Origin of the sequence: Sinorhizobium sp. BJ1, assembly GCF_002531555.1 — a bacterium.
Lineage (GTDB): Bacteria > Pseudomonadota > Alphaproteobacteria > Rhizobiales > Rhizobiaceae > Sinorhizobium > Sinorhizobium fredii_B.
On sequence record NZ_NWTH01000009.1, the window covers coordinates 56,989 to 113,355 of the forward strand.

52 protein-coding genes and 1 other RNA gene (2 of these 53 cut by a window edge) are annotated in these 56,367 nt (G+C 63.4%); 32 read left to right on the forward strand and 21 right to left on the reverse strand.

All coding sequences use genetic code 11. The features are described 5' to 3' along the window. Both CO676_RS14775 and CO676_RS14780 read right to left on the reverse strand, forming a co-directional pair. Positions 1-141 carry the 5' portion of a metalloregulator ArsR/SmtB family transcription factor gene (locus tag CO676_RS14775; protein ID WP_014765887.1) on the reverse strand. Its footprint begins 120 nt before the window's first position, so 141 of the gene's 261 nt are visible here — the first part of the coding sequence; it begins with the start codon at positions 139-141; its stop codon lies off the left edge, out of view. Between the two features lie 144 nt (positions 142-285). Next, entirely contained in the window at positions 286-1,065 is a 780-nt protein-coding gene (locus CO676_RS14780; RefSeq protein ID WP_014765886.1) for a sulfite exporter TauE/SafE family protein, read from the reverse strand. 102 nt (positions 1,066-1,167) lie between these two features. Between CO676_RS14780 and CO676_RS14785 the strand changes: the two genes are divergently transcribed. The 6 genes from CO676_RS14785 to CO676_RS14810 all read left to right on the forward strand — a co-directional run bounded on the left by CO676_RS14785 (position 1,168) and on the right by CO676_RS14810 (position 8,233). After that, on the forward strand, positions 1,168-1,821 hold the full coding sequence (locus CO676_RS14785) for a thiamine phosphate synthase (RefSeq protein ID WP_097521624.1): 654 nt from the start codon (positions 1,168-1,170) through the stop codon (positions 1,819-1,821). A gap of 9 nt (positions 1,822-1,830) precedes the next feature. After that, complete coding sequence (locus CO676_RS14790) at positions 1,831-2,973, forward strand: tetratricopeptide repeat protein (protein ID WP_097521625.1); 1,143 nt, start codon at positions 1,831-1,833, stop codon at positions 2,971-2,973. Positions 2,974-3,219: 246 nt separating this feature from the next. Further along, positions 3,220-4,020, forward strand: a complete 801-nt coding sequence (locus tag CO676_RS14795; RefSeq protein ID WP_097521626.1) for an inositol monophosphatase family protein — start codon at positions 3,220-3,222, stop codon at positions 4,018-4,020. 343 nt (positions 4,021-4,363) lie between these two features. Next, complete coding sequence (locus tag CO676_RS14800) at positions 4,364-5,470, forward strand: MotA/TolQ/ExbB proton channel family protein (protein ID WP_014765882.1); 1,107 nt, start codon at positions 4,364-4,366, stop codon at positions 5,468-5,470. Positions 5,471-5,473: 3 nt separating this feature from the next. Continuing rightward, positions 5,474-6,505, forward strand: a complete 1,032-nt coding sequence (locus CO676_RS14805) for a peptidoglycan -binding protein (protein ID WP_014765881.1) — start codon at positions 5,474-5,476, stop codon at positions 6,503-6,505. A 78-nt stretch (positions 6,506-6,583) separates the two neighbouring features. Further along, positions 6,584-8,233 (forward strand): FAD-binding dehydrogenase, encoded by a 1,650-nt coding sequence (locus tag CO676_RS14810; protein WP_014765880.1) that lies wholly within the window; start codon positions 6,584-6,586, stop codon positions 8,231-8,233. A 42-nt stretch (positions 8,234-8,275) separates the two neighbouring features. On the opposite strand, the gene CO676_RS14815 is transcribed toward CO676_RS14810, so the two are convergent. Next, positions 8,276-9,268, reverse strand: coding sequence for a tripartite tricarboxylate transporter substrate binding protein (locus tag CO676_RS14815; protein ID WP_014765879.1), 993 nt, complete (start codon positions 9,266-9,268; stop codon positions 8,276-8,278). Between the two features lie 136 nt (positions 9,269-9,404). Beyond that, on the reverse strand, positions 9,405-11,207 hold the full coding sequence (locus tag CO676_RS14820; protein ID WP_097521627.1) for an ABC transporter transmembrane domain-containing protein: 1,803 nt from the start codon (positions 11,205-11,207) through the stop codon (positions 9,405-9,407). Positions 11,208-11,415: 208 nt separating this feature from the next. On the opposite strand from CO676_RS14820, the gene rpmE reads away from it, so the two are divergent. Further along, positions 11,416-11,637, forward strand: a complete 222-nt coding sequence (gene rpmE, locus CO676_RS14825) for a 50S ribosomal protein L31 (protein ID WP_012709319.1) — start codon at positions 11,416-11,418, stop codon at positions 11,635-11,637. Between the two features lie 132 nt (positions 11,638-11,769). Here the strand turns inward: rpmE and CO676_RS14830 are convergent, their stop codons facing one another. The 3 genes from CO676_RS14830 to CO676_RS14840 all read right to left on the reverse strand — a co-directional run bounded on the left by CO676_RS14830 (position 11,770) and on the right by CO676_RS14840 (position 14,112). After that, positions 11,770-12,288 carry a DUF1465 family protein gene (locus tag CO676_RS14830; protein ID WP_014765877.1) on the reverse strand — a complete coding sequence of 173 codons (519 nt, stop codon included), beginning with the start codon at positions 12,286-12,288 and terminating at the stop codon, positions 11,770-11,772. A gap of 347 nt (positions 12,289-12,635) precedes the next feature. Next, positions 12,636-12,824, reverse strand: coding sequence for a DUF1192 domain-containing protein (locus CO676_RS14835; protein WP_014765876.1), 189 nt, complete (start codon positions 12,822-12,824; stop codon positions 12,636-12,638). Then, entirely contained in the window at positions 12,811-14,112 is a 1,302-nt protein-coding gene (locus CO676_RS14840) for an MFS transporter (RefSeq protein WP_014765875.1), read from the reverse strand. The genes CO676_RS14835 and CO676_RS14840 overlap by 14 nt, the downstream gene beginning before the upstream one ends. 180 nt (positions 14,113-14,292) lie before the next feature. Here CO676_RS14840 and CO676_RS14845 point away from each other — a divergent pair, with 180 nt between their 5' ends. Together CO676_RS14845 and CO676_RS14850 are read left to right on the forward strand one after the other, a co-directional pair. Continuing rightward, the gene (locus CO676_RS14845; protein WP_014765873.1) at positions 14,293-14,448 is read left to right on the forward strand and encodes a hypothetical protein; all 156 of its coding nucleotides are present in this window, start codon (positions 14,293-14,295) and stop codon (positions 14,446-14,448) included. 185 nt (positions 14,449-14,633) lie between these two features. After that, complete coding sequence (locus CO676_RS14850) at positions 14,634-16,526, forward strand: tetratricopeptide repeat protein (protein ID WP_245424319.1); 1,893 nt, start codon at positions 14,634-14,636, stop codon at positions 16,524-16,526. A 19-nt stretch (positions 16,527-16,545) separates the two neighbouring features. Here the strand turns inward: CO676_RS14850 and CO676_RS14855 are convergent, their stop codons facing one another. From CO676_RS14855 to tkt, 6 genes are all read right to left on the reverse strand, one after another. Further along, on the reverse strand, positions 16,546-17,463 hold the full coding sequence (locus CO676_RS14855; RefSeq protein ID WP_097521629.1) for a PhzF family phenazine biosynthesis protein: 918 nt from the start codon (positions 17,461-17,463) through the stop codon (positions 16,546-16,548). A 185-nt stretch (positions 17,464-17,648) separates the two neighbouring features. Next, positions 17,649-18,674: a class I fructose-bisphosphate aldolase gene (locus CO676_RS14860; protein WP_097521630.1), complete on the reverse strand. Its 1,026-nt coding sequence runs from the start codon at positions 18,672-18,674 to the stop codon at positions 17,649-17,651. Positions 18,675-18,918: 244 nt separating this feature from the next. Continuing rightward, positions 18,919-20,118 (reverse strand): phosphoglycerate kinase, encoded by a 1,200-nt coding sequence (locus CO676_RS14865; RefSeq protein WP_014765869.1) that lies wholly within the window; start codon positions 20,116-20,118, stop codon positions 18,919-18,921. Continuing rightward, positions 20,118-20,708 (reverse strand): putative glycolipid-binding domain-containing protein, encoded by a 591-nt coding sequence (locus CO676_RS14870; protein ID WP_014765868.1) that lies wholly within the window; start codon positions 20,706-20,708, stop codon positions 20,118-20,120. Before CO676_RS14870 ends, CO676_RS14865 begins: the two co-directional genes overlap by 1 nt. A gap of 5 nt (positions 20,709-20,713) precedes the next feature. Continuing rightward, positions 20,714-21,724 carry a type I glyceraldehyde-3-phosphate dehydrogenase gene (gene gap, locus CO676_RS14875; protein ID WP_014765867.1) on the reverse strand — a complete coding sequence of 337 codons (1,011 nt, stop codon included), beginning with the start codon at positions 21,722-21,724 and terminating at the stop codon, positions 20,714-20,716. A gap of 72 nt (positions 21,725-21,796) precedes the next feature. Next, positions 21,797-23,773 carry a transketolase gene (gene tkt / locus CO676_RS14880; RefSeq protein WP_097521631.1) on the reverse strand — a complete coding sequence of 659 codons (1,977 nt, stop codon included), beginning with the start codon at positions 23,771-23,773 and terminating at the stop codon, positions 21,797-21,799. Positions 23,774-24,189: 416 nt separating this feature from the next. Between tkt and CO676_RS14885 the strand changes: the two genes are divergently transcribed. From CO676_RS14885 to ssrS, 3 genes are all read left to right on the forward strand, one after another. Next, entirely contained in the window at positions 24,190-24,459 is a 270-nt protein-coding gene (locus CO676_RS14885; RefSeq protein WP_012709307.1) for a DUF4164 domain-containing protein, read from the forward strand. A gap of 12 nt (positions 24,460-24,471) precedes the next feature. After that, positions 24,472-24,849, forward strand: a complete 378-nt coding sequence (locus CO676_RS14890) for a cell division protein ZapA (protein ID WP_097521632.1) — start codon at positions 24,472-24,474, stop codon at positions 24,847-24,849. 96 nt (positions 24,850-24,945) lie between these two features. Beyond that, a non-coding RNA gene (ssrS, locus tag CO676_RS14895) (6S RNA) lies at positions 24,946-25,104 on the forward strand. Positions 25,105-25,114: 10 nt separating this feature from the next. On the opposite strand, the gene CO676_RS14900 is transcribed toward ssrS, so the two are convergent. Together CO676_RS14900 and CO676_RS14905 are read right to left on the reverse strand one after the other, a co-directional pair. After that, a complete protein-coding gene (locus CO676_RS14900; RefSeq protein WP_144340132.1) occupies positions 25,115-26,014 on the reverse strand; it encodes a LysR family transcriptional regulator in 900 nt (299 codons plus the stop codon). Positions 26,015-26,305: 291 nt separating this feature from the next. Beyond that, positions 26,306-26,515 carry a transcriptional regulator gene (locus CO676_RS14905; protein ID WP_014765862.1) on the reverse strand — a complete coding sequence of 70 codons (210 nt, stop codon included), beginning with the start codon at positions 26,513-26,515 and terminating at the stop codon, positions 26,306-26,308. Between the two features lie 264 nt (positions 26,516-26,779). Between CO676_RS14905 and CO676_RS14910 the strand changes: the two genes are divergently transcribed. From CO676_RS14910 to CO676_RS14935, 6 genes are all read left to right on the forward strand, one after another. Beyond that, positions 26,780-27,352 carry a 5-formyltetrahydrofolate cyclo-ligase gene (locus CO676_RS14910; RefSeq protein ID WP_014765861.1) on the forward strand — a complete coding sequence of 191 codons (573 nt, stop codon included), beginning with the start codon at positions 26,780-26,782 and terminating at the stop codon, positions 27,350-27,352. Between the two features lie 59 nt (positions 27,353-27,411). Continuing rightward, the gene (locus CO676_RS14915; RefSeq protein ID WP_014765860.1) at positions 27,412-28,236 is read left to right on the forward strand and encodes a YmdB family metallophosphoesterase; all 825 of its coding nucleotides are present in this window, start codon (positions 27,412-27,414) and stop codon (positions 28,234-28,236) included. 328 nt (positions 28,237-28,564) lie between these two features. Continuing rightward, positions 28,565-29,722, forward strand: a complete 1,158-nt coding sequence (locus CO676_RS14920) for an efflux RND transporter periplasmic adaptor subunit (RefSeq protein ID WP_014765859.1) — start codon at positions 28,565-28,567, stop codon at positions 29,720-29,722. Beyond that, the gene (locus CO676_RS14925) at positions 29,719-32,895 is read left to right on the forward strand and encodes a multidrug efflux RND transporter permease subunit (RefSeq protein WP_097521634.1); all 3,177 of its coding nucleotides are present in this window, start codon (positions 29,719-29,721) and stop codon (positions 32,893-32,895) included. The genes CO676_RS14920 and CO676_RS14925 overlap by 4 nt, the downstream gene beginning before the upstream one ends. A gap of 193 nt (positions 32,896-33,088) precedes the next feature. Beyond that, complete coding sequence (locus CO676_RS14930; protein WP_014765857.1) at positions 33,089-33,928, forward strand: MBL fold metallo-hydrolase; 840 nt, start codon at positions 33,089-33,091, stop codon at positions 33,926-33,928. A gap of 138 nt (positions 33,929-34,066) precedes the next feature. Next, positions 34,067-34,813, forward strand: a complete 747-nt coding sequence (locus CO676_RS14935) for a YebC/PmpR family DNA-binding transcriptional regulator (protein ID WP_014765856.1) — start codon at positions 34,067-34,069, stop codon at positions 34,811-34,813. Positions 34,814-34,873: 60 nt separating this feature from the next. On the opposite strand, the gene CO676_RS14940 is transcribed toward CO676_RS14935, so the two are convergent. Then, on the reverse strand, positions 34,874-35,875 hold the full coding sequence (locus CO676_RS14940) for an LLM class flavin-dependent oxidoreductase (RefSeq protein ID WP_097521635.1): 1,002 nt from the start codon (positions 35,873-35,875) through the stop codon (positions 34,874-34,876). Between the two features lie 171 nt (positions 35,876-36,046). On the opposite strand from CO676_RS14940, the gene ruvC reads away from it, so the two are divergent. The 4 genes from ruvC to CO676_RS14960 all read left to right on the forward strand — a co-directional run bounded on the left by ruvC (position 36,047) and on the right by CO676_RS14960 (position 39,331). Beyond that, positions 36,047-36,559 (forward strand): crossover junction endodeoxyribonuclease RuvC, encoded by a 513-nt coding sequence (gene ruvC, locus CO676_RS14945; RefSeq protein ID WP_097521636.1) that lies wholly within the window; start codon positions 36,047-36,049, stop codon positions 36,557-36,559. A gap of 63 nt (positions 36,560-36,622) precedes the next feature. Further along, positions 36,623-37,240: a Holliday junction branch migration protein RuvA gene (gene ruvA / locus CO676_RS14950; RefSeq protein ID WP_014765853.1), complete on the forward strand. Its 618-nt coding sequence runs from the start codon at positions 36,623-36,625 to the stop codon at positions 37,238-37,240. Between the two features lie 146 nt (positions 37,241-37,386). Then, the gene (gene ruvB / locus CO676_RS14955) at positions 37,387-38,427 is read left to right on the forward strand and encodes a Holliday junction branch migration DNA helicase RuvB (protein WP_097521637.1); all 1,041 of its coding nucleotides are present in this window, start codon (positions 37,387-37,389) and stop codon (positions 38,425-38,427) included. 1 nt (position 38,428) lies between these two features. Continuing rightward, entirely contained in the window at positions 38,429-39,331 is a 903-nt protein-coding gene (locus CO676_RS14960) for a metallophosphoesterase (protein WP_097521638.1), read from the forward strand. Between the two features lie 41 nt (positions 39,332-39,372). On the opposite strand, the gene CO676_RS14965 is transcribed toward CO676_RS14960, so the two are convergent. The 3 genes from CO676_RS14965 to CO676_RS14975 are packed head-to-tail and all read right to left on the reverse strand — an operon-like array spanning position 39,373 to position 42,358. After that, entirely contained in the window at positions 39,373-40,266 is an 894-nt protein-coding gene (locus tag CO676_RS14965; RefSeq protein ID WP_097521639.1) for an SDR family oxidoreductase, read from the reverse strand. Beyond that, positions 40,263-41,141, reverse strand: coding sequence for a glycosyltransferase (locus CO676_RS14970; RefSeq protein WP_097521640.1), 879 nt, complete (start codon positions 41,139-41,141; stop codon positions 40,263-40,265). Before CO676_RS14970 ends, CO676_RS14965 begins: the two co-directional genes overlap by 4 nt. Continuing rightward, positions 41,138-42,358 carry an NAD-dependent epimerase/dehydratase family protein gene (locus tag CO676_RS14975; protein ID WP_014765848.1) on the reverse strand — a complete coding sequence of 407 codons (1,221 nt, stop codon included), beginning with the start codon at positions 42,356-42,358 and terminating at the stop codon, positions 41,138-41,140. Before CO676_RS14975 ends, CO676_RS14970 begins: the two co-directional genes overlap by 4 nt. A gap of 126 nt (positions 42,359-42,484) precedes the next feature. Between CO676_RS14975 and ybgC the strand changes: the two genes are divergently transcribed. Next, entirely contained in the window at positions 42,485-42,940 is a 456-nt protein-coding gene (ybgC, locus tag CO676_RS14980; RefSeq protein WP_014765847.1) for a tol-pal system-associated acyl-CoA thioesterase, read from the forward strand. Positions 42,941-42,946: 6 nt separating this feature from the next. Here the strand turns inward: ybgC and ligD are convergent, their stop codons facing one another. Both ligD and CO676_RS14990 read right to left on the reverse strand, forming a co-directional pair. Continuing rightward, on the reverse strand, positions 42,947-45,544 hold the full coding sequence (gene ligD, locus CO676_RS14985; protein ID WP_097521641.1) for a DNA ligase D: 2,598 nt from the start codon (positions 45,542-45,544) through the stop codon (positions 42,947-42,949). Between the two features lie 9 nt (positions 45,545-45,553). After that, complete coding sequence (locus CO676_RS14990) at positions 45,554-46,243, reverse strand: Ku protein (protein ID WP_097521642.1); 690 nt, start codon at positions 46,241-46,243, stop codon at positions 45,554-45,556. A 374-nt stretch (positions 46,244-46,617) separates the two neighbouring features. Here CO676_RS14990 and tolQ point away from each other — a divergent pair, with 374 nt between their 5' ends. The 9 genes from tolQ to glmM form a co-directional block, all read left to right on the forward strand. Further along, complete coding sequence (gene tolQ / locus CO676_RS14995; RefSeq protein WP_014765843.1) at positions 46,618-47,340, forward strand: protein TolQ; 723 nt, start codon at positions 46,618-46,620, stop codon at positions 47,338-47,340. A 27-nt stretch (positions 47,341-47,367) separates the two neighbouring features. Next, positions 47,368-47,820, forward strand: a complete 453-nt coding sequence (gene tolR / locus CO676_RS15000; protein ID WP_014765842.1) for a protein TolR — start codon at positions 47,368-47,370, stop codon at positions 47,818-47,820. A gap of 9 nt (positions 47,821-47,829) precedes the next feature. Then, the gene (locus CO676_RS15005) at positions 47,830-48,900 is read left to right on the forward strand and encodes a hypothetical protein (protein ID WP_014765841.1); all 1,071 of its coding nucleotides are present in this window, start codon (positions 47,830-47,832) and stop codon (positions 48,898-48,900) included. Between the two features lie 80 nt (positions 48,901-48,980). Beyond that, positions 48,981-50,288 (forward strand): Tol-Pal system beta propeller repeat protein TolB, encoded by a 1,308-nt coding sequence (gene tolB, locus CO676_RS15010; protein WP_086018026.1) that lies wholly within the window; start codon positions 48,981-48,983, stop codon positions 50,286-50,288. Positions 50,289-50,570: 282 nt separating this feature from the next. Then, positions 50,571-51,101 carry a peptidoglycan-associated lipoprotein Pal gene (gene pal, locus CO676_RS15015; protein WP_014765838.1) on the forward strand — a complete coding sequence of 177 codons (531 nt, stop codon included), beginning with the start codon at positions 50,571-50,573 and terminating at the stop codon, positions 51,099-51,101. A 192-nt stretch (positions 51,102-51,293) separates the two neighbouring features. Beyond that, positions 51,294-52,316 carry a tol-pal system protein YbgF gene (gene ybgF / locus CO676_RS15020; RefSeq protein ID WP_097521643.1) on the forward strand — a complete coding sequence of 341 codons (1,023 nt, stop codon included), beginning with the start codon at positions 51,294-51,296 and terminating at the stop codon, positions 52,314-52,316. Between the two features lie 10 nt (positions 52,317-52,326). After that, positions 52,327-53,664: a tRNA lysidine(34) synthetase TilS gene (gene tilS / locus CO676_RS15025; RefSeq protein ID WP_014765836.1), complete on the forward strand. Its 1,338-nt coding sequence runs from the start codon at positions 52,327-52,329 to the stop codon at positions 53,662-53,664. Positions 53,665-53,763: 99 nt separating this feature from the next. Further along, complete coding sequence (gene ftsH, locus CO676_RS15030; protein WP_097521644.1) at positions 53,764-55,701, forward strand: ATP-dependent zinc metalloprotease FtsH; 1,938 nt, start codon at positions 53,764-53,766, stop codon at positions 55,699-55,701. A gap of 377 nt (positions 55,702-56,078) precedes the next feature. After that, a protein-coding gene (gene glmM / locus CO676_RS15035) for a phosphoglucosamine mutase (protein WP_014765834.1) crosses the window boundary here: on the forward strand, positions 56,079-56,367 show its 5' portion. 1,064 nt of this gene lie beyond the right edge of the window; 289 of the gene's 1,353 nt are visible here — the first part of the coding sequence; it begins with the start codon at positions 56,079-56,081; its stop codon lies off the right edge, out of view.

Sequence of the window (56,367 nt, forward strand, 5' to 3'; positions counted from 1 at the left end):
CAAATGCTGCGACACCGCCGGCCGGCTGATCGGCAGCCCCTCGGCGAGTTCGTTGACAGTCTTGGGCGCGCGTCGCAGTTCCTCCAGCAAGTAACGCCGGTTCGGATCCGCGATGGCATCGAATGGGTCCGCGATCGTCATGACCAGGACGTTAAGCGAATTCGCTGCGAGCGGCAAGAAAATTGTGCATCGCGATAATCCGTATTGCCTTGCAGCATCCGGTGGTGACGTTCTGCGCTGCAGAAGCCCGGAGACAGCCCTCTCGCTTGGAGTTGCAGGAGGGCGTCAGCCGCCGGACAGAAGGCTGGTGAGCCCCTCCCAGACGAGTCTCGATCCGGCGAAGAAGGCCATCGTGTACATGAAGGGGTAAAACACCTGAGGCTTCATTCTGCGGACGATCCAGGCGCCGCAGGCCGTCGCGACCATCGCCAGGGGAAAGAGCGTCGCCGATGTCGTGAGATTGCTGGTGTCGAGTTGCCCGAGCGCGAAATAGGGAATGAGCTTGACGGCATTGAGCGTTGCGAAGAAGCGCACGATGGTGCCGGTATATTCGCGCGGGTCAAGCTTCAGCGGCAGGGCGTAGATCTGGAATGGCGGCCCGCCGGCATGGGCGACGAAGCTGCCATATCCGGCGAAGCTTCCCCATAGCGCGGCAGGACCGAGACGATGCTGCTTGGGAAGGATGGCCGCGCCGCTGCGGCTCCTCCAGACCGTGTAGACGTAGCGCAGCACGAACACGATAGTGATGGCGCCGATGATCAGCCGCAGCGCATCGCGCGGCACATAGGCGGAGGTCGCCCAGCCGATGGCAATGCCGGCGATCGCACCGGGCAGCAGCATGGTGAGCGTTTTCCGGTCGCCGTGCTTGCGCCAGATCCACAGCGAGACGATGTCCATGGCGATGAGGATCGGCAAAAGCAATGCCGCCGCCTGGACGGGCGAGACCGCCATGGAGAGGATCGGAACGCCCATCAGCGACAGCGCTTCTCCCATGCCTCCCTTGCTAAGGCCAACGAGCAGGACTGCCGGGACGGCGACGAGATAGAAGTCGAGATCGGGAAGCATGAGCGGCGGTTGATCCTTTGGTCATCTCCGTCTATCGGTTTTCCCGAATGAAATCGAGTAGCGGATTTCCGCCCTCGAAAGGGCTTCGCCAGGAACGGACGAATGAACACCATAGAAAACCGCTGCCGCCTCGTGCTGATCGCGCCCGATATGCCGAGCGCCGCCGAACGCTCGACGGTACTTGCCGATGCGCTCAAGGGCGGCGACGTGGCATCCGTCATCGTTCCGCAATACGGACTTAACGAGACGGATTTCCAAAGGCACGTCGAAGCGCTGGTGCCGGTGATCCAGAAGGCAGGCGCCGCGGCGCTCATCGAGGGCGATACGCGCGTTGCCGGTCGCGCCAAAGCGGATGGCCTTCATATTGCGGCCGGGGCGGATGTGCTTGCCGAGGCGATTGAGCGGCATACGCCGAAGATGATCGTCGGCGGCGGCAATGCAACCGACCGCCACCATGCGCTCGCAATCGGCGAGCTTCGGCCGGACTACGTGTTCTTCGGCCGCAGCGATGGCGACATCAAGCCGGAGGCGCACCCGAAGAACCTGGCTCTGGCGGAATGGTGGGCGTCGATGATCGAGATTCCTTGCATCGTGATGGGCGGAACCGACATGCAATCGGCGCTTGCGGTGGCCGAGACGGGGGCCGAGTTCGTCGCGCTTCGCCTCGCCGTCTTCGCAGAGCCGGGTCAGGCGCCCTCCGTGGTTGCCGCCGTCAACGCCTTGCTTGACGAAAAAGCGCCACGGTTTGAAGATTAAGACGTGGCCATGTTGAGCCGCTTCTCCCTGAAATCGAGCCGTGTCGCGATCCTTGCTGTCGCCGTGGTTCTGGCCGCATTGCCGACTCGCGCCGAACAGCCGCCGTCTCCTGCGCCGGCGGATGATGGCATCGTCTCGAAACGCGGCCGGATCACCCCGTATAACGGCGCGGCGCTCCCGGAAGGTGCCGAAAAGCCGGCGAAGGGCGATATGGGTGCCAAGCCCAAGACCGGACAGGAAAAGCCGTCCGGCGGCGTCAATGTCATCGATCGTATGGGCGCCGAACTTCCGGCGCTTCCGGCCGAAAAGCCGTTTGCCGGCAAGGTGGACGAGGCCTATGGAGCCTTCCAGCGCGGCTATTACTTGACCGCGATGGACCTCGCGCTGCCGCGCGCCCAACTCGGCGATCCGGCCGCCCAGACGCTGGTCGCATCGATCCTCGAGCAGGGTCTCGGGGTCGTGCGCAACCGCAAGGATGCGGCTTTCTGGTACGGTCAGGCGGCGAATAACGGCGATCCCGCGGCGATGTTCAAATATGCGCTGATCCTGATGGAGGGACGCTACGTCAAGCGCGACCGCAAGAGCGCCGACGAACTGATGAAGAAGGCCGCCGATCTCGGCAATGCGGCCGCCCAGTTCAACTATGGGCAGACGCTCGTCGCCGACATGCCGGGTCAGAAAGGGCTGAAGGCGGCGATGCCCTATTACGAGAAAGCCGCAGAGCAAGGCATCGCCGATGCGCAATATGCGCTGTCGCAGATCTATCTCAATGTCGAAGGCATCGACGACGGCAAGCGGGCGCGTGCACGCGAATGGCTGGCCCGGGCGGCGCGCGCCGGCTACGACACGGCGCAGCTCGACATGGCGATCTGGCTGATCGAGGGGATCGGCGGCGACCGCAACCTCGACGAGGGCTTTGCCTGGATGAAGCGCGCCGCCGAGGGCGGCAATGTCGTCGCGCAGAATCGGCTTGCCCATCTCCTCGTCAACGCCATCGGCACGCGGCCCGATCCGGTCGAGGCGGCGAAGTGGTACGTGCTGTCGCGCCGGGCAGGGCTCAAGGACGATACGCTCGAGGACTTCTACCTGGGTCTCAACGACAGCCAGCAGAAATCGGCACTGGCCGCGGCGAACAAGTTCCGCTCATCTTGACCTGGCGGTGGACCTCAATCGATGGGGCGATCTATTTCGCTTGAACTTTCGGGGATTTTGTGGTCTTGAAGCCCCGGTTTTGTCCGCGGCCCTCGTTCAATCGATCCCGCGGGCGGAGTGACTTCTCACTCGGTTTTTTGACGACGGTTGCGTCTCTTCGCCGACCCTTCTCATGGGCGGACCGTCAGCAGGTTCAATGTCCAGTCGAGATTCTCGGCCGGCCTTCGCTTTCAGAGGATTGCCCCAATGGCCCGTTCTGCCCTTCTCAACGTCATGGTCCAGGCGGCCTTCAAGGCCGGCAAGTCGCTGGCGCGCGATTTCGGCGAAGTACAGAACCTGCAGGTTTCCTTGAAGGGGCCGAGCGACTACGTTTCCCAGGCCGACCGCAAGGCCGAGCGGATCATCCGCGAGGAACTCCTGAAGGCTCGCCCGACCTATGGCTTCCTCGGCGAGGAAGGCGAGGAAATCAGGGGGACCGACGGCGCCCATCGCTGGATCGTCGATCCGCTCGACGGGACCACCAATTTTCTCCACGGCCTTCCGCATTTTGCCATATCGATCGCACTGGAGCGCCAGGGCGAAATCGTCGGCGCGGTCGTTTTCAATCCGGCAACCGACGAACTCTACACCGCCGAGCGCGGCGGCGGCGCCTTCCTGAACGACCGGCGCCTGCGCGTCGGCGCCCGCAAGGCCCTTTCCGATGCGGTGATCGCCACGGGCACGCCGCATCTCGGCCGCGGCAATCACGGCAAATATCTCGTCGAACTTCGCCACGTCATGGGCGAGGTCGCCGGCATCCGCCGCTTCGGCTCCGCCTCGCTCGACCTCGGCTATGTGGCCGCCGGTCGCTTCGACGGTTTCTGGGAGCGTGACCTTGCCGCCTGGGACATCGCCGCCGGGGTTCTGCTCATCCGCGAGGCCGGCGGCTGGGTGACCGACATCGACGGCGGGAGCAAGCCGATCGAAGACGGCTCGATCATCTGCGGAAACGAGTATATCGCCAAGGCGCTGCGCGACGTCATCCACCGCCCGGTTCCGACGAAGTAGTCCGCGGAAGCTGGCCGGAAGCCGAGAAATGCGGGCGGCTTGTGCCCGCATTTCCCCTCTAAGGCATTGGACTCGAACATATCTGCGCCTTGGGGCTGCTGCGGCCGACTGATGGAAGCGACCGAAAGCATTCCTGCGCCGCGCTTCCGTTTTCCCTTCAATTTGGCGCAAAGTTCCACTAGGCTCCGGGCCGATAGGGATGGTCTCCGGCCATCGGCGGCATCGTTCGTTCAAGATCGCTATTGATTTCGAGAATGATGCGCTAGTTCAAAGAGTTGCAGCAACCGCCGCCTGTGCGGACAGGCGCGAGTGTAATGCCGCAAACCGGGAGATTGGCAAAGGCATGACGAAACTGAGTCTGTCCGGCTGGCGTGGGCAGGAAGTGGCGGAGGAGAACTATAATCCGCACAAGCTTTCGAGCCCGATGCCTTATTTCTGGACGATGGTCATCTTCCTGATCATCGTCGGTTTTGTCGCGGCGATCCTCTTCCGGCAGGCGCGCGAGGCCTTTGGTGGCAATCCCGGTCTCAACGGGCTGATCCTCGGCGTGCTGGGGATCGGCATTCTGCTGGCGTTCAACCACGTGCTCGGCCTCAGGCCGGAAGTACGCTGGTTCAACTCGTTCCGCGCCGCCGGCAGTGCCGACAAGGTCGGACGCGACCCGGTCCTGCTTGCGCCGATGCGGTCGCTGATCGGTGGGCGCCAGACGACGGCAATCTCGACGATCGCGCTCCGCTCGATTCTCGATTCCATCGCCGCCCGCCTCGACGAATCGCGCGACATCACGCGTTATCTCGCCGGCCTTCTGGTCTTTCTCGGTCTGCTCGGTACCTTCTGGGGCCTCCTCGGGACGATCGGCTCGATCAATACCGTCATACAATCGCTGGATGCCGGTTCTGGCACGACTGAGGACCTCCTGAGTTCGCTGAAGAGCGGCCTGTCGGCGCCGCTGACCGGCATGGGCACGGCCTTCTCGGCCTCGCTGTTCGGGCTGTCCGGTTCGCTGATCCTCGGCTTCCTCGATCTCCAGGCTGGCCGCGCGCAGAACCGCTTCTACACGGAGCTTGAAAACTGGCTTTCATCGGTGACCGATGTCGGCTCCGGGTTTTCGTCGCCGATCGAGACGACCGGTGGCGCACCGGCGGAGGAAATGCGGCGCCTGACCGACCAGCTCTCCCGCCTCGCGCATGACGGCGGCGTCAATCAGCGCACCGCGGCGGCGATGGCGAGCCTCGCCGAAGGCATCCAGGGTCTTGTCAAGAACATGCGCGGCGAGCAGCAGATGCTGCGCGATTGGATCGAGGCGCAGCAGGAGGAGGCCAAGTCGATGCGCAAGACGCTCGACCGACTGACCTCACGCATCGGTCAGGCCGACAGGATCTCGGTGAATAGCGAGAGGACCGGCACGCAGGCGAAGCTCAGCCATGCGGACGAAAGCGGGGGTGACTGATCCATGGCGCTTGCGCGAAGGGGCCGCACTCCGCGGACGATCAATTACTGGCCGGGCTTCGTCGACGCGCTTTCGACCTTGCTCATGGCAATCATGTTCCTGCTTAGCGTCTTCGTCACCGCGCAGTTCCTGATGGGGCGGGAGATCAGCGGCAAGGACGAGGTGCTGAACCGCCTGAACAGCCAGATCAACGAACTCACCCAGCTCCTGGCTCTCGAAAAGAGCGGCAAGCAGGACCTTGAAGACTCGCTTGCCAATCTGCAGGCGTCGCTTGCGACCTCGGAAGGCGAGCGATCACGCCTGCAGTCCCTGCTCGACCAGGGGGCCGGCAGCGCCGATGTCGCCGACCAGAAGATCGGCCGGCTGGGTTCGGAACTCGAGAACGAACGGCAGATCAGCTCCCGGGCGATGAGCCAGATCGAGCTGTTGAACCAGCAGATCGCCGCGCTGCGCAGCCAGATCGCCGCCATAGAGGGCGCCTTGCAGGCTTCCGAGACGAAGGACCAGGCGTCGCAGGCCAAGATCGCCGATCTTGGTCGTCGGCTGAACGTCGCGCTTGCCCAGCGTGTCCAGGAACTCAACCGCTATCGGTCGGACTTTTTCGGGCGCTTGCGTGAAATCCTCTCGGATCGCGAAAATATCCGCATCGTCGGCGACCGTTTCGTCTTCCAGTCGGAAGTGCTCTTCTCCTCGGGCAGCAGCGACCTGAACCCGGAGGGCGAGGGGGAGATGGCCAAGCTCGCCGCCGCGCTGCTCGACCTTGCCAAGGAAATCCCGGCGGAGATCAATTGGGTGCTGCGCGTCGACGGCCACACGGACAATGTGCAACTCTCCGGCACCGGCCGCTTCGCCGACAATTGGGAACTGTCTTCGGCTCGCGCCACTTCGGTCGTCAAGTTCCTGATCTCCAAGGGTGTTCCAGCCGACCGCCTGGTGGCGGCGGGATTCGGCGAGTTCCAGCCCATCGCGCCCGGGGAGAGCCTGGATGCGCGGGCGCAGAATCGGCGCATCGAACTCAAGCTGACCGAAAAATAGGCGAGCACGCCCCGCTTGAATTGACCTTGACGTCTGCGTAAGAGTCGTCGGGGAATTTTGGGGGGGAGGGCGGCTGTAATGGATTGCGATGTGCTGGTCATCGGTGCGGGCCTTGCCGGGCTCGTGGCGGCGTCGGAGGCGGCGGCGCGGGGCCGCAAGGTGATCGTTCTCGACCAGGAGGGCGAGCAGAATCTCGGCGGCCAGGCTTTCTGGTCGCTTGGCGGTCTCTTCTTCATAGACAGTCCCGAGCAGCGGCGCATGGGCATCCGCGACAGCCGGGACCTGGCCGGACAGGACTGGATGGGCTCGTCGCAGTTCGACCGACCCGAGGACCACTGGCCGCGCCTCTGGGCCGAGGCCTATCTCGATTTTGCCGCCGGTGAGAAACGACGCTGGCTGCATGCTCTCGGGATGCGCTGGTTTCCGGTCGTCGGTTGGGCGGAGCGCGGCGGCGGCCTCGCGCATGGCCACGGCAATTCCGTTCCCCGCTTCCACATCACCTGGGGCACCGGCCCGGCCGTACTCGAGCCTTTCATCCGGCTGACGCGCGAGGCGGAGAGCCGGGGTCTCGTCCGTTTCCGCTTCCGCCACCGCGTCGACGAGCTTGTGACGACGGACGGTGCCGTGACGGGCGCCCGCGGCGCGATCCTCAAGGAGGATCCGGTCAGCCGCGGACAGCGCAGCTCGCGTGACGAAGTGGGCGATTTCGAGATCTCCGCGGGAGCGGTGATCGTCAGTTCGGGCGGCATCGGCGGCAATCACGAGCTGGTGCGCCGCAACTGGCCACGCAAGCGGCTCGGCCAGCCGCCGGCCGCGATGGTCAGCGGCGTGCCGCATCATGTCGACGGCCGGATGCTCGAAATCGCGGGCCGAGCCCGCGGCTCGGTCATCAACGCCGACCGCATGTGGCACTATACCGAGGGCCTCAGGAATTACGATCCGATCTGGCCGGACCATGGCATCCGTATCCTGCCCGGCCCATCATCCTTCTGGTGCGATGCCGATGGCAACCGCTTTTCCGCGCCCGCAATGCCCGGCTTCGATACGCTCGGGACATTGGCCGCGATCCGCCAGAGCGGGCACGACTACAGCTGGTTCATCCTGACGCGGGCAATCATCAAGAAGGAGTTTGCCCTTTCGGGCTCGGAGCAGAACCCGGATCTGACGGGCAAGAGCATTGCGCTTCTCCTGAAGCGGCTCGGCGCCAGGCCGACCGGCCCGGTGCAGGCCTTCATGGACAAGGGTGAAGACTTCATCGTCAAGGACCGGCTCGAGGATCTCGTCGAGGCCATGAACGGGCTGACGGGCGAGAACCGGCTTTCGGTGACCCATCTCAAGGCGCAGATCGAGGCGCGCGACCGGGAAATCGACAATCGGTTTTCCAAGGACGCGCAGGTCACTGCCATCCGCGGCGCCCGCGCCTATCGCGGCGACCGGTTGCTTCGGACGGCCAGGCCGCACCGTCTCCTGGACCCGAAGACCGGCCCGCTGATCGCCGTGCGCTTGCATATCCTGACGCGCAAGACGCTCGGCGGGCTGCAGACCAATCTCTCCGGCCAAGTGCTGGAGCTTTCCGGTGAGCCGGTGCCGGGCCTTTATGCGGCCGGCGAAGTCGCCGGGTTCGGAGGCGGCGGCATGCACGGCTACAATGCTCTCGAAGGCACCTTCCTGGGTGGCTGCATCTTTTCCGGCCGCGCCGCGGGGCCGGGCGCTGCCGCGAAGACCTAGACTAGCCGGGTTGCGGGAGCAACCCGGCTAGGTCATGTGCGGTCAATCCATCTGGACGTTCGCGTCGCGCACGACGGGCGTCCATTTTGCCAATTCCGCTTTCACATGGGCAGCGAGTTCTTCGGGCGTCGAACCGACGATCTTGGCGCTGAACTCCTCCATGCGCTTTTGGACCGCCGGATCGGCGAGCGCCTTCTTGGCCGACTCGTTCAGGCGCGCGACCACCGGCTGCGGCGTATTGGCCGGGGCGAAGAGCGCGTTCCAGGTATACGTCTCGTAGCCGGGAATGCCGGACTCGGCGATGGTCGGCACGTCCGGGAAGGAGGGTGCGCGTTCGGCCGTCGTGACGGCGAGGGCCCTGAGCGTCCCGGCCTTGATGTGGCTCGACGATGAAGGCAGGTTGTCGAACATGATCGGCACCTGATTGCCGATGACGTCGTTCAGCGCCGGGCCGGATCCCTTGTAGGGAATATGCTGCATCTCGACGCCGGCCATCTTCTTGAAGAGCTCGCCGGAAAGATGCAGCGGCGTGCCATTGCCGGAGGACGCATAGCTGTATTGATCGGGCGACGCCTTGAGGAGCGCCAGCAAGTCCTGCACCGACTTGGCCGGCAGCTCCGGATTGACGACCAGCACGTTCGGAACGATGACCAGCAGCGAGATGGGTGCGAAATCCTTTTCGGGATCGTAGGGCTTCGTCTTGAGGATCAGCGGATTCAACGCATGCGTCGCGACGGTCGCCATCAGGATCGTGTAGCCGTCCGGGTCGGCGCGCGCAACGTTCGCCGCTCCGAGGTTGCCGCCGGCGCCCGCGACGTTCTGAACGATGACCTGCTGGCCGAGATCTTCGGACATCTTCTGGGCGATAATCCGCGCCACGACGTCCGTCGAACCGCCGGCGGCGAAGGGGACCACGAGCGTTATCGTCCGGTCCGGAAAGTTCTGCGCCTGCACCGGGTCGCCGAGCGTCATGGCGGAAAGTGTGGCGATCCCGAAGGCGAGGGCTGCGCGGCGGGTCATGCTTAGAAATGGCATACGGAATATCCTCCCAATCTCGTCGAAGGCGCTATCGGCAAAAGCCGGCCCCCTTACAATAGGGCCATGCTTGCCGTGGGCAATGGCGGATCGAGAAACAATCACATCCGACGGGCGAATGGTTAACGCACCGGCCTCAGACCTGGGATGCGACGAACAATCCTTCCGCCCCATGATCGAACTGTAGCCGCGCCAGCTTGGCATAGAGCCCGCCCTGGCGGATCAGCGATGCATGGGTGCCTTCCTCGACGATGCGGCCATGATCCATGACGAGAATGCGGTTCGCCTTCAGCACCGTCGCCAGCCGATGCGCGATGACGAGCGTGGTGCGCTCGCGCATCAGCCCGTCGAGTGCCTTCTGCACCAACGTTTCGCTCTCAGCGTCGAGGGCCGACGTCGCCTCGTCGAGCAGCAGGATCGGAGCGTCCCTGAGGATTGCGCGGGCAATCGCGACGCGCTGGCGCTGGCCGCCGGAAAGCGTCACGCCGCGCTCGCCGACCAGCGTGTCGTAGCCGCGGTCGAGCTTTGCGATGAATTCGTCGGCCTGCGCCGCAATCGCCGCCGCCTGCACCGCCTCGCGGCTCGCCTCCGGCGCGCTGAAGGCGATGTTGTCATGCACCGAGGCGGCGAAGATCGTCACGTCCTGCGGGACGATGGCGATCCGGTCGCGCAGGTCCTTCGGCTCGACGCTGCGGATGTCCATGCCGTCGATCCGCACGGTCCCCATGTTCGGGTCGTAATAGCGCAGCAGCATCGAGAATACGGTGCTTTTGCCGGCGCCGGAAGGGCCGACGATGGCTACGGTCTCGCCCGGCTCCACCGCTAGGCTCAGGCCCTTGAGGCTCTTGTAGTCGGGTCGCGCCGGATAGGCGAAATGCACATCATCGAACGCGATCGCCCCTCTGGCCGGCACGGGCATGGCGGCAGGATGCTCGGGCGCGCGAATCTGCGGCACCTCCGAAAGGAGCTCGTTCAGGCGCTCGGCGGCGCCTGCCGCCTGCGAAAGTTCGCCCCAGACCTCCGAGAGCGCTCCGAGACTGCCGGCGGCAAAGACCGAATAGAGCAGGAACTGGCTGAGCGTGCCGGCGGAAAGCGTTCCGTTGAGCACGTCGCGGGCGCCGAACCACAGCACGGCGACGACGCTGCCGAACACCATGGTGATGGCAAAGGCGGTCAGCGCCGAGCGCGCGCAGATCGCGGCACGGGCGGCACCGTAGGCCTCCTCCACCGCGGCGCCGAAACGGCGGTTGGCGCTCTCTTCACCATTGAAGGCCTGCACCGTGCGGGTGGCGCCGATCGCCTCGCCGGCGAAGGCGGAGGCGGCGGCGAGCGTATCCTGCGCCTGGCGGGAGCGGCGGCGGACTGAGCGGCCGAAACCGACGAGCGGGAAGACGATAAGCGGAATGGCGGCGATAACCAGGCTCGACAGTTTCGGGCTGGTATAGATCATCATGCCGATGGCCCCGAGACAGAGGATCAGGTTGCGCAGCGCGACCGACGCCGTGGCGCCGACCGCCGACTTGATCTGCGTCGTGTCGGCGGTCAGCCGCGAAACGATCTCGCCGGACTGGTTGACGTCGAAGAAGGCGGCGGAAAGCCCCGTTACCCGGGCGAAGACATCGCGCCTGAGATCGGCAACGATGCGTTCGCCGAGCGAGATGACGAAATAGTAGCGGGCGGCGCTGGCCAGCGCGAGGACGATGGCCAGCACCATCAGCATCGAGAAGTAGGTGTTGATGAAGGCGGAGTCGGAGTTGGAAAAGCCGTAGTCGATCATCCGGCGGACCGCCAGCGGCAGCGTCAGAGTGGTCACCGCGGCGATCGTCAGCGAGATGGCGGCGCCGATCGCAAAGCGACGGTATCGCCTGACATAGGGTAGCACGGCTGCAAGCGGCTGGACGGACTTGCGCTCTGGCGCTTGGTTCCCTTGTCTTGGCACGTAACCCCCGATCGGCCTGTCACGGAGGGGCCAGGAGGGGCCATAAGTCTTCCGCGCGGCACTTGTTATCCCGCAGACCTTCATGTATAGGCACGGCATCGAATTGAGAAGCCGTGGCCAAGAGCGGTCCGCGGCTTCATTTACGTGTTCGGTCCCAAAGTCGCAATGCCTTGCGACAATTGGACCCTGGAACTCTAGGAAGATTGTTATGAAGGCAGGAATCCATCCCGAATACCACACGATCAAGGTGGTCATGACCGACGGCACCGAATACGAAACCCGCTCGACCTGGGGTTCGGAAGGCGCAACCATGCACCTTGAAATCGACTCGAAGTCGCATCCGGCCTGGACCGGCGGCAATCAGCAGCTCGTCGACCGCGGCGGCCGCGTTTCTAAGTTCAAGAAGCGGTTCGAGGGCCTCGGCCTCTAATCGCTCGCCCTATGGCGTTTTTGAAGCCCGGCATTGCCGGGCTTTTTTATTTGCCAAAGGCTTTTTCAATTGACCGAAACGAAGAGCCCGGCGCAAGGCCGGGCTTCGAACGTTACCGTGATTGCTGTCGGGTCAGTTGGTGCCGAAGGCGGTCTGCAACAGCTTGATCTGCGCCTTGACGCCGTTCTGGTTGTCCGGAACGAAGGCCGTCGCTTCCTGCGGCCGGTAGATCTCGCGGTCGAGGAGGGCGACGCGGTTCTGCAGGCGGAGCGAGCGATCGATCAGATCGCGGAAGCTGTCCGGCAGATCGTTCCAGCCGGGCGCGCTTCGGTCGACATTGAAGCTGTCCAGGCGAACCTTGCTCTTTTCCGACATGACCTGCTCGCGGCTCATTTCGCCGTTGTTGACGGCGCGCTGCAGGAGAAGCCATGAGGCCATCTGCATCAGCCGCGTCGTCAACCGCATCGACTCGGCTGCATAAAGCACGGAGGCCATGCGCGGCAGTATCTTGGAGGCGGCCCGGCCGGGCCCGTCGAGATAGCTCGCCGTCTCCTCCACAAGGCCCATCCCTTCGGCATAGAGCGCCTTGAACTGCGCCGAGGACGCAGCGTGTCCTGCGAAACTGACGGTATTCAATCCTCTCTCGGACATGGCCTGCTTTCCCTGGTTCAAAACGCATCACGGTCAGGTAACGAAGTGGCTTTGGGAAAAGTTTCCTTGAGGCCCCTCTATGCTCGAAGAATGATCTGATACCGCATTCCGCGCAAGGGTATTCTTAAGAAAGGGTTAATCTCCACAATTCTTTGAATTTAGCTGTCGCGAAACAAAAAAGAGCCGCGCGGGGCGGCTCTCAAGGTAAAACAGGGAGAAAAATCAGACCCATTCGCCAGTTGGTGAAAATGTCTGAGTCCGGAAGACCGGATGCCCGGAGAATTGCAGAAAATGCCTAATATCCCGTTAAGTGGCGTCCTTCCGCGGACGCGCAGCGAGCCTTCCTGTCAGCGGAAGAGCCCTTCGGCGGCCGAACGGCTCGCCGATTTGCGGGCGCGTTCCGCCTCCAGTCGGGCGATTTCTTCCGTCAACAGCGCAATGCGCGCGGTGAGCTCGTCGGCGGAGAGCAGCGAGAGGTCGCTGCCGATGTCATGCGCGGTCTTCTTCTTCGGCTGATCGTCGTCAAACAGGCTCATTGGCTTTTTCCTCCTTTTCGGGATCGTCGACGATGTCTCCTCGTGCCTCCTCAAACGGTGCGGCACGCGGGGAAAGCTGCAGGCTTTCCGGCGTCGTCGGCGCCCCGGCATTGACCGGCGAGAAGGTCTCGCGTTCGGCGACTGGCACAGGTGCGCGCCGGCGGCTGCGGACGATCGCATAGGCGGTAATCAGCATATGCGCACAGGCCGTGATCATGAAGAGGCCATAGGGGCCTGTCGCGGTCATAACCGGTCCGCCGATCGTCGGGCCGATGATTGTGCCGATGCCATAGAGCAGCAGGAGGCCGCCCGAGACCTTGACGAAATCCTCGGGCATGGCGAAGTCGTTGGCGTGGGAGACGGCGATCGGATAGAGCGCGTTGGCGGCGGCGCCGTAGATGGCGATCAGCGTAAGTACGATCCACACCTGGCCTGGCTCGACGAGGAAGAGGAGGAGACCGGCCAGGGCACCGACGCCGGCAAGCACGGCGAGCACGTAGCGGCGATCGACCCGGTCGGAAACTCGACCGGCCGGCAGTTGCATGACCGCCCCGGAGAAGATCGCGACGCTCATCATTGCCGCGACGGCGCTGTCGGAAAGCCCCGCTTGGCGGCCGAAGACGGCGCCGAGGGTGCCGAAGGCGCCGTTGGCGATGCCGATCAGCAGGATGCCGAGAAAGGAAACCGGCGAATTGCGATAAAGGCCGCGAAGGTCGAGCCGCACCTGTTTCAGCGGCGTCGGCGAGGCGGCCTTGGACAGCAGCGTCGGCAGCATCGCGACGCAATAAAGGATGCCGCAGACCATGAAGAAGAAGGTGGTGGTCGTCTCGCCGAAGGGAATCATCATCTGCCCGCCGACGACACCGAAGAGGGTGATGGCGATATAGAGGGAGAAGATCACCCCCCGGCTTTCATTGGTGGCGCGTTCGTTCAGCCAGCTTTCGATGATCATCGACGTGCCGGCCGTCGAGAATCCCGTCAGTGCGCGCAAGACAAGCCACCAGATGGGGTCGATCATTAAGCCCGTCAAAAGAGAAACGATCGCGATCAGGGCCGTGAAGACACTGAAAGCCCGCACATGCCCAATGCGCTTGACGACATTAGGCGCGAAAAAGCAGCCCAGCACGAAGCCGGCGGCCCAGGACGTGCCGATCAGGCCGAGAATGGTTGTCGGATAGCCTTCCGATGTGCCGCGCACCGGCAGGAGAAGACCTTGCAGACCGTTTCCAAGGAAGAGGAACAGCGTGCCGAGCAACAGTGCGGTAACGGGAAGCAGATTGTTTCTCATCGTCCATCCGAAAATCGTTCTGCGGCCGGCAAGTTGTGACGGCGCGTGGCGCCGTGCCAACCGGAATCGCTACCGCCGGTCATTGCAAATCGGCGGCGAAAACAATAGCCCTCTATGCGACGAAAAGTGACGGCCGTATGACGTCGCGACGATGACCGCGGAATTCTCCGGAATAAATGAATGTCGAAGGCACTGACGCTTCTCCTCTTGATCGCCATGTGTTTGCAGCTCATCAAGCCGCTCGGATATCCCGGCCTCAGGCAGCGGCGGGATTTCTGGAAGATCGCCGTCTTCGCCATCGCCGTCATGATGGTCACGGTGCTCGTCCGGCCGTAGCGGCAGGCGGCCGCGCAGCATCCCTCCTCCCGCGGATACCACATGCGCACGCAATGCGCGACCGTCCGGGCGTTCCCTTAGAAACAGCTAAATTTGCGGGGCCGGGCTACACTTGCGGCCGAAATACGAAGTCTGCGCACGACATGCAGTCAAGAAAAGGTTAAATTACCGTGCTCGGCCACAAGATGAAAATCGAGGCACTCTTGGAACGCCGCCTGACCGCCATTCTCGCTGCCGACGTCGTGGGCTACAGCCGTCTGATGGGAACCGATGAGGCGGGTACGCTGGCCGCGCTGAAACGGCATCGCCGCGAGTGCCTGGAGCCGAAGATCGCCGAGCATAAGGGGCGCATCGTCAAACTGTCCGGCGACGGCATGCTCATCGAATTCTCGAGCGTCGTGAATGCGGTTGCCTGCGCGGCCGAGATCCAGCGCGGCATGCTCGTCCGCAACGAGGGCCTGCCGAGGAGCAGGCGCATCGAGCTCAGGATCGGCATCCATCTCGGCGACGTGATCGTCGAGGAGGGCGACATCTTCGGCGACGGCGTCAACGTTGCGGCGCGGCTGGAGGGGCTCGCCGATCCCTCCGGCATTGCGGTATCTTCGTCGGTGCGCGATCAGGTCGGATCGAGACTGGACCTCGGCTTCGTAGACAAGGGCGAATACAGCCTGAAGAACATCGCGCCGAACATCCGCGTCTATACGGTCGCGCTCGGCGATGCGGCCGCCCGGCAGGAGCCGGAGACTGCGACCCCTTCGCTCGAGTCGGGCTATGAGTTGTCGATCGGCGTTCTGCCGTTCACCAATATGAGCCACGATCCGGAGCAGGAATATTTCTCCGACGGCATCACCGAGGATATCATTACCGATCTGTCGAAGATCTCGCGACTGCATGTCGTCGCCCGCAACACCGTGTTCACCTACAAGGGCAAAGCCGTGAAGGTGAAGCAGGCCGCCCACGAACTCGGGGTGCGGTTCATTCTGGAGGGCAGCGTGCGCAAGGTCGGCGAGCGCGTCCGCATCACCGGCCAGCTCATCGACGCGCATACCGGCGGGCATCTATGGGCCGACCGTTACGATCGCGACCTCACCGACATCTTCGCCATCCAGGACGAGATCACTCATGCGATCGTCGACCAGTTGAAGATCAAACTGCTGCCGGAGGAGAAGAAGGCGATCGAGAGCGATCCGACCACCTCCGTGGAAGCCTATACCTATTATCTGCGTGGCCGGCAGTTCTCGCATACCTGGACCCGCTCCTACCTGCTACTTGCGCGTCGGATGTTCCTGAAGGCCGTCGAACTCGATCCGAACTATGCCCGTGCCTATGCAGGGATCGCTGAATGCGAATGTGCAATCCGGGATTGGCACGAAAAGGAGTTTCCGCTCGAGAGCATTTTCGAGATGAGCGCCAAGGCGCTGGCTCTTGATCCGAATCTGGCGGAAGCGCATGCCTCACGCGGATTGGCATTGACTCACGACGGCCAAACGGAAGAGGCTGGGCGCGAATTCCGTCAGGCTCTGGCGCTCAGCCCTTCGCTCTATGAGGCGAATTTATATTATGGTCGCTTCTTGTTTGCACAGGGCCGGTTTCAGGAAGCGGTGCAGTTCTTTAAGCGCGCGGCCGAGATCCGGCCGGATGATTACTTTTCGCCGATTCATTTGATGGGCTGCTATTTCTCGCTCGGTATGGAAGCCGAGCGCCAGCGCTGGGCACGGATCGGAATCGAGCGGGCGAAAAGCGCGTTGGAGCGGCATCCGGAAAATGCGAGCCCCGCTCACCGGGGTGCCCTCGCGCTCGCACATATGGGCGAAGGGGAGCGCGCCAAGGAATGGCTGACGCGCGCGCTGGCGATCGATCCGGACGATGTGGTCGCACAGTATAATGCTGCCTGCGTGTATTCCTTGCTTGGTGAGAGCGAGCGCGCGCTCAACTTGCTGGAGACCGTGGTGCCGCAGAGTTCCAGCTACCATATCCAGTGGTTCGAACAGGACTCTGACCTAAACGCCATTCGCGATCATCCTCGCTTCCGCGCGCTCCTCCAGACGATGGCGGACTGCAGCCCCGGGAAGTGCTGATCCCGGCCCCGCGGTAAGCTCAGACTTCGATCAACCCGCGCATCACCGCCACGCAATCGCCGGAGACGCTGACCTCGCGGACCGCGCCGTCCTTCTTGCTGACGCGGACGGTTATGAGGCTGCGGCGGCCCATTTCCACGCCCTGCTCGATCGTAATCTCGATTTCGGCGTCGGGCTGCGGAAGAAGCGAAACGAGGTAGGCGCCGAGTGCCGCCGAGGCACTGCCGGTCGCCGGGTCCTCTATGACATTGTCGAGCGGTGCGAACATGCGCGCCCTGATCTGCCAGGGGCGCTCGGGGGTCCGGGCATAAAGATGCAGGCTGAAACTGTCCTCGGCGAGCGGATAACGGGCGTTCGCCTCGTGGAAGGCACTGACATTGGGCCTTGCCCGTGAGAGCGTATCGACGTCGCTGAGCTCGGCGACCGCAAAGGCGAGGCCGACCGAGATGCGCACCGGCGGGTGGCCGCGTTCACTCACGTCTTGCGGCTGCAGCGAGGCGCAGGACGCGATCGTCACGGGGTCGATGATCGGCCCTACGGCAAGCGGCTGTGGAGCGACGATCCGTGCTCCGGTGAGAATGCCGTTCTCGCTCAGAAGTGTGACCTCGACCAGCCCCGCCTTCTCTTCGAAACGCAGCTTGTTGCCCACTGTCCTGCCGAAGATTTCCTCCTGCCGCCCGAGCACGAAGGCGGTGCCGACATTCGGGTGGCCGGCGAAGGGCACTTCGGCCGTCGGCGTGAAAATGCGCACGCGAGCGGTGTTCGCCGGATCGTCGGGCGGCAGCACGAAGGTGGTTTCCGAATAGCCGAACTCCGCGGCGATCGCCTGCATCTGTTCATCACTCAGGCCGCGTGCGTCCGGAATGACGGCTAGCTGGTTGCCGGCAAAACGCTCGGCGGTGAAGACGTCGACGGTGACGTAGGAGACCGTATTCATAGGAGCCCTTGGCCAATCGGAGATGGCACAGATGTAAGATCGTTGCCAGCCCGGCCGAAACCGCAAACTTGTCTCCCTGACAATTGCTGCGGGTGATGGCAACGCCGCCGCTCAAATGAAAGGCCCGGCGACATCGCTCTGCCGCCGGGCCTTCTCCTCTCTCCCTATAGTCCGATGCGCCGCCGTCAGGCGGCCTGTTCGAGGTCCTTCTTCCAGCTGCCCTTGGCGGCGAGGCTGCACATCTTGGCGCGATGGGTGAAGGCGCGCTGGCCAGCAGCGACGTTCTCCGGCTTGCCGTTCCAGGCATTCAGCGCTTCCTGCTGCAGGGCGCGACCATAGGAGAAGGTCAGCTTCCAGGGCAGGTCGTGCGCCGTGTTCATGGCGGAGAGATGCGCGGTCGCTTCTTCGGTGGACTGGCCGCCGGACAGGAAGGCAATGCCCGGGACGGCGGCCGGCACGGTGCGCTTCAGCACCTTGATGGTGCGCTCTGCAACCTCTTCGAACGAAGCCTTGCGGGCCTTCTTGCCGTCGATCACCATGCTCGGCTTGAGGATCATGCCTTCGAGCTTCACGCGCAGGTCGCCGAGTTCCTCGAAGACCGTGCGCAGCACCCATTCGGTGACTTCTTCTGACCGATCGATCGAATGGTCGCCCGGAGCACCGTCCATCAGCACTTCCGGCTCGACGATCGGGACGATCTTGGCTTCCTGGCAGAGTGTCGCATAGCGGGCGAGCGCGTGGGCGTTCGCCTTGATCGCGCCGAAGCTCGGCAGGGCGTCAGAGACGGCGATGACGCCGCGCCACTTGGCAAAGCGAGTACCCGCTTCGTAATACTTGGCAAGGCGGGCGGCGAGGCCGTCGAGGCCTTCGGTGATCGTCTCATTGGGGAAATGCGGCAGCGGCTTGGCGCCCGTGTCTACCTTGATGCCGGGGATCGAGCCGGCGTTCTTGATGATGTCGACGAGCGGCGTGCCGTCGGCCGCTTTTTGGAACAGGGTTTCCTCATAGAGAATGACGCCGGAGATATAGTTGCGCATCGCGTCATCCGAACGCAGCAGCATCTCGCGATAGTCGCGGCGCGAGGTCTCGGTGGATTCCAGCCCAATGCCGTCGAAGCGCTTTGTGATCGTTGCGGTCGACTCGTCGGCAGCGAGCAGGCCCCGGCCGTTGGCGACCATGGCAACCGCAATATCTTCCAGTCTTTCGCTCATCTTTTTCTCCTTCGCACAGCGCCGGTCCCAGCGGGAACAGCGCATGAATAGTCTCGGTGTGAAAGACGCGAAAAGCGCCTTTCGCACCGCCGAACGGAAGGCGCGATAACAGAAGATACCCTGCGGGAAAATGGCAGTAAAACAGACTAAAACGATTTAAATAATTTTAATCGTTTGAAATATCATAATTATTTTCGGTCGTCGACCCGGACCTATCCGTTTGCCCGGGTCGAGGCACGTGCTGTTACTTCTGTTGGTGGAGGATATCGACGCCCGGCAGCGGCTTGCCCTCCATCCATTCGAGGAAGGCACCGCCGGCGGTTGAAACATAGGTGAAATCGTCGGCGACCTCGGCGTGGTTGAGGGCGGCAACCGTGTCGCCGCCGCCGGCGACCGAGACGAGCGAACCCTGCCTCGTGCGGGCGGCCGCATGCTTGGCGGCAGCCACCGTCGCCTTGTCGAAGGGGGCGATCTCGAAGGCGCCGAGCGGACCGTTCCAGACGAGCGTCTCGGCGCGCGAAATCCAGTGGTTGATGGCTTCGACCGATTTCGGGCCGACGTCGAGCATCATCGCGTCGGCGGGGATAGCCTTGATGTCGACGATTTCGTTGTCCGCACCCGCCTTGAACTCGCGGGCAATCACGCCGTCTTCCGGGAGCACGATCGCGCATCCGGCCGCGGAGGCTGCCGCGACGATCGCCTTTGCCGTTTCGGCCAGATCATGTTCGCAGAGCGACTTGCCGACGTCGATGCCCTGCGCTGCGAGGAAGGTATTGGCCATGCCGCCACCGATAACGAGGGCGTCGACCTTCTTCACGAGATTCTGCAGGAGGTCGATCTTGGTCGACACCTTGGCGCCGCCGACGATGGCGACGACCGGCCGCTTCGGATTACCGAGGCCCTTTTCGAGCGCCTCGAGTTCGGCCTGCATGGTGCGGCCGGCAAAGGCGGGCAGATGGTGCGCCAGGCCCTCGGTCGAGGCGTGGGCGCGATGAGCGGCTGAGAAGGCGTCATTGACATAGATATCGCCGTTGGCGGCGAGGGCGGCGACGAAGGCCGGATCGTTCTTTTCCTCGCCCTTGTGGAAGCGGGTGTTTTCGAGCAGCAGCACGTCGCCGTCATTCATTTCGGCAATCGCGTTGGCGGCCTTGTCGCCGATGCAGTCGGCGGCGAAGTGGACGCGCTGGTCGAGGATTTCCTCGACAGCGGGGGCGATCGTCTTCAACGACATGTCGGCGACGGGCTCGCCTTTCGGACGGCCGAAATGGGCGAGCAGGATGACCTTGGCACCCTTTTCGGAGAGTTCGCGAATGGTCGGCGCCACGCGCTCGATGCGGGTGGTATCGGTCACCTGACCGTCCTTGACCGGCACGTTGAGATCGACGCGCACCAGCACGCGCTTGCTGGCGATGTCGGTCAGATCGTCGAGGGTCTTGAAAGTCATCAGTTCGTCTCCAGTGATAGTCTCTGAAAAAGGGTGGGATAGTCGATGACGAGGCCGTCCTCGTCGACCGGCAGGTCGGCGGTGAAGCTTCGGTCTTCCGCCTCGTAGCGATAGAGCTTGCCGTCCTCGAGGCACGTGTAGTGCTGGCCGTCAACCGTCGGCTCGAAGCTGTCGAACGGCACGTAGAGCATCTTGAGCTTTGCGGTGCCGGAAGCACGCGTGAGGCTCAACCGGCGGATCGGCAGGGTATTGGTGAAGGGTGTGCCGGCCAGGTCGATGTCGATGCAGCCGTCGAAGTGGGGGAGGGCGACTCCCTTGGCGGTGCGCCAATGGCCGCCGCCGTCGGAGAGGAGATGGAGCCGGCGTCCGTCGGTCGTCTCGACGACGAAGGACGTGACACGCCAGCCGGCGTCGCAATCGATGCGGTAGCGAACCCCGTAGGCGGCCCCGCCGCGCTCGCCGATCAGAACGCTTTCGGCGCGGATGGCCGCGCCGATGGATGCGTCTAGGGGTCGGATCGTCAGATGTTCGAGCCCTTCCCCCTCGAGCGGACGCCAGCGCACCGTCGTTGAGGAAAGGGCCCGGAACATCGGTCTTAGAGCAGCTTGCCGAGGGCGACCGCCGTATCCGCCATGCGGTTCGAGAAGCCCCACTCGTTGTCGTACCAGGACAGGATCGACACGAATTTGCCTTCCATCACCTTGGTCTGGTCCATATGGAAGACCGAGGAATGCGGGTCATGATTGAAATCGATCGAGACATTCGGCTGCAGCGTATAGCCAAGGATGCCCTTGAGCGGGCCGTCGGCTGCAGCCTTGATGGCGGCGTTGATCTCTTCCTTGGTCGTGTCGCGCTTGGCGACGAACTTCAAGTCGACAACCGAGACGTTCGGGGTCGGCACACGCATGGAGACACCGTCAAGCTTGCCCTTCAGTTCCGGCAGCACGAGGCCTACGGCCTTGGCAGCACCGGTGGAGGTCGGGATCATCGACAGAGCCGCAGCACGGGCGCGGTAGAGATCCTTGTGCATCTGGTCGAGCGACGGCTGGTCGTTGGTGTAGGAGTGGATCGTCGTCATCATGCCGTGGTCGATGCCGATGGCGTCGTTCAGCACCTTGGCGACCGGCACCAGGCAGTTAGTCGTGCAGGATGCGTTGGAGATGACGAGGTGATCCTTCGTCAGCTTGTCGTGGTTGACGCCGTAGACGACTGTCAGGTCGGCGCCGTCGGCCGGTGCCGAGACGATGACGCGCTTGGCGCCGGCTTCCAGATGGGCGGCTGCCTTGTCGCGCGCGGTAAAGATGCCGGTGCATTCCATCGCGATGTCGACGCCGAGGTCCTTGTGCGGCAACTCGGCCGGGTTGCGGATGGCGGTCACCTTGATCGGCTTGCCGTTGTTGATGATGATCGTGTCACCGTCGACCTTCACGTCGGCCGGGAATCGGCCGTGGATGGAGTCGAAGCGCAACAGGTGGGCGTTGGTTTCGACCGGACCAAGATCGTTGATCGCGACGACTTCGATATCCGTGCGGCCGGATTCGACGATGGCGCGAAGCACGTTGCGGCCGATGCGGCCGAAACCATTGATGGCGACTTTCACTGTCATGTCGGGTCTCTCCTTATCAGAAAGGCGTGGGTGAACGAATGGAGGGCGCCACAAGAGCGCCCTCCGGCTTGATCAGGACAGCTTGGCTTCGGCGGCAGCGACAACCGCTTCCGGCGTAAGCCCGAAGTGCTTGTAGAGCTCCTTGTAGGGACCGGAAGCGCCGAAGCTCGACATGCCGACGAAGACGCCGTCACTGCCGATGATGTGATCCCAGCCCTGACGGACGCCCGCTTCGATCGCGATCTTGACCGGCGAATTGCCGATGATCGCCTGCTGATAATCATCGCTCTGCTCGGCGAAGAGCTCGATGCAGGGCACGGAAACCACGCGGGTGGAAATGCCCTTGGCGGTCAGCGCCTGGCTCGCCTTGACGGCGATTTCGACTTCCGAGCCGGTGGCGAAGATCGTCACCTTCGCGTCGCTCGCGGGGACCAGGTCATAGGCGCCGCGGGCGCAGAGGTTCTCTTCCTTGTATTCGGTGCGCACCGCCATCAGGTTCTGACGGGTCAGCGCGATGGCGGACGGGCGGTTGTGGCTTTCAAGGGCCAGCTGCCAGCATTCCGCCGTTTCCGTGGCGTCGGCCGGGCGGAACACCAGGAGGTTGGGGATGGCGCGCAGCGCGGCCAGGTGCTCGACCGGCTGGTGCGTCGGCCCGTCCTCGCCGAGGCCGATGGAATCGTGCGTCAGGACGTGAATGACGCGGATGCCCATCAGGGCGGCAAGGCGGATCGACGGACGGCAATAGTCCGAGAAGATCAGGAAGCCGCCGGAATAGGGGATCAGACCGCCATGCAGCGCCATACCGTTCATGGCGGCAGCCATGCCGTGCTCGCGGACGCCGTAGTGGACGTAACGGCCGGAGAAATTGTCCGGCGTGATCGAATGGGTCTGGCTCGTCTTGGTATTGTTGGAGCCGGTCAGGTCGGCCGAGCCGCCGATCGTCTCGTTGAGCACGCCGTTGATAACTTCCAGCGCATCTTCGGAAGCCTTGCGGGTTGCCGGCGACGGCTTGGTTTCCGCAAGTTTCTGCTTGTAGGCGCTGATCGCCGGGGCAAGGCCGGCTTCGAGCTCGCCGGAGAAACGGCGGACGAAATCAGCCTTCGTCTCGGCAGCCTCGAGCCGCGCTTCCCATGCCTTGCGGGTCTCGGCCGAGCGCTTGCCGGCGAAACGCCAGGCGTCGAGCACGTCGGCGGGAACGGCGAAGGCTTCGGCTTGCCAGCCGAGCGCCTTGCGGGTGGCGGCGACTTCCTCGGCGCCAAGCGGCGAGCCGTGCACCTTGTGGGTGCCGGCCTTGTTCGGGGCGCCGAAGCCGATAACGGTCTTGCAGGCGATCATCGTCGGCTTGTCGGACTTCTGCGCTTCCTCGATCGCGGCGGCGATCGCTTCCGGATCGTGGCCGTCGACGGCGATCGTGTGCCACTTGCTGGCGCGGAAGCGGGCGTGCTGGTCGGTCGAGTCGGCGATCGAGATCGGCCCGTCGATCGAAATGTTGTTGTCGTCCCAGAAGACGATGAGCTTGTTGAGCTTCAAGTGGCCGGCAAGCGCGATCGCTTCCTGGCTGATGCCTTCCATCAGGCAGCCGTCGCCGGCGATCACATAGGTATGGTGCTCGATGAGGTCGCTGCCGAACTCGTCGCGCAGCTTGCGCTCGGCGAGCGCCATGCCGACGGCGTTGGCGATTCCCTGTCCGAGCGGGCCCGTCGTCGTCTCGATGCCGGCGGCGTGGCCATATTCCGGATGGCCTGCCGTGCGCGAGCCGAGCTGTCGGAAATTCTTGATTTCGTCGATGGTGATGTCTTCGTAGCCGGTGAGATAGAGCAGCGAATAGAGCAGCATCGAGCCGTGGCCGGCCGACAGCACGAAGCGGTCGCGGTTCGGCCAGGCGGGGTTCTTCGGGTCGAAGCTCAGGTAGCGGGTGAAGAGAACCGTTGCTATGTCGGCCGCCCCCATCGGGAGACCAGGGTGGCCGGAATTTGCCTTCTCAACGGCGTCCATGGAGAGGAAACGGATCGCATTCGCCATCCGGTCGTGTTTTTCGCGAGAGATCATGACTGTTCCGTTTGCGTTCGGTGGTCAGGGGACGGTCTCTATCCTCCAAAGACCGTACGAGAAGCGGCCGAACACATAGCAGGTGCGCCGCCCGAGTCAACAAATACAGGCCTTCCGCCGCCCGTGATGGCAACGTTTTTGCGATCTTTCCCGGGTCGCGGGATCGCGCCGCAAGCATATCATTTGCAGATAAAATCAGCGATCCACAGCTTGCAGGGGGCAATTGGCGAAGGCGCCATTGTTGAGACTTATGTATTGGGTTTAAAAAGGGCGATCCGAGGTGGCCGGAACCCTGGTCGATTCGGAGCGCGGAGCGAGACGTGTTCAGGCGTTATACGTGGATCGCTCTGCCACCTTGTTTGGGCAATGAGAAGGCGTTCCAGCCTGCTCACCCCTCTGGAGAGGTTTCGAAAGAGATGCCTGCAAAGACGGTCAATGCGGCGATCGAGGAATTGCGAAACGCGGTTCAGTCTCTTGAAATCGCAATCGACGGCCGCTTTGACAAGGAAAAGGACGTGAGCGAGTTCGAGGGCGAAGTGCGCCGGGTCAATACGGACCGGTCGCGGCTGGCGCAGGAACTCGACCAATCGCAGTTCCGGGCCAATCGACTGGAAGAGGTCAATCGCGAGGTTTCCCGTCGCTTGGTGACGGCGATGGAAACCATTCGGGCAGTGCTGGATCGCTGAGGTTCTTGAAGCATGGCACAGGTGACGGTGACGATCGACGGCAAGGCCTATCGCATGGCCTGCGAGGAGGGGCAGGAGGATCACTTGAGCGATCTCGCCGCCCGGTTCGATCAATATGTCAGCCATCTCAAAGGACAGTTCGGCGAAATCGGTGACCTGCGGCTGACCGTGATGGCTGGCATTATGGTCATGGACGAGCTGAGCGAGGTCAATCGGCGGCTGAAGAACCTCGAGGCCGAGGTCGGCAACCTGAAAAACAGTCGCGACGCGGACCTTTCCGACCAGGCGAGAAGTGAGGAAACGCTCGCCTCGGCGCTGGCGGAGGTCACGGCGCAGATCCAGGATATCACCGCCAAGCTCAACGGCCGGTCGGTCGCCCCGGCAAATTGAAGTCACCCGGGCTTCCGGACAGCGAATTGTCGATTTGAGCGCGTTTTCCGCAGAACCCGCTCTGGCGAAAACGGTCAAGACGTTCTATATCTGCCCGGCGGTCTGCGCTTCCCGACAGGAACCACAATCCCCGGGGCCATACACGATCTCAAGGGAACTGTCCCTGTCCGGACTCGTGGGTCTGGACACACGGTGCCCACCTACTTTGTAGGTACCCGGGATCGTAAACAATCCACCGGTCGTCGTGGATCGCACTCCTTCCTTTTCAATCGGTGCCCCGAAAGGCACGGCGAATGGCCTCGGCCATTGCGTCGATCGTCGGGGAACGATGATCCGGCCTTGTACGCAAGACGACGTTCGACATGTCAATGATGCCGAAGCCGTCCTCTTCGGCCAGCTCGCGGCAGCCGGCGGGTATGGCGCTGCGCGACATCGGGGCGATGGCGAGACCTGAAACGACCGCGGCGATCAGGCCGCTGCTCGTGCGGCTGACATAGGCAACACGACACGCGATGCCTCGCTTCTTCAGACTAAGCATGGCGAGATCGTCGCACCACCCGCCTTCATAATGGGTATAGGTGGCGATCGGCACCGGCCGCCGCTCGTATGTGCCGTGCTGGTCGGAGCTGGCCCAGACGGTGGGATCCACCATCAACACTTCATTCCTGGTGCGGCCTCCGGGCTCGAAGACGACGGCGATGTCGATCTCGCCCGCCTCAAGCGATGTCAGATTGGACATCGAATGTCCCTGCTGCACCGTCACCTCGACATTCGGGTGAGTTGCGGCGAAAGCGCCGAGCGCCTTCGGCAGGGTGGAGTTGATATATTCCTCCGATATTCCGATGCGGACCGAGCCATCCAGGGCAGGCTCGCGCAGGGCCGCCGCCGTGTCGTCGAGGAGCGCAACGATCCGCCGCGCACTGTCGACGAGGCGCCGGCCCTGCGCCGTCAGCACGACGCCCCGGGAGTGACGCTCGAACAGTGTGAAGCCGAGAAGATCCTCGAGTTTCTTGATCTGCATGCTGACGGCCGACTGCGTGCGGCGAACGGCATCGGCAGCCCGCGTCAGGTTACCCGTATCGGCAACCGCAAGAAAGGTTCTGAGCAGGTCGCTGTCGAGCGGAAGAGACATGGCATCGCCATTAGAGAATCTGATGATAGTCATGTTCGCAATTCGTTTGTCTCATGTCAACGAAGGGCGGAAGATCGGTCGTCCCGTCTTATCGAGGCTCCTGTCATGCCTGTACTGGTTGTGCCTGCATCTCCGACCTCCCGGCAATCCTCCCCGTGGGTGGCCGCCGTCGAACATTTCCGGTTGCGCCGCGCAATCGAGGCCTATTGGACGCTGGTCGGCGACCGTTGCGATCCGCACCTCATCGCCGACGCCAGTCACCCCGAGAGCGAGCCATCGTCGGCCGGATGGTGGCCGGACCCGGTTCGGCATTCCCATTGGATGCTATGAGATAAGGTCGAGCCTGGCGGCGCGGAAGACGGCTTCCGCGACACTGTTGGCCTGCAGCTTGCGCATGGCCTCTTCCAGGGCCTGGTCGATCCGTTCCATCGGAATGTCGGTTTCGCGCATCATCTCCAGCCGCGTCCGGCCACGGGCCGCAAGGGTGAGGCAGCGCAGTTCGAGCGGGCCGAGCTGGTCGATCCTGTCCGTCATGGACACGCCCTCTCCTTCAGAACGCTCGGCAGATCGCCGACTCGTCCAATCATTGAAAGCATGGACCTATTTGCATGCGCAGGGCGTCCTGCGAAGCCGAACTGCGGCAAGTGGTGAAGAGCGAGTTAATGCTGTTTCGATATGGGAAGGGTGGAGGTCTGTCGCGAAATGTTGCAAAAGCGACGGGGGGGCACGGGTTCAGTTCGCCTGCGATCTGCACTATCTCGTGGCCCGTCAAGAACGGTTTGCCGAAAGGGAGGCTTGATGTCACCGAAGGACTTGAAGGCCGCGCTGCGGACGGAGCGTCTGGCCATGCGCGACGCCATGCCGGCGGAAGCTCGGATCGAGGCGAGCCTTGCGATGGCGGATCACGCCGCCGAGATCATCGCCCTCGATCCCGGCCACGTCGTTTCGGGCTTCTGGCCGATCCGATCGGAGGCGGACATCCGGCCGCTGATGGTGCGGCTCAAGGATCGCGGTGCGCGACTTTGCCTGCCGGTGATCCTCGACAAGAAGACCATCGTGTTTCGCGAGCTCGCCGACGGCGTGGCGGTTGTCGAAACCGGTTTCGGGACGACGGGTCCAGGCCCGGAAGCACCGGAACTCGACCCGGACATCATGCTGGTGCCGCTCTCCGCCTTTGACGCGGTTGGCCATCGTATCGGCTACGGCGCCGGTTATTATGACCGCGCGATCGACCGATTGCGCAGCAAAGGCCACGTGCCGCGCCTGATCGGGATTGCATTCGACTGCCAGGAAGTGGCATCAGTGCCGGCGGAACCGCATGACGTGGCGCTGGACGCCGTGTTGACGGAGAGCGGTTTTCGACATTTTTGAGCGCGCTGATTTGGGTGGATTCGACCTTGATCATCGTGATCCAAGCGGGATTGAGCAGCATGCGACTTCTGTTTCTGGGAGATATGGTTGGCAAGACGGGCCGTACTGCGGTCTGGGAGCGCCTCCCGGGACTGGTAGGTGATCTCAAGCTCGACTTCATCGTCGTCAATGGCGAGAACGCCGCCGGCGGCTTCGGCATCACCGAGGACATCTTCCTGGAGACGATCAGCGCCGGTGCCGACGTGGTGACGACCGGCAACCATGTCTGGGACCAAAAGGAGGCCGTGGTCTTCTGCGAGCGGCACGACCAGTTCCTGCGCCCGGCGAACTATCCGGCCGGCACGCCCGGTCGCGGGTCCAACCTGTTCTTTGCCCGCAACGGCGCCCGCGTGCTGGTCGCCAATGTCATGGGCCGGGTCTTCATGCATCCGGAGCTCGATGACCCGTTCAAATGCGCCGAGGCGATTCTCGAGGCCTGCCCGCTCGGAGAACAGGCCGATGCCGTGGTCTTCGACTTCCATGCCGAGGCGACAAGCGAGAAACAGTGCTTCGGCCACTTCGTCGACGGGCGCGCCAGCCTCGTGGTAGGCACCCATACCCATGTGCCGACCGCCGATCACCAGATCCTCAACGGCGGCACCGGCTATATCAGCGACGCCGGCATGTGCGGCGACTACGATTCCTCGCTTGGCATGGAGAAGGAAGAGCCGCTCAATCGTTTCATCTCCAAGATGCCCAAGGGCCGCTTCGAGGCGGCATCCGGTCCAGCCACCATCTGCGGCGTCGGCGTGGAGATCTCCGACCGCACCGGACTTGCCGAAAAGATCGCGCCGCTCCGGCTCGGTGCCCGGCTTGGCGAAACGATCCCGGAATTCTGGTCCTAGGCATCGGACGCGTTCGGCCGCTGAAGCGGCGCCTAGCCATTTTCTGGCGCCTGCGCGCCAATGCTTTTTTCAGTGACAGAGTTTGAAAATGGTGGCAGGTTAGCGCGCAAAATCAGAGCCGTATCGAGCGGCCGCTATCGCAAGTTCCCATGTCGATCTAGAAGCCAGAGCGAAATGCGTGCGGAATAGCCGCATGCACCCTTCCTCTTCCCCGCTTTGGCGCTACCCTGAGGCAAATGCCCCGGGGCTCGAAAATGTCGCCACGGCAACTGGATTGATTCCAACCCGCGCCGGGCGATCTTGATGGTCAAGTGCCTGGAGAGCGTGCATGTTGCGAAAGTGGCGTCTGCCGGCGATCGTCGGCATTTCCATCTCCCTACTCATGTCGACACCGGCAGCGGCGCAGGATGCGCAAATGCCGGCGGTGACTGTCGCCAAGCCGGTGGTGCGCGACGTCATCGATGCCGATGAATTCATCGGCCGCTTTGCAGCCGTGGACGAGGTTTCGATCCGTTCGCGCGTCGGCGGTTATCTCGATCAGGTGTTCTTTACCGATGGGGCGCTGGTGAAGAAGGGCGACAAGCTCTTCGTTATCGACCAGCGACCGTTCCGCCTGGCTCTTTCCCAGGCGGAGGCGTCGCTTGCCTCGGCACAGTCGACGCTCAGCTTCGCCGAAGCGCAGTTCAAGCGGACCGAATCGCTCGCCGGTACGGGCACGCTCTCCGTTTCCAGGCTAGACGACGATCGTCGCGCGCTGCTTGCCGCGCAGGCCAATATGCGCGGCGCACAGGCGGCCGTCGATCGGGCCAGGCTTGATCTCGAATACACCACGATCACCGCGCCGCTCAGTGGCCGCGTCGACCGGCGATGGATTTCGCCCGGTAACCTCGTCCAGGCGGACGAGACTGTGTTGACGACGATCGTCTCGCTCGATCCGATCGATTTCTATTTCGATGTCGACGAGCGGCGGCTGCTTTCCTATGCGCGCACGGCGCGTGAACGCGGCAGCGCGCTGCAGGAGGGCGCAGGAGCGCTCTCGGTGCTGGTGACGATTGCCGACGCCACGGAACCACCCTTCGAAGGCAAGCTCGACTTTTCCGAGAACCGGGTCGACAATCAGACGGGCACGATGCGTTTGCGTGCCCGCTTCGAGAATCCCAATTTCATTCTGCAGCCGGGCCTGTTCGGGCGCGTCGAGGTCGAAGGTTCCAACACCTATCAGGCGATCCTCGTTCCCGACGAGGCCATCGCCGCCGACCAGAACGAACGCGTCGTCTATGTGGTCGGCGAAGACGGAAGCGTCGCCACAAAGGCGGTGCGCCTCGGGCCGCGGCTACATGGTTACCGGGTTATCCGCAGCGGCCTGACGGGCGACGAGACGATCATCGTCAACGGGATCATGCGTGCGCGGCCGGGCGTCAAGGTGAAGCCGGAACTCGTCGTGCTGCCGCAGGAGGCAGCGCACTCGGCGGAGAATGCCCAATGAGATTTGCGCACTTCTTCGTCGACCGGCCGATCTTCGCTTCGGTGCTGTCGATCGTGCTCCTGATCGTCGGCGGCATCGCCTATTTCCAGCTGCCGGTGGCGCAATATCCGGAAATCGCCCCGCCCACCATCGTCGTCAGGGCCTCCTATCCGGGAGCGGATGCGGAGACCGTTGCCAACACCGTCGCGACCCCGCTCGAACAGGAGATCAACGGCGTCGAGAACATGCTCTACATGTCCTCCTACTCGACCGCCGACGGGTCGATGTCGCTGACGATTACCTTCAAGCTCGGCACGGACCTCGATCAGGCGCAGGTGCTGGTGCAGAACCGCGTCTCGATCGCCGAGCCGCGCTTGCCGGAAGACGTCAGGCGCATCGGCGTCACCACCACCAAGAGCTCGCCGGACCTGATGATGGTCGTTCACCTGCTCTCGCCGAACGACCGCTACGACCAGCTCTATGTCTCCAACTATGCCCGCTCGCGCATTCGCGACCTGCTCGTTCGGCTCGACGGCGTCGGCGACGTCCTCCTCTTCGGCGAACGCGAATATGCGCTTCGGGTCTGGCTCGATCCGCAGAAACTCTCGGCCTACGGCATGACGTCCGGCGATGTCGTCGAGGCGCTGCGCCAGCAGAACGTCCAGGTCTCCGGCGGCTCGATCGGTGGTCCGCCGATGTCGGGCGACAGTGCCTTTCAATACACCGTCACCACCGACGGCCGCTTCAGTGACGCCCGGCAATTCCGTTATGTGATCGTCAAGGCGACCGAGGATGGCAGGCTCGTGCAGTTGCAGGACGTCGCTCGCGTCGAGCTAGGCGCGCGCGAATATGTGACCAACAGCTATCTGAACGGCAGCCCGGCCGTCGCCCTCGGCATCTTCTCGCGTCCCGGCACCAATGCGCTTGCGGCGGCGGACGCGATCCAGGCAACGATGGCCGACCTTTCCCGGGATTTTCCGGAAGGCCTCGAATACAGGATCATCTACAACCCCACCGAGTTCATCTCGGAGTCGATCGACGAGGTCTACTTGACGATCGGCGAGGCGGTGATCCTCGTCGCGCTGGTGGTCATCGTCTTCCTCCAGTCCTGGCGCACCGCGATCATTCCGATCGTCGCCATTCCGGTCTCGCTGATCGGCACATTCGCCCTGCTCTTCGCCTTCGGCTTCTCGCTCAACATGCTGACCCTCTTCGGCCTGGTGCTGGCGATCGGCATCGTGGTCGACGATGCGATCGTCGTCGTCGAGAATGTCGAGCGCAATCTGGCGCGCGGCATGACGCCGCGAGAGGCGGCGCATGTGACCATGGACGAGGTCGGCGCGGCGGTAATCGCCATCTCGCTCGTCCTGACCGCAGTCTTCGTGCCGACCGCCTTCATCCCGGGTATTGCCGGTCAATTCTACCTGCAGTTCGCCGTGACGATCGCGGTCGCGACGGTGATCTCCGCCATCAACTCGCTGACCTTGTCGCCGGCGCTTGCGGCCATCCTGTTGCGCCCGCATGACAACCACGAGCACGAAGGCCGCAATCCGGTGACCCGCTTCGGCCGAGCACTGGCGAATGGCTTCAACAACGGCTTCGACCGGATGGCCGACGGCTATGGCTGGGTGGTGCGCCGCCTTGTCCAGACGCGGCTGGCGCTGGCCGCGGCGCTGCTTGTCTTCGTCGCCCTGCTCGGGGCCACCTGGTACATGGCGCAGATCGTGCCGCGCGGCTTCATTCCGACGATGGACCAGGGCTACGCGATCGTCGTCATCCAACTCCCCGACGGCGCCGCGCTCGAGCGGACCGATGCCGTCGTCCAGCGTGCGTCGGCAATGATCCGCGAGGTCCCGGGGGTGAGGGACGCCGTCGCCTTCGCCGGCTTCAACGGGGCCACCTTCACCAATGCCTCGAATTCGGGCGTTATCTTCACGCCCTTCGACAGTTTCGAGGAGCGGCTGGAAGACGGCCAAAGCGCCACGCAGATCATCGGCCAGATGTTCGGCGCGATGCAGAGCATTCAGGAGGCCTTCATCATCGCCGTGCCGCCGCCGTCGGTGCGCGGCATCGGCAATTCGGGCGGCTTCAAGATGCAGATCATGGATCGCCAGAGCGCCGACATGCGCCGCGCGCTCGGGCTCGCCCACCAGATGATGGGAGCGGCCAACCAGACCGAAGGACTGGTGGGCGTCTTCACCACCTTCTCGGCCTCGAGCCCGCAATTCTTCCTGGCGATCGACCGCGACAAGGCGCGGGCATTGAACGTCCCTATCCCCAACATCTTCGAGACGCTGTCGATCAATCTCGGGACGTCCTACGTCAACGATTTCAACGCGTTCGGCCGCGTCTACCAGGTCCGTGCGCAAGCCGACCAGCAATATCGCGTGGAACGCGACGACATCCTTGCGCTGAAGGTGCGGTCCGCATCGGGCGCGCTGGTGCCGCTCGGAACACTCGTCGAGATCCGCGACACGAGCGGACCTGCGCTCGTGCAGCGCTACAATATGTATGTCTCCGTGCCTCTTCAGGGCAATCCGGCGCCCGGTGTCTCGACCGGCACGGCGCTCGACAAGATGGAGGCGCTTGCCGGGCAGATGCTGCCGCAGGGCACGACCTTCGAGTGGACCGAGCTTGCCTTGCAGGAGCGCCAGACCGGCAATACTGCCGTGTTCATCTTCGCGCTGTCGGTGATCTTCGTGTTCCTGGCGCTTGCCGCCCAATATGAGAGCTGGGTGCTGCCGCTGGCGATCATTCTGATCGTGCCGCTTGCCGTTCTCGCCGCCCTTCTCGGCGTTTCACTGCGGGGAATGGACAACAATGTCCTGACGCAGATCGGCCTCATCGTGCTGATCGGCCTTGCCGCGAAGAATGCGATCCTGATCGTCGAATTCGCCCGCCAGGGCGAGGACGAGGGCAAGTCGCCGATCGAAGCGGCGATCGAGGCAAGCCGGCTGCGGCTGCGTCCTATCCTGATGACCGCCTTCGCATTCATCCTCGGCGTCGTTCCCCTGGTGATCGCGACCGGTCCCGGCGCCGAAATGCGTCAGTCGCTAGGCACGGCGGTGTTCTCCGGCATGCTGGGCGTCACTTTCCTCGGCCTCTTCCTGACCCCGGTCTTCTACGTGACGCTGCGTTCGTTCCGCCGCAAGCGTGCGCCAGTGCCGGAGGCAGCGGGAGCGCCGGCGGAGTAATGCGAGCCCGGCCGCAAGGACGCGCCCGGCCGCAATGACACGATTGTGAGCGGCTGGCTGCCATTTGTATGTGGACGGGGTCGCGGGCTTGCAGGATTCTCACTGGCCGATCCTGGGAAGTCGGCAGGGGATGCGGGCGGAAATCCGCACGTATTTTCCTCATCCCGCTCCAAGAACGTATGAGAGGTGAAGGATGCTGCTGCGGTACCTTGCCTACGCCCTCGTCGCCATCTGGTTCGTCCATACGCTTTGGCCGGAGCCGGCCCATGCGCAGGACGCGTCCGCCCCGATCAGCCAGTGCCAGGCGATCGCCGAAGCCACGCCGGCGGCGACCTTCGCCAGCTTCGACGCGCCTGAGATCGCGCCTGTCGCAGCAGCCGCCGATGGCGAGGTCACCATCACCTATCTCGGCCACTCGACTTTCCTGATCGAAACGCCGGGCGGCATTTCGATCGCCACCGACTACAATGGCTGGTTCCGGGCGGCGGCGCCGCCGACCGTCGTGACGATGAACAAGGCCCATTCGACCCATTACACGCTGACGCCGGACCCGGCGATCCGTTACGTGCTGCACGGGTGGGGCGATGACGGCGAGGCGGCCGACCACGACATCGTCGTCGGCGACACCTATATCCGCAACGTGACGACCGACATTCGTTCGGGTTTCGAGGGCATGGAACCCGACGGCAATTCGATCTTCATCTTCGAGGTCGCGGGGCTCTGCATCGGCCATCTCGGCCACCTGCATCACGAGCTCGACGACAGCCATTACCGGCAGATCGGCCGGCTCGACGTGCTGATGGTGCCGGTCGACGGAGGCCTGACGATGGGCGCGGAAAGCATGAGCCGCGTTACGTCGCGGCTGCGTGCCGCGCTGATCCTGCCGATGCACCGGCGCGGGCCGCCGATCGGCGATTTTCTGGCGATGTTCGGCGACGGCTACGACAAGAGCTTCGCCACCGGACCGAGCGTCAGGGTTTCCCTGCGCACGCTTCCGAGCAAACCGCTGATCTATGTCTTGCTGGGTGTTTGACGAATGACCTCGGCACCGGGAGCTAGTTAGCACCGGGTCTTTACTTTGGCCCTCTCGAAATGACGGTGCCCCTGCTGGACGGGAAGCGGCAATGAAACTATAAGGCGCCCGATCCCAACATTGCATGCAGAGGGCGCCATGGCTGGCCATTCACAGTTCAAGAACATCATGCACCGCAAGGGCCGTCAGGACGCGGTGCGCTCCAAAATGTTTTCCAAGCTGGCGCGCGAAATCACCGTCGCGGCGAAAACCGGCCTGCCAGACCCGGGCATGAACCCCCGCCTGCGCCTGGCGATCCAGAACGCCAAGGCGCAGTCGATGCCGAAGGACAACATCGAGCGCGCCGTCAAGAAGGCCGCCGGCGGCGATGCCGAGAACTACGAGGAAGTCCGCTACGAGGGCTATGGCCCGGGCGGCGTTGCCGTCATCGTCGAGGCGCTGACCGACAACCGCAACCGCACCGCCTCCAATGTCCGCTCGACTTTCACAAAGGCAGGCGGCGCACTCGGTGAAACAGGGTCGGTCTCCTTCTCCTTCGATCGCGTCGGCGAAATCACCTACACGCTGTCCGCGGGTGACGCCGACAAGGTGATGGAAGCCGCGATCGAGGCAGGTGCCGAGGATGTGTCGACGGACGAGGAAGGCCACACGATCATCTGCGGTTTCGAGGATATCGGCGACGTTTCGAAGGCGCTTGAGGGCGTGCTCGGCGAAGCCGAGACCGTCAAGGCGATCTGGAGGCCGCAGAACACGGTGCCGGTCGACGAGGAAAAGGCACAGTCGCTGATGAAGCTCATCGACAATCTCGAAGACGACGACGACGTCCAGAACGTCTATTCGAACTTCGAAGTTTCCGACGAGGTCCTGGCCAAGCTGTCGGCCTGACGCGACATTTCTGCAAGGCCATAGACCCGCATCGCGTGAAGCGATGAGGGTCTTTCGTTTTCAGCCGGCTGCGGCAAGAGACCGTTGTGCCTCGGCGAACAATTCCAGCGAATGCAGCCGCTTATCCATGTCGAAGATCGGCATGGATATGATCAGTTCGTCGGCCTTGGTGACATCGACGAAAGCGGTGATCTTGCGACGGATGGTTTCGGGACCGCCGACCACCGCATAGCTCATGGCGTGGTCGACGAAGATCTTTTCATCCCGGCTCCACAGCTCGTCCATCGATTGGACGGGTGGCGGGAAGCGGCCGCGCGCATTGCGGCGAAGCGCCACGAAGGACTGCTGCATCGACGTGAAGAGAAAATTCGCCTCCTCGTCCGTGTCGGCGGCGACGCCCATGACGCCGACCATGACATGCGGCTTGTCGAGTTGCGGCGACGACGTGAAGCGCTCGCGATAGATTTCCAGCGCCGAGAGCAGCATGTCCGGTGCGAAATGCGAGGCGAAGGCAAAGGGGAGCCCGAGTATGCCGGCGAGATGGGCGCTGAAATGGCTGGAGCCGAGCAGCCAGAGGGGCACGTTCGAATCGGCCCCTGGCACGGCGATGATCTTCTGGTCTTCGCTGACCGGGCCGAGCAGCGCCTGCAGCTCCACGACATCGTTCGGGAAATTGTTGGAGCTCGCTTCCATATTACGCCGGAGCGCCTGCGCGGTCCGCATGTCGGTTCCGGGAGCGCGGCCGAGGCCGAGATCGATGCGGCCCGGATAAAGCGCCGCGAGCGTGCCGAATTGCTCGGCAATGACGAGCGGCGAATGGTTGGGAAGCATGATACCGCCGGAGCCGACCCGAATGGTTTTTGTCGCCGACGCCACATGCGAAATGACGATCGACGTCGCGGCGCTGGCAATTCCCTTCATGCCGTGATGCTCGGCCAGCCAAAAGCGCTTGAGGCCACTCTCTTCGGCCGCGATGGCCAGCCGGCGCGAGTTTTCCAGCGACTGGGCGACGCTGCCGCCTTCCGTAATCGGCGACAGGTCGAGAATGGAGAAGGGGATCATGGCGAATGCCTTTGGTTAAAAGAAATTGATCGTCCGCGAATGTAGGTTCAAGTTTCCTAAGTCCAAGGGCGGCCAGGCCGTTTTCACTGCCGCGCTGGCCAATCCTGTGTAATGTTTTTGTTTTGTTCACTTTTTGCTGGCAGCGTCCGGTCGACCGACATAGGGTGAGACATGCAGAGTACGATTCGCATCATCGGCATCGATCCGGGGTTGAGACGCACCGGTTGGGGAATTATCGAGAGGCTTGGCAATTCGTTGCGGTTCGTTGCCTCGGGCACCGTGACCTCGGACGGCGAGATGGACCTCGCCTCGCGCCTTTGCCAGTTGCACGACGGCCTTGCCGAGGTCATGCACAGCTACCAGCCGCACGAGGCGGCGGTGGAGCAGACCTTCGTCAACAAGGATGCGACCGCGACGCTGAAGCTCGGCCAGGCGCGCGGCATCGCCATGCTGGTCCCGGCCCGCGCGGGCTTGAGGGTCGCCGAATATGCGCCGAACGCCGTCAAGAAGGCCGTGATCGGCGTCGGCCATGGCGAGAAGCAGCAGATCCACATGATGCTGAAGGTGCTGATGCCCAAGGCCGAGTTCAAGGGCAATGACGCGGCCGACGCGCTGGCGATTGCCATCTGCCACGCGCATAACAGGCAGGCGGTGACCAGCCGCCTCGCGGCACTTGCCGGGTAGTGTGGCTGACGGAATGTCTGTAGACGCTAGCGCTTTGGAACCAGCCAGAAAGACGGAAGCCAGATGATCGGCAAGCTCAAGGGCACCATCGACGAGATCGGCGAAGACTATGTCGTCCTCGACGTCCATGGCGTCGGATATGTAGCTTATTGCTCGGCGCGCACCCTCGCCAAGCTTGGTTCGGCCGGCGAGGCCGCCGTGCTCTTCATCGAGACCTATGTCCGCGAAGACCAGTTGAGGCTTTTCGGCTTCCTGTCGGCGCTTGAGCGCGAATGGTTCCGCCTGCTGCAGACCGTCCAGGGGGTGGGCTCCAAGGTGGCCCTGGCGCTGCTTTCCACGCTGACGCCCGGCGAACTCGCCAATGCCATCGCGCTGCAGGACAAGACGTCGGTGGCGCGCGCTCCCGGCGTCGGGCCGAAGGTGGCGGTTCGGATCGTCACGGAACTGAAGAACAAGGCTCCGGCCTTTGCCGGCGAGATGTCCGCGTCGATCGCGCTCAAGCAGGAACTGGGCGAGGGGGTCGCCTCCGCGCCGGTCTCGGATGCGGTTTCGGCCTTGACCAATCTCGGTTATTCGCGCGACCAGGCGGCGAACGCCGTGGCTGCGGCGTTGAAGAATGGCGGCGAGGGGGGTGACAGTGCCAAGCTCATCCGCCTTGGGCTGAAGGAACTGGCGCGGTGACGCAACCCATTCTGCAGCCACAATGGCATCGGAGTGAGGGGTCGTGACGCGATCGCACTGGATTGGCGGGAGCGCTCGCACTATGGTTGGGGTGCGCATAGCGGCATTGAGCGGCAGCGCGATCCACCCCGCAACGGAAGTTTGAGATGACTGAAGCCGCACGCCTGATTGCGCCGGAGAAGCGGGGCGAGGACCTCGATGTGACGCTGCGCCCGCAGTCGCTCGACGAGTTTACCGGCCAGGCGGAGGCCCGCGCCAACCTCAAGATCTTCATCGAGGCGGCGCGCAACCGCGGCGAGGCGCTCGATCACGTGCTCTTCGTCGGCCCGCCCGGGCTCGGCAAGACGACGCTGGCGCAGATCATGGCGAAGGAACTCGGCGTCAATTTCCGCTCGACGTCGGGGCCGGTCATCGCCAAGGCCGGCGATCTCGCGGCGCTGCTTACCAATCTCGAAGAGCGCGACGTCCTGTTCATCGATGAAATCCACCGGTTGAACCCGGCGGTCGAAGAAATCCTCTATCCGGCGATGGAGGATTTCCAGCTCGACCTGATCATCGGCGAGGGGCCGGCGGCCCGTTCGGTGAAGATCGATCTTGCGAAATTCACGCTGGTGGCGGCGACGACGCGCCTCGGCCTGCTGACGACGCCGCTGCGCGACCGCTTCGGTATTCCGGTGCGGCTCAATTTCTACACGGTCGAGGAGCTGGAACTGATCGTCCGCCGCGGCGCGCGGCTGATGGGCCTCGGCATGACCGACGAAGGGGCGCGCGAAATCGCCCGCCGCGCCCGCGGCACGCCGCGCATCGCCGGTCGCCTGTTGCGACGGGTTCGCGACTTTGCCGAGGTGGCGCGTGCCGAGGCAGTGACCCGGCAGATCGCCGACGAGGCGCTCACCCGGCTCCTGGTCGACAGCATGGGACTCGACCAGCTCGACCGCCGCTATCTGACGATGATCGCCCACAATTTCGGCGGCGGGCCGGTCGGCATCGAGACGATCGCGGCGGGGCTTTCGGAACCGCGCGATGCGATCGAAGACATCATCGAGCCCTATCTGATCCAGCAAGGCTTCATCCAGCGCACGCCGCGCGGCCGCGTCCTGACCGCCAATGCCTGGAAACATCTGGGACTCAATCCGCCGAAGGACGTCGAGGCGGCACAGTTTCGCCTGACGCTCGAGGACGACTGAGATGATCACCCGCCGCGGCTTCATGCAAGTCATTGGCGGTGGATTTGCCAGCGCCGTGGCGCTTGGCGGTTATGCCTTTGCCGTCGAGCCGCTCGCGCGCCTGCGGATCGCGCACTACAGCCTGACGCCGCCCGGCTGGACGCCGGGCCTTAAGCTGCGCGTCGTTGCGATCGCCGACCTGCATGCCTGCGAGCCCTGGATGTCGGCACGGCGGATTGCTTCCATCTGCACTCGCGCCAACGAGTTGGGCGGCGACGTCACGGTTCTGCTCGGCGACTATGCCTCGGGCATGAATCTGGTGACGCGCTACGTCCATTCCAGCGAGTGGTCGAAGGCACTGTCGGCGCTCGAAGCTCCGCTCGGCGTCCATGCGGTCATGGGCAATCACGATTGGTGGGAGGACAGGACCGCCCAGAAGAATGGCGGCGGCGAGACCTTCGGCCACCGCGCATTGGTGGAGGTCGGCATCTCGGTCTACAGCAACCGCGCCATCCGGTTGGAGAAGGATGGTTTGGGCTTCTGGATCGCCGGGCTCGAAGACCAGCTCGCACTGCTGCCGGGCAAGAAATGGAAGCGCAGCGCCATGGGCGGGCTCGATGATCTCGATGGCACGTTGGCGCAGGTGACGGACGAGGCTCCCATCATCCTGCTGGCGCACGAGCCCGATATTTTCCCGAAGGTACCGGCGCGGGTTTCCCTGACGCTCTCCGGCCACACGCATGGCGGGCAGGTGCGTTTTATCGGCCATTCGCCGGTCGTGCCTTCGCGCTTCGGCGACCGCTATGCCTATGGCCACATCGTCGAGGAAGAGCGCAATCTTATCGTTTCCGGTGGGCTCGGCTGCTCCATTGCACCCATCCGCTTCGGGGTGCCGCCGGAGATTGTCGTGGTCGATCTCGGATAGATTTGCGGGGCGGAGCACATGTGGACCTTGCCCAACCCGCACTAGATCTTCCCCACTAACTCCCTGATCGTCGCCTCCAGCCGACCGGAGCCGCCAGGCAGCCAGCCGAGCGCGCGCAGCTTGTCGGTCGACATCACCTTGAAGTCATTTGTCTCCACCGCCGGCGGCAGAGGATGCGGACAGCCGGTTGCCGCCTGAAGAAGCGAGAGAATCTCACGGTTGCCGGTCAGCACGTCCGATACGTTGAAGACTTGGCCGGAGACTTTTGCCGGGTCGGCTTCGAGCATCAGGCGTACGGCCTCGGCGACATCATCGCCATGCACTTCCGTGCCGATGCGCGACGGAATAACCCTGCCGGCAAGATAGTCGGCGAACAATCCGGCCCACTTGTGTTTCCGGCCGGGGCCTGCCGGTCCATAAACGCCGGTGACGCGCAGGCTGGCGGTTACGAAGTCTTGGGTGGTGAGCGACCTCAGGACGTCTTCGGCCGCGACCTTCACCACGCCATAGAGCGTGTGGGGCTCGGCGGGCGTAGTTTCGTCGAGGACCGTCTGCGCCGTTTCACCATAGACGGCGCGGCTCGACAAAAAGACGCAGCGACGCACGCCGGCGCTGCGGGCCTCTTCGAATAGGCGGACCGACCCCTCGAGATTGGCACGCCGAAAACCTTCCGGGTCAGCGCCTTCGCCGCCGCGATACTTGCCCTCGACATGCTCGAAGGCGGCGTGGACGAAATGGTAGACACTATCGAAGACGGCGACCTGATCGGCGTCCGGATCGAGCCGAAGCGGCACGTAGGAGACTGGCCGTGAGAAGAAGCCCTCCGGCGGTTGAGAGCGGCCACCGACAGTGATCTTGTAGCCGTTTGCAAGCAGGTGCTCGACGATGAAACGGCCGACGAAACCGGTGCCGCCGGACACGAGGACGCGGGTCATGAGGCGCCAGCGCCGGGTCGCGCCGGGTTCTCGAGCTTGGTGATATCGGGAATGTTCTCGCCCGTCAGGTAGGCATGCCAGAGCTCGATCAGCGGACGCAGCACGTCCGCGCGCGGATGGTCCTTCTCCCACGGCTTCTCATACTGATAGTGCAGCACGCCGATCGACCGCCAATCCCATAGCGCTGGCAGGTTGAACCAGACATATTGCAGCATGTTCATCGTCGCCGGCAGGCCGTGCCAGTCGGGAAAGAAGCTCTGCAGGAAGGTTTGGTCGGTGCGCGGCCAGAAGGCACCCGGTGCGTCCAGTGCCGCAAGCATGTTCTCGTAAGTCGCAAGCGAGGGCTTTGCGACGAAAACGCCGGAATTCAGCCGGTGGAAATCGGTGAGGCTCTCGTAGACGTTCGGCGCGGCGGAAAACTCCGGGTAGAGGAAAAGCTTGTCGATATTGCGCAGCACGATCGCGTCGGCATCGATGAAGACGCAGCGCTCGTATTCGACCAGCTGCCAGAGGCGGAGCTTGCAGAAGTTGTCGAGCGGCGAGTGGAAGTCGGGCTTGCGGCCCTTGGTGAAGGGCGCCTTCTCGTGAACGTTGCGCCGCTGATGCCGGGCGTTGAATTCGTCCGAGAGCGGCAGCAGCTCCGTTTCAATCAGGCGACAGTCGAATTCGGTGAGCGGCTCGAGCGCGGCGGTGTCCACCCCGCCGGTGTAGAGCACGACGATATCCGCCGGCGTCCGCGTCAGACGGATCGACCGTATCAAGGCGCGCGCGCCGAGCGCATAGTCGGCATTGGTGACGAGCGTCACGAAGGCGTGCTGTGCGGCGGCCGGGGCAGAGGGCATGGGGCCGTCCGGATGGGGCGTCTCAGCGCTCATGAGACGGATTTCAGCCGCTTGCCCTCCGGATCGTGGTTGATCAGGGGAGCGATGTCCTTCGTCCAGGCGGAAACGGCTGGCACGCGCGAACGGTCGACGCGATAGGCGAATTTCTTCGCCACGTCGACGATCTCCGAAAGCAAGCCGTCTTGGAGCCGAATCGGATCAAGCCCGAGGCCCAGGAACTTCTCGTTTTGCACGACGAGATCGTTTTCGGCCGCTTCCTTGCGCGGGTTGGGCAGCCAGGCGATTTCGGAGCCGCTGATGCTGGAAATCATCTCGGCCAGGTCGCGGACGCGGTGCGTCTCGGTCATCTGGTTGAAAATCTCGACGCGGCTGCCGCGCGCCGGGGGATTTTCAAGGGCGAGCTCGATGCAGCGGACCGAATCCTGGATGTGAATGAAGGCGCGGGTCTGGCCGCCGCTGCCGTGAACTGTCAGCGGATAGCCGATCGCCGCCTGGATCAGGAAGCGGTTGAGGACCGTGCCGTAATCGCCGTCGTAATCGAAGCGGTTGATGAGCTGCGCATGCCGCCGCGTCTGCTCCGTATGCGTGCCCCAGACGATGCCCTGGTGTAGATCCGTGATACGAAGCCCGTCATTCTTCGCGTAGAACTGGAAGAGCAGCTGATCGAGGCACTTGGTCATGTGGTAGATCGACCCCGGATTGGACGGGTAGAGGATCTCCTGGCTGACCGTCTCGCCGGCCATCGTCTCGATCCCGACCGGCAGATAGCCCTCCGGAATGGCAGCGCCGATCGTCGAATAGCCATAGACGCCCATGGTGCCGAGATGCACGAGATGGGCGTCGAGGTCGAGCTCGACCAGCGCATTCAAGAGGTTGTGGGTGGCGTTGACGTTGTTGTTGACCGTGTAGTTCTTGTGGCGGTCGCTCTTCATCGAATAGGGCGCAGCGCGCTGCTCGGCAAAGTGCACGATCGCGTCGGGGCGATGTTCGGCAAGCCACTTCTTCAGAAGTTCGTAATCGCGGGCGAGGTCGATCAGGTTGAAATGGATGCGCCGGCCGGTCTCCGCATGCCAGATGCGGGTGCGCTCCTGGATGGAGTCCATCGGCGTCAAGGATTGCACGCCGAGCTCGGTGTCGATCCAGCGGCGAGAGAGATTGTCGAGAATGTGGACGTCATGGCCCGCGTCGGACAAATGCAACGCGGTGGGCCAGCCGACAAAACCGTCGCCGCCGAGGATTGCGATCTTCATGCGCGATTCTCCTGATCGGGAAGAGGACAGGGCACCTGATAGGATAGGATTGTGACAAAGCTGCAATGCTTGCAAATGTCTTTTCGTTCCTGCACAGGAAAAGCAAAGATCCTCCCGGAGAATGCCATGTCACTGATTTCACTTGCCGGCGAGCTGACCGAGACGGGCCACCGTTTGATCCAGCGGGTCTATTACGAGGACACCGATTTCTCCGGCGTCGTCTACCACGCCCGCTACCTGCATTTCATGGAACGGGCGCGGACCGACTATCTTCGGTTGCTCGGCGTGGAACAGGCGTCACTCGCCGTCGAGGGCGATGCGGAAGGCTTGGTCTTCGTCGTTCACCGGATGGAGATCGATTTCAAGTCGCCGGCGCGCATGGACGACATCCTGTCGATCGAGACGACCACCGAGAAGGCCGGCGGCGCCAAAATGGTGCTGCAGCAGGAGATCCGCCGCGCCGGCGCGCTGTTGATCGCGGCCAAGGTGATCATCGCGGTGATCAACGGCCAGGGCCGCCCGCGCCGGTTGCCGGAGGCGCTGGCGGCGAAGTTCCTGGCGGCGCAAGGAGCCGCTGCCTGAGTTGCCCTAGCTGATTGTCGAATTCAGCATTTTCTTCGTCAGCGACTGCTTGATCTCGCCGATCTCGCGCCAGGGATCGGTGCCGGCCTCGATGCGCTCGATGATGTCGGCGATGTGGAAGGTATTGGCGGCGTCGAGGGCTTCGAGCTCGTCCCAGCTGACCGGAGTGGCGACGGGTTCGCCTGCGCGGGCGCGGGTGGAGTAGGGGGCGATCGCGGTGGCGCCGCGGTCGTTCCTCAGCCAGTCGATGAAGATCCGCCCCTCGCGCTTTGCCTTGGACATGGTGGCGACGAAATGCTCGGGGTCGCGCTCGGCGAAAGTCTGCGCAAGCCTCTTGGCGAAGCCCTTCGCCTCGTCCCATTCGGCGTGCGGACGAAGCGGCACGATGACGTGGACGCCCTTGCCGCCGGTCACCATGGCAACCGTCTTGAGGCCGATCTCGGCAAGTTCGTCGCGGAGCGTGGTGGCGGCTGCCTTCACTGTGGCGAAGTCGACGCTCGGATCGGGATCGAGGTCGAAGACCAGGCGATCGGGTTTTTCCAGGCGGTCGATCGTTGCACCCCAGATGTGAAACTCGAGCGTGCCCATCTGCACGGCGGCGACGAGACCCTTGGCGTCGTGGACATACATGTAGTTTTCGGTCTCGCCCGATGATTCCGTGATCGGCACTTCCCGGATCGCCTCCGGGAAGCCCTCGTTTGCATGCTTCTGGAAGAAACATTGCCGCTGCCCGCCCTGGGGGCAACGCACCAGCGAAACGGGATGGTCTGCGGCGAAGGGCAGCATCCGCTCCGCGACGACGGCATAGTAGCGGGCGAGATCGATCTTGGTGATGCCCTGACCCTCGAAAAGGATCCGGTCGGGGTGCGAGATGTGGACGCCGAGGACATCGGCATCGCCCTTGGTGGGCGACGCCGTACGGGTCTTGGCTGAGGATTTGCCCTTCGCGGCCCCCGGCTCGGCGTCTGTCGGTTTCGCTGTTTCCAGTTTCACGGTCTTGGCCTCCCTGTCCTCGCGCAATCCCTCGAACGAGCCGTGGCGGATATGTCCGTCAGCGGTGAACTCTGCGAAGTCCACCTCAGCGACGAGGTCGGGCTTCAGCCAGACGGCATCTCGGCTCCTTTCGCGCGGCACTTGATCGAAGGGCGATGTCGGACGTTGGCGCTTCGCAAAGGCCGCGGCAAGCTCCTCCATCACCTTTTCGCCGAAGCCGGTGCCGACGCCGCCCCGATAGATCAGCTTGCCGCCCTCGAAGGTGCCGAGAAGAAGCGAGGCGAAGGCGCGCCCTTTCTTGGTCGAGGGGGTGTAGCCGCCGATGACGAATTCCTGGCGTTTCGTGCATTTCACCTTCAGCCAGCTTCGCGTGCGGCCGCTGCGGTAGGGGGCCTTCGCCTCCTTGGCGATGATGCCTTCGTGGCCGGCCTTGCATATTGCCGCCAGGATGTGCTCGCCATTGCCGCGGACATGCTCGCTGTACTGGATGGTCGCCGTGGTGCCGAGCGAGTCGAGCAGCGCCGCCAGCTTCTCTTTCCTTTCGACGAGCGGCCGGCGGCTGAGGTCCTTGTCATCGAGTTCGATCAGGTCGAAGGCGTAGAAACGCATGCTCGCACCGGTTCTCAAGGCCTTCTGCAGGGCGGAGAAATTCGACCCTTGGTCCGCCAGCGCCACCACCTCGCCGTCGATCAGCGCGGAGTCGCAGTCGAGTTCCGCAAGGGCGGCGGCAATCGCCGGGAACTTCTCGGTCCAATCGAGACCGTTGCGCGTATAGCAGCGGGCGATCCCGCCGCCGACGGCGGCTATCAGGCGGTAGCCGTCGAACTTCGCTTCGTTCAGCCAGTCGTCGCCAGCGGGCGCTTTCGTGACCAGGGTGGCAAGCTGCGGCGGCCGGAAGGCGGGTGGTTTGACGGAGGATTTTCGCGCCCGGCGCTTGCTCCGACCTTCGTCTTGCGAAACTGCGCCGGCCTTGAGATTGGCGGCCGTGTTTTTGTTCGAATGCCAGACGCGTGCTCGCTTCTCGCCGCGGCCCTCGGCGATCTCGTCCATCGTTCGGCCGGTCCGCGCGCTGACCACATGTTGCTTTATGAGACTCTCGCCGTCCTCCGACGCGACATCGTCGTCCTGCTTGACCAAGAGCCAGCTTTCCCGCTTTTCGCCGTCCCGCGGGCGCATACGCACCAGCGCCCAGCCACCCTTCATGCGGCTGCCGTGCAGGCGGAAGGCGAGCTTGCCTTTTTTCAGGCCCTTCTCGGGATCGTCTTCCGGTTCCCACCAGCCGGTATCCCAAAGCATCACCGTGCCGCCGCCATACTCGCCTTCCGGGATCGTCCCCTCGAAGTCGCCATAGGCCAGGGGGTGATCCTCGGTGCGGATGGCAAGACGCTTGTCCTCCGGGTTGAGGCTCGGTCCGCGGGTGACCGCCCAGCTCTTCAGGACACCCTCCCATTCAAGGCGGAAATCGTAGTGCAGCCGGGTCGCGTCGTGCTTCTGGACGAGAAAGCGCTTCTGGCCGGGATGCGTCCGGGCAACCGCGCCTTTCGGTTCGCGGGTCTTCGAAAAATCGCGGCGCCGATTGTATTCGGAAAGCGGTTCACTGCGCGCGGCCATCGATCATCCTCACGCCGATTTTCGCCGACTGCGGCGCGAAGACGATGGCGCCTTTGCCTTCTTCGGTTCGTTGCCTTCGAGGCTTTTCTTCAGGGCAGCCATCAAGTCGACGACATTGTCGCCGCGCCGTTCAGGCCGGTCGCCTTCGTCGACCTCGACACGGGCCGACTTGCCCTCCATCTTGCGCTTCACGAGCTCCCGCAGTGCCGACGCGTAATTGTCCTTGAAGGCGTCGGCATCGCAGGGCGCGGTCTTGCGCTCGAGCAGCGCGGCGGCGACCTCCAGCAGTTCCTTGTCCGCTTTCCGAAATTCGTCGGGATAGCGCAGCGTCTCCAGGAGCAGGCCGTCGCCGCACGGCTTTACGGCGACGAGGTATTCGCGGCCGCGGAGCGTCAGTTGCCCGGTGCCGGTCTTGTTCGAAGTCCTAAGTGCATCTCGGACGACGCGGTAGGCGTCCTCCGCCAGCTCGTCCGCCGGTACGAGGTAATAAGGCTTGTCGAAATACAGCGGGGGGATCTCGCCGACGTCGACGAAGTGAACAAGTTCCAGCGTCTTCTTCGTCTCGAGCTTGATCGCATCGACCTCTTCGGGGTCGAGCAGGACGTAGCGGGCCCCTGATCGGGTGGCGCTGAAAAGCTCGACCGGAATTGAGACCAGCGAAAGACGAAGCTGCCCTTTCCACATTGCGCGAGCCGCCATGGGCAACCTCACTCAAAGGCCATGTATGCGCGGCAGAGGTCTGCCGGGCAGCATTCTTGGCTTTCCGTTCTAGGAGTCCTCATGGACCGGAAACGTGCGAGCTTTGGCGAAGTTCCGCGCCGCACGCGCCGGCAAGGCATTGGTCCGGTAACACTCCCTTAACGATAATAGTGTCTTTATCTGTGTATCAGGATTTGTGCAGTGCACGTCATCCTTTGACCAAAATTGACGGCAAGAAGGCAGGCTGAAGCGCGTAGATCGCAATTGCCGCGAACGGCGGCGATGCCGGGGCATTTTGCAGCAGGACGTTTGGGCGACCCGGTCATGAGCATGAGTTGCTCTTGCCGGGTGTTTGGATTCGGGGACTGAGATCGATGGAACAGGTTGGATTGGCCGCGACGAGCGATGTGACCCTCTGGTCGCTGTTCATGCAAGCAGGCTTGGTCGTCAAGCTGGTCATGCTGGGGCTGATTGCAGCTTCGGTATGGACCTGGGCGATCGTGGTCGACAAGTCGCTCAATTACGGGCGCGTTCGCCGGCAGCTGGATAATTTCGAGCAGGTCTTCTGGTCCGGACAATCGCTCGAGGAGCTCTATCGCACCCTCTCCGATCGGCAGACGACCGGCATGGGCGCGATCTTCGTCTCGGCGATGCGCGAGTGGAAGAAGAGCTTCGAACGCGGCGCCCGCTCGCCGATCGGCCTGCAGATGCGCATCGACCGGGCCATGGACGTGACGCTTGCCCGCGAATCCGAATCTCTCGAGGCGCGGCTCGGCTCGCTCGCGACGATCGGTTCGGCGGCCCCCTTCATCGGCCTGTTCGGTACCGTCGTCGGTATCATGACCTCGTTCCAGGCGATCGCCGGCTCGAAATCGACCAACCTCGCCGTCGTCGCCCCCGGTATCGCCGAGGCGCTGCTGGCGACCGCCATCGGCCTGCTTGCCGCTATCCCTGCCGTTATCGCCTACAACAAGTTCACCGCCGACGCCGGCAAGCTCAGCGCTCGCATGGAAGCCTTCGCCGACGAGTTCTCCGCCATCCTGTCGCGGCAGATCGACGAGAAGCTGCAGCCTTCTTCGCGCCAGGCCGCGCAATAACGACCTTCGAGCACGGAGACGACGCTGATGGGTATGGCAGTAGGCGGAGCCAAGGGGTCGGGCGGCGGACGCCGCCGACGTAGAGGCAGGAACGGCACGATCAGCGAAATCAACGTCACGCCGCTGGTCGACGTCATGCTGGTGCTGCTGATCATCTTCATGGTGGCCGCACCGATGATGACCGTGGGCGTGCCCATCGACTTGCCGGAAACGCAGGCGAAGGCGATGAACGCCGACACCCAGCCGATCACCGTATCGGTCAATCCGGCTGGCGAGATCTTCCTGCAGGAGACGCCGATCGGCATCGACGAGGTCGTTCCGAAGCTCGAGGCGATTGCCACGACGGGCTACAACGAGCGCATCTACGTGCGCGGAGACACCAATGCCGACTACGGCACGGTGATGAAGGTCATGGCGCGCGTCTCGGCCGCCGGCTTCAAGAATCTCGGGCTCGTAACGCTTCAAGAACAGGAAAAGTGATCTCCTGAGATGAAGGGCAGTCTTGCTACATCTGCTGTCCTCCACGCCCTGGTTCTGACCTGGGCGCTGGTGTCGCTTGGCAGCCCGGCCGAATTCCAGGTCGCGGACGTCGAGGCGCTGCCGGTCGACATCGTGCCGGTCGAATCGATCACCCAGATCCAGCAGGGCGACAAGAAGGCACCGGCCAAGGAAAAGGCGTCGCCTGTCCCGACCAAGAAGCCGACGCCCGTCGAGAACGCCGAGAACGTCGGCGACAACGACGTCGACCTGAAGACGCCGCCGACGCCCAACAGCAAGCCCGTCCCGAACGAATCTGCGGCTGCTCCGGAAAAGACCGAGAAGGCGCCACCCACGCCGGATCCGGTCAAGGAAGAAATCGAGAAGGTCGAAGAACCCGAGCCTGCCTCGGAGCCGGCGACCGAAGTCGCGGCGCTGCCAGAGCCGAAGCAGGAAGTGAAGCCCGAACCGACGCCGGAACCGGCACCGGCCGAGGAACAGCCGACCGAAAGTCCCGAGGCCGAGGCGTTGCCTGAAAAGGTGCCGACACCGCAGGTCAGGCCGAAGGTGGAAAAGCCGGCGCAGACGGCCAAGACGCCGGAGCGCAAGAAGGAAGAGACCAAGAAGGAGCAGAAGAAGGCGTCCTCCCAGAAGGAGAGCGACTTCAACGCGGACGAGATCGCGGCGCTGCTCAACAAACAGGACTCCTCCGGCGGCGGCGCGAAGCGCTCAACCGAAGAGGCAGCGCTCGGCGGCAAGAAGACCACCAGCGGCAACACGCTCTCGCAGAGCGAGATGGACGCGCTGCGCGGTCAGATCCAGAACAACTGGTCGATCATTCCCGGCATGGCCGATGCGGCGGATGTCCGCATCAAGGTGACCTTCCAGCTCGATCCCAACGGCGAGTTGATCGGTGAGCCGGAAGTAGAAGCGACAGGCGGCTCGGACGCGGCACGTCGGGCGCTTGCCAGTGGTGCGCGACGCGCCGTTCTGAAGTCCGCGCCGTTCAAGGGATTGCCCTCCGACAAGTACGATTCGTGGAGCGAGGTGGTCGTCAACTTCGACCCGAGCTCAATGCTCTAGACAGGCTGGGGAGTGATGTGGCGGAAAACCGCGCACACTTTGCTCACCCGGCCCAGAAAGATGAAAGGCTGAAAGGCTTTATGGAAATGCTGAGACGCAATTTTTTCCGTCTTTTCACGCTGGTGTTCGTAGGCGCGCTCTTTGCCGCGCCGGCAAACGCGGTTGTGGAGATCAATATCAACAAAGGCAACGTCGAGCCGCTGCCGGTCGCGATCACGGATTTCCTGCAGGGCGAGCTCGGCCAGAAGATTTCCGACGTGGTTGCCGCCGATCTCAAGCGCTCCGGGCTTTTCGCGCCGATCGACAAGGGGGCCTTCATCGAGAAAATTTCCAATCCGGATGCCGCTCCGCGCTTCGAGGACTGGAAGGTCATCAACGCGCAGGCGCTCGTCACCGGCCGCGTCACGCAGGAAGGCGACGGCCGGCTGAAGGCGGAGTTCCGCCTGTGGGACACCTTCGCCGGACAGCAGATGCTCGGCCAGCAGTTCTACACCCAGCCGGAAAACTGGCGTCGCGTCGCCCATATCATCGCCGACGCGATCTATGAGCGAATTACCGGCGAGAAAGGCTATTTCGATACGCGCATCGTCTATGTCGCCGAAAGCGGACCGAAGAATGCTCGCAAGCGTCAGCTCGCGATCATGGACCAGGACGGCTTCAACGCCCGGGCGCTGACCAATTCGAACGACATCGTGCTGACGCCGCGCTTCTCGCCGAACCGTCAGGAAATCACCTACATGTCCTTCGAGAACCAGCAGCCGCGCGTCTACTTGTTGCAGCTCGAAACCGGACAGCGCGAAGTGGTCGGCAATTTCCCGGGCATGACCTTTGCGCCGCGCTTCTCGCCGGACGGGCAGCGGGTGATCATGAGCCTGCAGCAGGAAGGCAACGCCAACATCTATACGATGGACCTGCGCTCGCGCACGACGACGCGGCTGACCAACACCAATGCGATCGACACCTCGCCCTCCTATTCGCCGGACGGCAGCCGGGTGGTCTTCGAGAGCGACCGCGGCGGCAAGCAGCAGCTCTACGTCATGGGTGCCGACGGTTCCGGCCAGACGCGCATTTCCTTTGGCGACGGGTCCTACTCGACGCCGGTCTGGTCCCCGCGCGGCGACCTGATCGCCTTCACCAAGCAGTCGGGCGGCAAATTCTCGATCGGCGTGATGAAGCCGGACGGCTCCGGCGAGCGCATTCTGACCACCGGCTTCCACAACGAGGGCCCGACCTGGGCGCCGAACGGCCGCGTCCTGATGTTCTTCCGCCAGAACGCCGGTGCCGGCGGGCCCCAGCTCTACTCGATCGACCTGACGGGCTACAACGAACAGCTCGTCCAGACCCAGGGCTTCGCCTCGGATCCGGCCTGGTCGCCGCTGATGGAGTAGCGCGAGATCGTGATGCAGGCGATCTTCCGCCTGCATCACGCTCACCAACTGGAATTCATCACCTCACGGGTCGTATCCACCCAAAACCATCGTGATCGAGTGTCCACAGGTATGGGTGCAAATGTGGCGAACGTGCCGCTTTCTCGCCGCAAAGTGCTGTTGTAGCAGGCGCTCCGATGCAGATTGTCGATTTGTTAACCATACCTGTTGAAAAGCAATTAACCGCTTCCGGTTACAGTCTGGCAACCGTGAATTCAGACACTTCTCAAGGAGACCCGGCCCATGAGCCGAATTGACACCCCGGCAGCAAGCCGCATGCAGACCATTGCCCGCAATCCCGTCATGCTCGCCCTTTTCATGACACTTGCCGTTGCCGGCTGTGCTTCCAAGAAGAACCTGCCGAACGACGCCGCCGGCCTCGGTCTCGGCGCAGGCGCCGCGACGCCGGGCTCGCAGCAGGACTTCACCGTCAATGTCGGCGACCGCATCTTCTTCGATACCGACTCGAGCTCCATCCGTGCCGACGCCCAGGCGACGCTCGACCGCCAGGCTCAGTGGCTGGCAAAGTATCCGAACTACGCGATTACCGTCGAAGGCCACGCCGACGAGCGCGGTACGCGCGAATACAACCTGGCGCTCGGTGCCCGCCGCGCCGCTGCCACGCGCGAGTATCTCACCAGCCGCGGCGTTCCGGCGAACCGCATGCGGACGATCTCCTACGGCAAGGAAAAGCCGGTCGCCGTCTGCGACGACATTTCCTGCTGGTCGCAGAACCGCCGCGCCGTCACCGTTCTCGGCGGCGCCGGAAGCTAACAGTCGAGCCATTTGAGATGAATTTGGGAGGGCGGCCGCAGGCCGCCCTTTCTTTTTTACCACACTTTGGCCGAACTCCGTTGCTTTTTCACAGCAATTGGAAAACTGTGCGGCACTCGCCTTAGGGAATCGTCGGATGTACTGCGGAGCGCGATCCGGGGCGGGCACAATCTATCGAACAGGACAAATGAGATGAAGAAATTTGTCGTGGCAGGGCTGATTGGTCTTGCGGCCCTTGCGGGCCTCGGCCAAACGGCCAATGCCATGCCGCTCTCGGGGCTGCTGGCCCGCGCGACCCATGCCGATGCCGCCAGCAAGAGCGATCTGCCGGTGGTGAAGGTGCAATCGGCCGAAGTCGGCAGGATTGGCCAACTTGAGGAACAGATCCGCTCGCTCAACGGGCGTATCGAGGAAATGAGCTTCCAGCTTTTGCAGATGCAGGAGCAGATCCGGAAGTTCCAGGAGGACAACGAGTTCCGCTTCCAGGATCTTGAAAGCGGCAAGTCCTCCTCCAAGAAAAGCGGCGCACTTGAAACGCCGAAGTCCAGCGATCAGGCGTCCGTCACCCCCGAGGTGACGGATAGCCCGACGACTGCTCCGGCGGACGGCACGAACATGGCCGGCGCCGATCCGAACGCAACGGGCGCGGCACCGCCCCCAAGCACGCTCGGTCAGATCATCTTCGACGAAAACGGCAACCCGGTATCGGCGACCACAGAGACACGGCCCGGCGACAACTCCACGCTTCCCGGGGTGGATACGGGGATAGCCGGTCAAGGCGATGCCGGCCTCAACGCCAATCCCGGAAGCGAGCAGCAGACGGCTGCGCTCAGCAATCCGGGCGATCTTTACCAATCCGCCTATGGCCATGTTCTCTCTGGCGACTACGGAATGGCCGAGCAGGAGTTCCGCGATTATCTCGACTCCTTTCCGGAGGGCGACAAGGCGGCCGACGCAAGCTTCTGGATGGGCGAGGCACAGTATTCCCAAGGTAAGTTCAGCGAGTCCGCCAAGACCTTTCTGAACGCGCATCAGACCTATGGCAAATCGCCCAAGGCGCCCGAGATGCTGCTCAAGCTCGGCATGTCGCTCGGGGCTCTCGACAACAAGGAAACCGCGTGCGCCACCTTGCGCGAGGTGAACAAGCGATACCCCAAGGCATCGGCCGCGGTAAAGACGAAGGTGACGAGCGAGCAGAGCCGCTTTGGCTGCTGAGGCCTACCCAATGCCAGACGCCGTCATCGCTGCGGCAAGACGTTTTCTCAGTTCCTTTATCAAGCCGAGCCGAATTCTCGTCGCCATTTCCGGTGGCAGCGATTCCAAGGGGCTTCTCGTAGCGCTGCATGCGGCGCTCGAAGCAACCGAATTCAACGGGTTCTCGCTTGTCGCCTGCACGGTCGATCACGCCTTGAGGCCGCAGTCCGCCGATGAGGCCGTGGCCGTCGGGGCTTTTTGCGCCGGGCTCGGCATTCCCCACCGCATCTGTCGCTGGCAGGGCGACAAACCGCTCGCCGGCATTCAGGCGGCGGCCCGCCGCAGCCGCTACGGCTTGCTGGCCGATGCAGCGGCCTTTTTCGGTGCCGATTGCATAGTCACCGGGCACACGCGCGATGATCAGAACGAGACGATCACCATGCGCGGCGCTCGCGGCCAGGGGCAAGGGCAAGGCAGTGCAGGGATGGCGGCGGCGATGCTCTACGGACGCCGTATCTGGGTCTTGCGCCCATTCCTCTATGTAGGACGGGCCGACATACGCGCCTTCCTGGAGGCTCGCGGCATCGGCTGGCTTGACGATCCGAGCAATGAAAATCCCGTGTTCGAGCGCGTCCGGGTGCGCGCCAGCCTCGCAGTGTCGGGCTTTGCGCCGGCCTCTAAGCGTGGCGGGTCGCAACGTGCCTCCTCCTCTATAAGGGCGGCTACCCTGTTGGCGGAGCATCTGCGCGTTCACGCGTGTCTCGTCGCCGAGATCGCAGCGCCGCAGGCTGGACGGATGGACGATCCCGATTGGCGCCGCGCCTTGCTGACCGTCGGCGCGGTCATCGGCGGCCGTGAACATCTGCCCGGTCGCGCAACGATCCAGCGCCTGGCAGGCTTTCTGCAATCGGGTGAGGCAGGGCGCATGACGGCAGGGCGCGTGGTCTTCGACCGGCGCCGAGGCGGCCTTTATCTCTATCGGGAGGCACGCAATCTACCGGCTCTGAGGATAGGCGCAAGGGAGAGCGGCACATGGGATGGCCGTTTCACCGTGACGAGCGCCGGCCAAGCGGTGACGGTCAGTGCGGAGGCTGAGGGCGGAGCGTGGAGGCAGAGGCTTATTGCCGCAGGCCTGCCCCAGGGAGTTGCCAAGAGGGCGTCGCTGGTGGCACCGCGTATCGCCCCAGCGGATATCGGCAGCCTCGGCTACGAGGCCGCAGAGGCTAAGCTCGAGTGCCGGATCGGCCCATATGACACCTTTTTGCCGGGTTTCGACAGGATCATGGCGGACACGATCGCGCTGTTGTTCGGGCGCGACAGATACCCCGCGCCGCCGGTTGATGATGTTTTGACAGAAATGGCAGGGTAACCGGCGGTTTTCCTTGGCAAGGCGTTGCCGGAACCCTATGTTAAGGAACAGAAAGCGGCCCGGCGAAAGCTCGGGCTGTCACAGGTTCCGGGGAGTTCGATGAACCCTAATTTTCGAAATTTTGCCCTGTGGGCAATTATAGCGCTTCTTCTGATCGCGCTATTCAGCATGTTCCAGCAGCCGACCGAGCGGACGGGTTCGCGTGAAATTCCCTTCTCGCAATTCCTGAAGGACGTCGATGCCAGCCGCGTCAAGGAAGTTGTAATTACGGGCTCCAAGGTGATCGGCACCTATGTCGAGAGCGGTGCGACGTTCCAGACCTATGCTCCCGCCGTCGACACGGCCTTGACCGAGCGGCTCGAGGCGAAGGACGTGACGGTGACGGTACGTCCGGAAACCGACGGTTCTTCGGGCTTCCTGAGCTATATCGGTACCCTGTTGCCGATGCTTCTGATCCTCGGCGTCTGGCTGTTCTTCATGCGCCAGATGCAAGGTGGCTCGCGCGGCGCGATGGGCTTCGGCAAGTCTAAGGCCAAGCTTTTGACGGAGGCGCACGGCCGTGTGACCTTCGACGATGTCGCCGGCGTCGACGAGGCCAAGCAGGACCTCGAGGAAATCGTCGAATTTCTGCGTGATCCGCAGAAGTTCCAGCGGCTCGGTGGCCGTATCCCACGCGGCGTGCTGCTGGTCGGCCCCCCCGGAACCGGCAAGACGCTGCTTGCCCGCTCGGTTGCGGGTGAAGCGAACGTGCCCTTCTTCACCATCTCGGGTTCCGACTTCGTCGAAATGTTTGTCGGTGTCGGTGCCTCGCGCGTCCGCGACATGTTCGAGCAGGCGAAGAAGAATGCGCCCTGCATCATCTTCATCGACGAAATCGACGCGGTCGGCCGTCATCGCGGCGCCGGTCTCGGCGGCGGCAATGACGAGCGCGAGCAGACGCTGAACCAGTTGCTCGTCGAGATGGACGGCTTCGAGGCGAATGAAGGCATCATCCTGATCGCCGCGACGAACCGCCCCGACGTCTTGGATCCGGCGCTCCTGCGCCCGGGCCGTTTCGACCGCCAGGTCGTCGTGCCCAATCCGGACATCAACGGCCGCGAGCGCATCCTCAAAGTGCATGTCCGCAACGTGCCGCTGGCGCCGAATGTCGATCTCAAGGTTCTGGCGCGCGGCACGCCGGGCTTCTCTGGCGCCGATCTGATGAACCTCGTCAACGAGGCGGCGCTGATGGCGGCGCGCCGCAACAAGCGCCTCGTCACGATGCAGGAGTTCGAGGACGCCAAGGACAAGATCATGATGGGTGCGGAACGCCGCTCCTCCGCCATGACCGAGGCCGAAAAGAAGCTGACCGCCTATCACGAAGCCGGTCACGCGATCGTGGCACTCAACGTTCCTTCGGCCGATCCGCTGCACAAGGCGACCATCATTCCGCGCGGTCGCGCGCTTGGCATGGTGATGCAATTGCCGGAAGGCGACCGCTACTCGATGAGCTACAAGTGGATGATCTCGCGCCTTGGGATCATGATGGGCGGGCGTGTCGCCGAGGAACTGACCTTTGGCAAGGAGAACATCACCTCCGGCGCATCGTCCGATATCGAGCAGGCGACGAAGCTGGCGCGGGCGATGGTGACGCAATGGGGCTTTTCCGATCAGCTCGGCCAGGTCGCCTATGGCGAGAACCAGCAGGAAGTCTTCCTCGGTCATTCGGTCGCGCAGCAGAAGAATGTTTCCGAAGCCACCGCGCAGAAGATCGACAACGAGATCCGCCGCCTGATCGACGACGCCTATGAAGCGGCACGCAGCATCCTGACGGAAAAGCACCACGAGTTCGTGGCGCTCGCCGAGGGCCTGTTGGAATACGAGACGTTGACCGGCGACGAGATCAAGGCGCTGATCCGCGGCGAGAAGCCCGCCCGCGACCTTGGCGACGACACGCCGCCGCATCGCGGTTCGGCAGTGCCATCGGCCGGCACGAAGAAGGAAGTCGGCAACAAGGGTGAGGAACCTGAAGGCGGGTTCGAACCGCAGCCGCAATAGTTGCAGCCGGTGGGAAACAGGCTATGTTCATCAGAGCCGCCGCTTCCGAAAGGAGCGGCGGCTTTTTGCCGGCTTCGGGTCAGCGACCGTTGGGAGCGCGCTTGGTAACGCGCTGTAATGAATTCTGATGATAGTGTTGCTGCAGTTTGTTGTGCATTTGTGCCAAAGATGGCGTAAAGCCGCCCGATTTTCCGATTTGATCGGAAGGGCGTTCAATAAAAAGTTGGAGGGAGGGGCGGAAGCGCGATCGCGTTTCCAATCCCGCCTTGGATAAGGCCTGCCGGCGAGGTCCCGGGGACATGAAAAACAGTCGTGGAACACGCAACCGGACACGGCCCTCAAAAGAGATCCTGCCGAAGCAGGACGATGGAGTTCTTATGAAGCGCAAGTATTTTGGCACCGACGGTATTCGCGGCCAATCCAATATTTTTCCGATGACGGCGGATCTCGCCATGCGTGTCGGCGTTGCGGTCGGAACCATTTTCCGCAATGGCGCGCACCGTCACCGCGTGGTGATCGGCAAGGACACGCGTCTTTCGGGCTATATGCTCGAAAATGCCATGGTTGCCGGCTTCACCGCGGCCGGTCTCGACGTCTTCCTGCTCGGCCCGATCCCGACACCGGGTGTCGCCATGCTGACGCGGTCGCTCCGCGCCGACATCGGCG

Bases quoted from the DNA above. Each gene is read 5' to 3' on its own strand.
- CO676_RS14780 (WP_014765886.1), bottom strand. From the start codon at position 1,065: ATGCTTCCCGATCTCGACTTCTATCTCGTCGCCGTCCCGGCAGTCCTG.
- CO676_RS14785 (WP_097521624.1), top strand. From the start codon at position 1,168: ATGAACACCATAGAAAACCGCTGCCGCCTCGTGCTGATCGCGCCCGAT.
- CO676_RS14790 (WP_097521625.1), top strand. From the start codon at position 1,831: ATGTTGAGCCGCTTCTCCCTGAAATCGAGCCGTGTCGCGATCCTTGCT.
- CO676_RS14795 (WP_097521626.1), top strand. From the start codon at position 3,220: ATGGCCCGTTCTGCCCTTCTCAACGTCATGGTCCAGGCGGCCTTCAAG.
- CO676_RS14800 (WP_014765882.1), top strand. From the start codon at position 4,364: ATGACGAAACTGAGTCTGTCCGGCTGGCGTGGGCAGGAAGTGGCGGAG.
- CO676_RS14805 (WP_014765881.1), top strand. From the start codon at position 5,474: ATGGCGCTTGCGCGAAGGGGCCGCACTCCGCGGACGATCAATTACTGG.
- CO676_RS14810 (WP_014765880.1), top strand. From the start codon at position 6,584: ATGGATTGCGATGTGCTGGTCATCGGTGCGGGCCTTGCCGGGCTCGTG.
- CO676_RS14815 (WP_014765879.1), bottom strand. From the start codon at position 9,268: ATGCCATTTCTAAGCATGACCCGCCGCGCAGCCCTCGCCTTCGGGATC.
- rpmE (WP_012709319.1), top strand. From the start codon at position 11,416: ATGAAGGCAGGAATCCATCCCGAATACCACACGATCAAGGTGGTCATG.
- CO676_RS14830 (WP_014765877.1), bottom strand. From the start codon at position 12,288: ATGTCCGAGAGAGGATTGAATACCGTCAGTTTCGCAGGACACGCTGCG.
- CO676_RS14835 (WP_014765876.1), bottom strand. From the start codon at position 12,824: ATGAGCCTGTTTGACGACGATCAGCCGAAGAAGAAGACCGCGCATGAC.
- CO676_RS14840 (WP_014765875.1), bottom strand. From the start codon at position 14,112: ATGAGAAACAATCTGCTTCCCGTTACCGCACTGTTGCTCGGCACGCTG.
- CO676_RS14845 (WP_014765873.1), top strand. From the start codon at position 14,293: ATGTCGAAGGCACTGACGCTTCTCCTCTTGATCGCCATGTGTTTGCAG.
- CO676_RS14850 (WP_245424319.1), top strand. From the start codon at position 14,634: ATGAAAATCGAGGCACTCTTGGAACGCCGCCTGACCGCCATTCTCGCT.
- CO676_RS14855 (WP_097521629.1), bottom strand. From the start codon at position 17,463: ATGAATACGGTCTCCTACGTCACCGTCGACGTCTTCACCGCCGAGCGT.
- CO676_RS14860 (WP_097521630.1), bottom strand. From the start codon at position 18,674: ATGAGCGAAAGACTGGAAGATATTGCGGTTGCCATGGTCGCCAACGGC.
- CO676_RS14865 (WP_014765869.1), bottom strand. From the start codon at position 20,118: ATGACTTTCAAGACCCTCGACGATCTGACCGACATCGCCAGCAAGCGC.
- CO676_RS14870 (WP_014765868.1), bottom strand. From the start codon at position 20,708: ATGTTCCGGGCCCTTTCCTCAACGACGGTGCGCTGGCGTCCGCTCGAG.
- gap (WP_014765867.1), bottom strand. From the start codon at position 21,724: ATGACAGTGAAAGTCGCCATCAATGGTTTCGGCCGCATCGGCCGCAAC.
- tkt (WP_097521631.1), bottom strand. From the start codon at position 23,773: ATGATCTCTCGCGAAAAACACGACCGGATGGCGAATGCGATCCGTTTC.
- CO676_RS14885 (WP_012709307.1), top strand. From the start codon at position 24,190: ATGCCTGCAAAGACGGTCAATGCGGCGATCGAGGAATTGCGAAACGCG.
- CO676_RS14890 (WP_097521632.1), top strand. From the start codon at position 24,472: ATGGCACAGGTGACGGTGACGATCGACGGCAAGGCCTATCGCATGGCC.
- CO676_RS14900 (WP_144340132.1), bottom strand. From the start codon at position 26,014: ATGACTATCATCAGATTCTCTAATGGCGATGCCATGTCTCTTCCGCTC.
- CO676_RS14905 (WP_014765862.1), bottom strand. From the start codon at position 26,515: ATGACGGACAGGATCGACCAGCTCGGCCCGCTCGAACTGCGCTGCCTC.
- CO676_RS14910 (WP_014765861.1), top strand. From the start codon at position 26,780: ATGTCACCGAAGGACTTGAAGGCCGCGCTGCGGACGGAGCGTCTGGCC.
- CO676_RS14915 (WP_014765860.1), top strand. From the start codon at position 27,412: ATGCGACTTCTGTTTCTGGGAGATATGGTTGGCAAGACGGGCCGTACT.
- CO676_RS14920 (WP_014765859.1), top strand. From the start codon at position 28,565: ATGTTGCGAAAGTGGCGTCTGCCGGCGATCGTCGGCATTTCCATCTCC.
- CO676_RS14925 (WP_097521634.1), top strand. From the start codon at position 29,719: ATGAGATTTGCGCACTTCTTCGTCGACCGGCCGATCTTCGCTTCGGTG.
- CO676_RS14930 (WP_014765857.1), top strand. From the start codon at position 33,089: ATGCTGCTGCGGTACCTTGCCTACGCCCTCGTCGCCATCTGGTTCGTC.
- CO676_RS14935 (WP_014765856.1), top strand. From the start codon at position 34,067: ATGGCTGGCCATTCACAGTTCAAGAACATCATGCACCGCAAGGGCCGT.
- CO676_RS14940 (WP_097521635.1), bottom strand. From the start codon at position 35,875: ATGATCCCCTTCTCCATTCTCGACCTGTCGCCGATTACGGAAGGCGGC.
- ruvC (WP_097521636.1), top strand. From the start codon at position 36,047: ATGCAGAGTACGATTCGCATCATCGGCATCGATCCGGGGTTGAGACGC.
- ruvA (WP_014765853.1), top strand. From the start codon at position 36,623: ATGATCGGCAAGCTCAAGGGCACCATCGACGAGATCGGCGAAGACTAT.
- ruvB (WP_097521637.1), top strand. From the start codon at position 37,387: ATGACTGAAGCCGCACGCCTGATTGCGCCGGAGAAGCGGGGCGAGGAC.
- CO676_RS14960 (WP_097521638.1), top strand. From the start codon at position 38,429: ATGATCACCCGCCGCGGCTTCATGCAAGTCATTGGCGGTGGATTTGCC.
- CO676_RS14965 (WP_097521639.1), bottom strand. From the start codon at position 40,266: ATGACCCGCGTCCTCGTGTCCGGCGGCACCGGTTTCGTCGGCCGTTTC.
- CO676_RS14970 (WP_097521640.1), bottom strand. From the start codon at position 41,141: ATGAGCGCTGAGACGCCCCATCCGGACGGCCCCATGCCCTCTGCCCCG.
- CO676_RS14975 (WP_014765848.1), bottom strand. From the start codon at position 42,358: ATGAAGATCGCAATCCTCGGCGGCGACGGTTTTGTCGGCTGGCCCACC.
- ybgC (WP_014765847.1), top strand. From the start codon at position 42,485: ATGTCACTGATTTCACTTGCCGGCGAGCTGACCGAGACGGGCCACCGT.
- ligD (WP_097521641.1), bottom strand. From the start codon at position 45,544: ATGGCCGCGCGCAGTGAACCGCTTTCCGAATACAATCGGCGCCGCGAT.
- CO676_RS14990 (WP_097521642.1), bottom strand. From the start codon at position 46,243: ATGGCGGCTCGCGCAATGTGGAAAGGGCAGCTTCGTCTTTCGCTGGTC.
- tolQ (WP_014765843.1), top strand. From the start codon at position 46,618: ATGGAACAGGTTGGATTGGCCGCGACGAGCGATGTGACCCTCTGGTCG.
- tolR (WP_014765842.1), top strand. From the start codon at position 47,368: ATGGGTATGGCAGTAGGCGGAGCCAAGGGGTCGGGCGGCGGACGCCGC.
- CO676_RS15005 (WP_014765841.1), top strand. From the start codon at position 47,830: ATGAAGGGCAGTCTTGCTACATCTGCTGTCCTCCACGCCCTGGTTCTG.
- tolB (WP_086018026.1), top strand. From the start codon at position 48,981: ATGGAAATGCTGAGACGCAATTTTTTCCGTCTTTTCACGCTGGTGTTC.
- pal (WP_014765838.1), top strand. From the start codon at position 50,571: ATGAGCCGAATTGACACCCCGGCAGCAAGCCGCATGCAGACCATTGCC.
- ybgF (WP_097521643.1), top strand. From the start codon at position 51,294: ATGAAGAAATTTGTCGTGGCAGGGCTGATTGGTCTTGCGGCCCTTGCG.
- tilS (WP_014765836.1), top strand. From the start codon at position 52,327: ATGCCAGACGCCGTCATCGCTGCGGCAAGACGTTTTCTCAGTTCCTTT.
- ftsH (WP_097521644.1), top strand. From the start codon at position 53,764: ATGAACCCTAATTTTCGAAATTTTGCCCTGTGGGCAATTATAGCGCTT.